The 57,671-nt window shown below is 68.7% G+C and carries 47 protein-coding genes, 1 other RNA gene, 1 pseudogene and 1 riboswitch (2 of these 50 cut by a window edge); of the genes and pseudogenes, 30 read left to right on the forward strand and 19 right to left on the reverse strand.

Features of this window, described 5'->3' with window-relative positions; all coding sequences use genetic code 11:
• From ettA to ABE488_RS10620, 5 genes are all read right to left on the reverse strand, one after another.
• Positions 1-219 carry the beginning of an energy-dependent translational throttle protein EttA gene (ettA, locus tag ABE488_RS10600; RefSeq protein ID WP_346448291.1) on the reverse strand. The gene continues 1,446 nt to the left of window position 1, outside the view, so the window shows 219 of its 1,665 coding nt (coding positions 1-219); it begins with the start codon at positions 217-219; its stop codon lies off the left edge, out of view.
• 157 nt (positions 220-376) lie between these two features.
• Positions 377-5,080, reverse strand: a complete 4,704-nt coding sequence (locus tag ABE488_RS10605; protein WP_346448293.1) for an MBG domain-containing protein — start codon at positions 5,078-5,080, stop codon at positions 377-379.
• A 10-nt stretch (positions 5,081-5,090) separates the two neighbouring features.
• Positions 5,091-6,779, reverse strand: a complete 1,689-nt coding sequence (locus ABE488_RS10610; protein ID WP_346445252.1) for a ShlB/FhaC/HecB family hemolysin secretion/activation protein — start codon at positions 6,777-6,779, stop codon at positions 5,091-5,093.
• Between the two features lie 286 nt (positions 6,780-7,065).
• Positions 7,066-8,964 carry an ATP-binding protein gene (locus ABE488_RS10615; protein ID WP_346448295.1) on the reverse strand — a complete coding sequence of 633 codons (1,899 nt, stop codon included), beginning with the start codon at positions 8,962-8,964 and terminating at the stop codon, positions 7,066-7,068.
• A 5-nt stretch (positions 8,965-8,969) separates the two neighbouring features.
• Positions 8,970-9,599 (reverse strand): response regulator transcription factor, encoded by a 630-nt coding sequence (locus tag ABE488_RS10620; protein ID WP_346445250.1) that lies wholly within the window; start codon positions 9,597-9,599, stop codon positions 8,970-8,972.
• Between the two features lie 213 nt (positions 9,600-9,812).
• Here ABE488_RS10620 and glyA point away from each other — a divergent pair, with 213 nt between their 5' ends.
• The 9 genes from glyA to thiL all read left to right on the forward strand — a co-directional run bounded on the left by glyA (position 9,813) and on the right by thiL (position 17,437).
• On the forward strand, positions 9,813-11,081 hold the full coding sequence (gene glyA, locus ABE488_RS10625) for a serine hydroxymethyltransferase (RefSeq protein ID WP_346448297.1): 1,269 nt from the start codon (positions 9,813-9,815) through the stop codon (positions 11,079-11,081).
• The gene (locus ABE488_RS10630) at positions 11,081-11,572 is read left to right on the forward strand and encodes an energy transducer TonB (protein ID WP_346448299.1); all 492 of its coding nucleotides are present in this window, start codon (positions 11,081-11,083) and stop codon (positions 11,570-11,572) included. The genes glyA and ABE488_RS10630 overlap by 1 nt, the downstream gene beginning before the upstream one ends.
• Positions 11,573-11,596: 24 nt before the next feature.
• Positions 11,597-12,121 (forward strand): transcriptional regulator NrdR, encoded by a 525-nt coding sequence (gene nrdR, locus ABE488_RS10635; protein WP_346445248.1) that lies wholly within the window; start codon positions 11,597-11,599, stop codon positions 12,119-12,121.
• A 118-nt stretch (positions 12,122-12,239) separates the two neighbouring features.
• Positions 12,240-13,337: a bifunctional diaminohydroxyphosphoribosylaminopyrimidine deaminase/5-amino-6-(5-phosphoribosylamino)uracil reductase RibD gene (gene ribD, locus ABE488_RS10640; protein WP_346448301.1), complete on the forward strand. Its 1,098-nt coding sequence runs from the start codon at positions 12,240-12,242 to the stop codon at positions 13,335-13,337.
• A gap of 176 nt (positions 13,338-13,513) precedes the next feature.
• A riboswitch (FMN riboswitch) is annotated at positions 13,514-13,681 on the forward strand.
• Between the two features lie 94 nt (positions 13,682-13,775).
• Positions 13,776-14,393 carry a riboflavin synthase gene (locus ABE488_RS10645; RefSeq protein ID WP_346448302.1) on the forward strand — a complete coding sequence of 206 codons (618 nt, stop codon included), beginning with the start codon at positions 13,776-13,778 and terminating at the stop codon, positions 14,391-14,393.
• Positions 14,390-15,490 carry a 3,4-dihydroxy-2-butanone-4-phosphate synthase gene (gene ribB, locus ABE488_RS10650; RefSeq protein WP_346448304.1) on the forward strand — a complete coding sequence of 367 codons (1,101 nt, stop codon included), beginning with the start codon at positions 14,390-14,392 and terminating at the stop codon, positions 15,488-15,490. The genes ABE488_RS10645 and ribB overlap by 4 nt, the downstream gene beginning before the upstream one ends.
• Before the next feature lie 40 nt (positions 15,491-15,530).
• Positions 15,531-15,998: a 6,7-dimethyl-8-ribityllumazine synthase gene (gene ribH, locus ABE488_RS10655; protein WP_346448305.1), complete on the forward strand. Its 468-nt coding sequence runs from the start codon at positions 15,531-15,533 to the stop codon at positions 15,996-15,998.
• Positions 15,995-16,459, forward strand: a complete 465-nt coding sequence (nusB, locus tag ABE488_RS10660; protein WP_346448307.1) for a transcription antitermination factor NusB — start codon at positions 15,995-15,997, stop codon at positions 16,457-16,459. The genes ribH and nusB overlap by 4 nt, the downstream gene beginning before the upstream one ends.
• Before the next feature lie 21 nt (positions 16,460-16,480).
• Positions 16,481-17,437, forward strand: a complete 957-nt coding sequence (gene thiL / locus ABE488_RS10665; protein ID WP_346448309.1) for a thiamine-phosphate kinase — start codon at positions 16,481-16,483, stop codon at positions 17,435-17,437.
• 1 nt (position 17,438) lies between these two features.
• On the opposite strand, the gene ABE488_RS10670 is transcribed toward thiL, so the two are convergent.
• The 3 genes from ABE488_RS10670 to ABE488_RS10680 all read right to left on the reverse strand — a co-directional run bounded on the left by ABE488_RS10670 (position 17,439) and on the right by ABE488_RS10680 (position 19,777).
• On the reverse strand, positions 17,439-17,996 hold the full coding sequence (locus ABE488_RS10670) for a TlpA disulfide reductase family protein (RefSeq protein WP_346445242.1): 558 nt from the start codon (positions 17,994-17,996) through the stop codon (positions 17,439-17,441).
• Positions 17,997-18,170: 174 nt separating this feature from the next.
• Entirely contained in the window at positions 18,171-18,551 is a 381-nt protein-coding gene (locus ABE488_RS10675; protein WP_346448310.1) for a YraN family protein, read from the reverse strand.
• The gene (locus ABE488_RS10680; protein ID WP_346448311.1) at positions 18,548-19,777 is read right to left on the reverse strand and encodes a penicillin-binding protein activator; all 1,230 of its coding nucleotides are present in this window, start codon (positions 19,775-19,777) and stop codon (positions 18,548-18,550) included. The genes ABE488_RS10675 and ABE488_RS10680 overlap by 4 nt, the downstream gene beginning before the upstream one ends.
• A 76-nt stretch (positions 19,778-19,853) precedes the next feature.
• Here ABE488_RS10680 and rsmI point away from each other — a divergent pair, with 76 nt between their 5' ends.
• The 17 genes from rsmI (at position 19,854) to lpxC (ending at position 39,057) form a co-directional block, all read left to right on the forward strand.
• Positions 19,854-20,690 carry a 16S rRNA (cytidine(1402)-2'-O)-methyltransferase gene (rsmI, locus tag ABE488_RS10685; RefSeq protein ID WP_346445257.1) on the forward strand — a complete coding sequence of 279 codons (837 nt, stop codon included), beginning with the start codon at positions 19,854-19,856 and terminating at the stop codon, positions 20,688-20,690.
• A 38-nt stretch (positions 20,691-20,728) separates the two neighbouring features.
• Complete coding sequence (locus ABE488_RS10690; protein WP_346448312.1) at positions 20,729-21,598, forward strand: alpha/beta hydrolase; 870 nt, start codon at positions 20,729-20,731, stop codon at positions 21,596-21,598.
• A 106-nt stretch (positions 21,599-21,704) separates the two neighbouring features.
• Positions 21,705-22,083: RNase P RNA component class A (gene rnpB, locus ABE488_RS10695), an RNA gene on the forward strand.
• Positions 22,084-22,949: 866 nt separating this feature from the next.
• Positions 22,950-23,399 carry a division/cell wall cluster transcriptional repressor MraZ gene (locus ABE488_RS10700; RefSeq protein WP_346445238.1) on the forward strand — a complete coding sequence of 150 codons (450 nt, stop codon included), beginning with the start codon at positions 22,950-22,952 and terminating at the stop codon, positions 23,397-23,399.
• Entirely contained in the window at positions 23,387-24,373 is a 987-nt protein-coding gene (gene rsmH, locus ABE488_RS10705; RefSeq protein ID WP_346448331.1) for a 16S rRNA (cytosine(1402)-N(4))-methyltransferase RsmH, read from the forward strand. Before ABE488_RS10700 ends, rsmH begins: the two co-directional genes overlap by 13 nt.
• 2 nt (positions 24,374-24,375) lie before the next feature.
• Entirely contained in the window at positions 24,376-24,639 is a 264-nt protein-coding gene (gene ftsL / locus ABE488_RS10710) for a cell division protein FtsL (RefSeq protein ID WP_346448333.1), read from the forward strand.
• Positions 24,636-26,465, forward strand: coding sequence for a penicillin-binding protein 2 (locus ABE488_RS10715; protein ID WP_346445237.1), 1,830 nt, complete (start codon positions 24,636-24,638; stop codon positions 26,463-26,465). Before ftsL ends, ABE488_RS10715 begins: the two co-directional genes overlap by 4 nt.
• On the forward strand, positions 26,462-27,952 hold the full coding sequence (locus ABE488_RS10720; protein WP_346448314.1) for a UDP-N-acetylmuramoyl-L-alanyl-D-glutamate--2,6-diaminopimelate ligase: 1,491 nt from the start codon (positions 26,462-26,464) through the stop codon (positions 27,950-27,952). The genes ABE488_RS10715 and ABE488_RS10720 overlap by 4 nt, the downstream gene beginning before the upstream one ends.
• Entirely contained in the window at positions 27,949-29,376 is a 1,428-nt protein-coding gene (murF, locus tag ABE488_RS10725) for a UDP-N-acetylmuramoyl-tripeptide--D-alanyl-D-alanine ligase (RefSeq protein WP_346445235.1), read from the forward strand. Before ABE488_RS10720 ends, murF begins: the two co-directional genes overlap by 4 nt.
• Positions 29,366-30,451, forward strand: coding sequence for a phospho-N-acetylmuramoyl-pentapeptide-transferase (mraY, locus tag ABE488_RS10730; RefSeq protein ID WP_337244080.1), 1,086 nt, complete (start codon positions 29,366-29,368; stop codon positions 30,449-30,451). Before murF ends, mraY begins: the two co-directional genes overlap by 11 nt.
• Entirely contained in the window at positions 30,451-31,797 is a 1,347-nt protein-coding gene (gene ftsW, locus ABE488_RS10735; RefSeq protein ID WP_346445234.1) for a putative lipid II flippase FtsW, read from the forward strand. Before mraY ends, ftsW begins: the two co-directional genes overlap by 1 nt.
• Entirely contained in the window at positions 31,794-33,242 is a 1,449-nt protein-coding gene (murC, locus tag ABE488_RS10740) for a UDP-N-acetylmuramate--L-alanine ligase (protein ID WP_346445233.1), read from the forward strand. Before ftsW ends, murC begins: the two co-directional genes overlap by 4 nt.
• Positions 33,239-34,213 (forward strand): D-alanine--D-alanine ligase, encoded by a 975-nt coding sequence (locus ABE488_RS10745; protein WP_346445232.1) that lies wholly within the window; start codon positions 33,239-33,241, stop codon positions 34,211-34,213. The genes murC and ABE488_RS10745 overlap by 4 nt, the downstream gene beginning before the upstream one ends.
• On the forward strand, positions 34,210-35,046 hold the full coding sequence (locus tag ABE488_RS10750) for a cell division protein FtsQ/DivIB (RefSeq protein ID WP_346448316.1): 837 nt from the start codon (positions 34,210-34,212) through the stop codon (positions 35,044-35,046). Before ABE488_RS10745 ends, ABE488_RS10750 begins: the two co-directional genes overlap by 4 nt.
• Complete coding sequence (ftsA, locus tag ABE488_RS10755; protein ID WP_183427894.1) at positions 35,043-36,278, forward strand: cell division protein FtsA; 1,236 nt, start codon at positions 35,043-35,045, stop codon at positions 36,276-36,278. Before ABE488_RS10750 ends, ftsA begins: the two co-directional genes overlap by 4 nt.
• Positions 36,279-36,493: 215 nt before the next feature.
• A complete protein-coding gene (ftsZ, locus tag ABE488_RS10760; protein ID WP_346445230.1) occupies positions 36,494-37,780 on the forward strand; it encodes a cell division protein FtsZ in 1,287 nt (428 codons plus the stop codon).
• A gap of 368 nt (positions 37,781-38,148) precedes the next feature.
• Positions 38,149-39,057 (forward strand): UDP-3-O-acyl-N-acetylglucosamine deacetylase, encoded by a 909-nt coding sequence (lpxC, locus tag ABE488_RS10765; RefSeq protein WP_346448318.1) that lies wholly within the window; start codon positions 38,149-38,151, stop codon positions 39,055-39,057.
• Between the two features lie 278 nt (positions 39,058-39,335).
• Here lpxC and ABE488_RS10770 read toward each other — a convergent pair whose 3' ends face one another.
• On the reverse strand, positions 39,336-39,920 hold the full coding sequence (locus tag ABE488_RS10770) for a DciA family protein (protein ID WP_346448319.1): 585 nt from the start codon (positions 39,918-39,920) through the stop codon (positions 39,336-39,338).
• On the opposite strand from ABE488_RS10770, the gene ABE488_RS10775 reads away from it, so the two are divergent.
• The 3 genes from ABE488_RS10775 (at position 39,919) to ABE488_RS10785 (ending at position 45,223) form a co-directional block, all read left to right on the forward strand.
• Positions 39,919-40,710: a M23 family metallopeptidase gene (locus ABE488_RS10775; RefSeq protein WP_346448335.1), complete on the forward strand. Its 792-nt coding sequence runs from the start codon at positions 39,919-39,921 to the stop codon at positions 40,708-40,710. The genes ABE488_RS10770 and ABE488_RS10775 overlap by 2 nt on opposite strands.
• A gap of 537 nt (positions 40,711-41,247) precedes the next feature.
• Positions 41,248-44,004, forward strand: coding sequence for a preprotein translocase subunit SecA (gene secA / locus ABE488_RS10780; RefSeq protein ID WP_346445227.1), 2,757 nt, complete (start codon positions 41,248-41,250; stop codon positions 44,002-44,004).
• A 268-nt stretch (positions 44,005-44,272) separates the two neighbouring features.
• Complete coding sequence (locus ABE488_RS10785) at positions 44,273-45,223, forward strand: Nudix family hydrolase (RefSeq protein ID WP_346448321.1); 951 nt, start codon at positions 44,273-44,275, stop codon at positions 45,221-45,223.
• A 399-nt stretch (positions 45,224-45,622) separates the two neighbouring features.
• On the opposite strand, the gene coaE is transcribed toward ABE488_RS10785, so the two are convergent.
• The 10 genes and pseudogenes from coaE to ABE488_RS10835 form a co-directional block, all read right to left on the reverse strand.
• The gene (coaE, locus tag ABE488_RS10790) at positions 45,623-46,255 is read right to left on the reverse strand and encodes a dephospho-CoA kinase (protein WP_346448323.1); all 633 of its coding nucleotides are present in this window, start codon (positions 46,253-46,255) and stop codon (positions 45,623-45,625) included.
• A gap of 12 nt (positions 46,256-46,267) precedes the next feature.
• Positions 46,268-47,131 carry an A24 family peptidase gene (locus tag ABE488_RS10795; RefSeq protein ID WP_346445224.1) on the reverse strand — a complete coding sequence of 288 codons (864 nt, stop codon included), beginning with the start codon at positions 47,129-47,131 and terminating at the stop codon, positions 46,268-46,270.
• Between the two features lie 3 nt (positions 47,132-47,134).
• Positions 47,135-48,295 (reverse strand): type II secretion system F family protein, encoded by a 1,161-nt coding sequence (locus ABE488_RS10800; protein ID WP_346445254.1) that lies wholly within the window; start codon positions 48,293-48,295, stop codon positions 47,135-47,137.
• A 223-nt stretch (positions 48,296-48,518) separates the two neighbouring features.
• Complete coding sequence (gene pilB / locus ABE488_RS10805) at positions 48,519-50,243, reverse strand: type IV-A pilus assembly ATPase PilB (RefSeq protein WP_346445223.1); 1,725 nt, start codon at positions 50,241-50,243, stop codon at positions 48,519-48,521.
• A gap of 186 nt (positions 50,244-50,429) precedes the next feature.
• Positions 50,430-50,807, reverse strand: coding sequence for a hypothetical protein (locus tag ABE488_RS10810; protein ID WP_346448324.1), 378 nt, complete (start codon positions 50,805-50,807; stop codon positions 50,430-50,432).
• 463 nt (positions 50,808-51,270) lie between these two features.
• On the reverse strand, positions 51,271-51,600 hold the full coding sequence (locus ABE488_RS10815; protein ID WP_346448336.1) for a YegP family protein: 330 nt from the start codon (positions 51,598-51,600) through the stop codon (positions 51,271-51,273).
• A 478-nt stretch (positions 51,601-52,078) separates the two neighbouring features.
• On the reverse strand, positions 52,079-52,477 hold the full coding sequence (locus tag ABE488_RS10820; protein ID WP_346448326.1) for a hypothetical protein: 399 nt from the start codon (positions 52,475-52,477) through the stop codon (positions 52,079-52,081).
• Between the two features lie 401 nt (positions 52,478-52,878).
• Positions 52,879-52,968, reverse strand: a pseudogene (locus ABE488_RS10825) (prepilin-type N-terminal cleavage/methylation domain-containing protein); the annotation flags it as partial.
• Positions 52,969-53,409: 441 nt separating this feature from the next.
• The gene (locus tag ABE488_RS10830; protein ID WP_346448327.1) at positions 53,410-54,804 is read right to left on the reverse strand and encodes a sigma-54 dependent transcriptional regulator; all 1,395 of its coding nucleotides are present in this window, start codon (positions 54,802-54,804) and stop codon (positions 53,410-53,412) included.
• Between the two features lie 178 nt (positions 54,805-54,982).
• A complete protein-coding gene (locus tag ABE488_RS10835; protein WP_346448329.1) occupies positions 54,983-56,557 on the reverse strand; it encodes an ATP-binding protein in 1,575 nt (524 codons plus the stop codon).
• 193 nt (positions 56,558-56,750) lie between these two features.
• Between ABE488_RS10835 and sucC the strand changes: the two genes are divergently transcribed.
• Positions 56,751-57,671 carry the 5' portion of an ADP-forming succinate--CoA ligase subunit beta gene (gene sucC, locus ABE488_RS10840; RefSeq protein ID WP_337244111.1) on the forward strand. It continues 243 nt past the right edge of the window, so the window shows 921 of its 1,164 coding nt (coding positions 1-921); its start codon is at positions 56,751-56,753; its stop codon lies beyond the right edge, outside the window.

The following is a 57,671-nucleotide window of genomic DNA, read 5'->3' on the forward strand; positions in this document are numbered from 1 at the left end:
GCCCACCTTGATGCCGGGCTGCGGGCGGGCCTCGCCCTCGAAGTCGGTGTCCACGCCGGCCATGATCTTGAGCACCGTCGACTTGCCGGCGCCGTTGAGGCCCAGCAGGCCGATCTTGGCGCCGGGATAGAACGACAGCGAGATGTCCTTGATGATCTGCCGCTTCGGCGGGACCACCTTGGACACGCGGTTCATGGTGTAGATGTATTGCGAGGACATGGGGGCTCCGGTTGCGCCTGCCCGCGCCGGGGCCCGGTCGGGCGGCGTCGGGAAGGGAGTCAAGGCCGCAATTATAGCGGTTCGGCCCCGGACCCGGCGGGTGCCGGGGCCGGGGGGCCTTCCTCTACCGGCTTCGACCGATTCACCGGCGGCAGCCTCAGTCCGGCGCGCGGTCCCCGCAACCGATCGCCGGCCATTCCGGCGCGCAGCGCGCGGTTGAAGGCACGTGCACACCCGCCCCATCCACGTTGAACAGGCCGTCCGCCGCAGGTACTGTCGTCGCGGCCTGCTGGCGCCGGGTCTGCTCAGCTCGTAGGCCGCGCTGCTCCCGGGCTGCCGCGTCCGCCAGTGCCCGGTCGGCGAGGCCGACCTGCAAATCGCCTCCGACATAGGTGATGACGTAATTGTCCAGCCCCGTGCCAGCGGCGTCCGAGACATCGATGGCGTAGCGGCCCGGTGCTGCAGTGACCGGCGTACCCGCGCTGTGCAACCGCACGGAGTGCACGGTGTCTGCGCGGCGAAGTCCCTCCACAGTGTGGGCAGTGGGTGTCAGTGCACGTCCGATCGGCTTGAACGCGTCCAAGGCAGTGATGGTCAGGCTGGCCTTGTCGATGGTCAGCACGCCGTCGATGGCAGTGACGACGTAGTTGCCGTTGGCAAGCGCGGAGGCATCGATGGTGTAGTGGCCCACGTTCTCGCCGGCTTCTCGGGTGAGTGCGCCCGTGAGGGTGTCGGCACCGACGAGGCTGCCTTCGGTCACCGACCAGGTGAGGGTGGGATCGGCATTGCCATAGACCTTGGCCAGGCTGTCGGCGGTGACGGTGATTGCTCGCGGGTCGATGGTGAGCACGCCGTCGATGGCAGTAACGACGTAGTTGCCGTTGGCCAGCGCGGAGGCATCGATGGTGTAGCGGCCCACGTTCTCGCCGGCTTCGCGGGTGAGTGCGCCCGTGAGGGTGTCGGCACCGACGAGGCTGCCTTCGGTCACCGACCAGGTGAGGGTGGGATCGGCATTGCCGTAGACCTTGGCCAGGCTGTCGGCGGTGACGGTGATCGACCGCGGGTCGATGGTGAGCACGCCATCGATGGCGGTGATGACGTAGTTGCCGTTGGCCAAGGCCGAGGCATCGATGGTGTAGCGGCCCACGTTCTCGCCGGCTTCGCGGGTGAGCACGCCCGTCAGAGTGTCGGCACCAACGAGGCTGCCTTCGGTCAGCGACCAGGTGAGGGTGGGATCGGCATTGCCGTAGACCTTGGCCAAGCTGTCGGCGGTGACGGTGATCGCCCGCGGGTCGATGGTCAGCACGCCATCGATGGCGGTGATGACGTAGTTGCCGTTGGCCAAGGCCGAGGCATCGATGATGTAGCTGCCGACGTTCTCACCGGCCTCGCGGGTGAGCGCACCGGCCAGGGTGTCGGCGCCGACGAGATGGCCTTCGGTCACCGACCAGGTGAGGGTGGGATCGGCATTGCCATAGACCTTGGCCAGGCTGTCGGCGGTGACGGTGATCGCTCGCGGGTCGATGGTGAGCACGCCGTCGATGGCGGTGACGACATAGTTGTCATTGATCTGCACCGATGTGCCGATGGTGTAAGTGCCTGCGTTCTCGCCGCTCGAACGGACGAGGGTCACGGTCATCGTATCGCTTGCGGCCAGGCTGCCCTCCTTGAACGACCAGGACAGCATTGGGTCCGTATCCCCGTAGACCTTGCGGGCGTCGTGTGCGGCGATGGTGATCGCCCGCGGGTCGATGGTCAGTACGCCGTCGATGGCAGTGACGACGTAGTTGCCGTTGGCCAGCGCGGAGGCATCGATGGTGTAGCGGCCCACGTTCTCGCCGGCTTCGCGGGTGAGTGCGCCCGTGAGGGTGTCGGCACCGACGAGGCTGCCTTCGGTCACCGACCAGGTGAGGGTGGGGTCGGCATTGCCGTAGACCTTGGCGAGGCTGTCGGCGGTGACGGTGATCGCCCGCGGGTCGATGGTGAGCACGCCATCGATCGCAGTGACGACGTAGTTGCCGTTGGCCAGCGCGGAGGCATCGATGGTGTAGCGGCCCACGTTCTCGCCGGCTTCGCGGGTGAGTGCACCCGTGAGAGTGTCGGCACCAACGAGGCTGCCTTCGGTCACCGACCAGGTGAGCGAGGGATCGGCATTGCCGTAGACCTTGGCGAGACTGTCGGCGGTGACGGTGATCGCCCGCGGGTCGATGGTCATGCTCGCATCGCCGTAGCTGATGTCATAGCCCTGCTGGCCCGAGTACAGGCCTGACAAAACAAGTGAACCATCCGTCGTGCGGTAGACGCCCACATTCCCGGACCGGGTCATGTAGGCGAGGCTGCCATCCAGCAGGGCGCCGCTGATGCTGGTGTCATAGGCGGCGATGCCCGTGGCAACGGTGCCGTCGTAAACCGTCCTCGGGAAGGTCGACGCCGTCACATCGATCGGAGTGAGAAAGCTGCGCAGCAGTGGCGTGCCGTGACCCTCGTAGAGGCGCCAGATGCTGCCGGTACCGCCACGCGTATCGAGATCGCTGCCCCAACTGGCAAACGTGCTGCGCTGGCCCAACTGCGCCAGCGTTCTGCCCGTGCCGACGCTGTTGCCTTCCCAGCCAGGTCCGCCCGCACCGCGATTGTTGATGGTGCCCGAGGCATCCGTGGTGGCGTAGAAGCTGCGGACGACACTGCTGGACGCCGTGCTCTGCCCCACCAGTCCACCCTTTTGCTGGCCGGACACGACCTGGCCCAGGGCATAGCTGTTGGCGACGTGGCCGTCGTTGTGATTGAAGCCAACCAGACCGCCTGCTGCGCCGACGACCGAATTGGGAACTTCGCTGGAGACCGAAACCGCTGCGTAGCTGGCGTCGACGCGGCTGCTGCTGCGACCGACGAGCCCCCCGGCGTACGACGTGTGATCGCTGGAAGCATGCACCGTGCCGGTGGCATAGCTGTTGGCGATGACGCTGCCGGTGGCGAATCCTACCAATGCGCCTGCGGTGACGTAACTGCCGCTGTGTCCTCTGACATTGGCATCCGCCAGACCGATGTTGGCGATCCTCGCACCTGAACCTGTGCGACCGAACAGGCCTGCATAGGTGAACGTGTTGCCGTCGTCGGTGGTGTAGGTGGGGCCGGCTGAAATGGTCAGACCTGACACCACGTGGCTGCGGCCGTCCAGGCTGCCGGTGAATCGGCTCGGATTGCTGTCGGTACGATTGTCACCAATCGGCACGAAACCGCTGCAGGTGCCGGCACTGCAGTTCCAGCCCCGCGTCCCACTTGCGTCGATGTCGTTCGCCAGCGCGAAGTGTCCGGTCAGGAACCCGACCATTCCCTGCAAGCCGTAGATGTCGGTCAGCTGGTACGGCGTGTCGGCTTGGGCGCCATCGCCCCCCAGCACACGCAGAAAACTACCGCCGCCGAGGCGGAAGTCGCGGGCGCTGAAGTCGGGCAGGTTGGGGCCGCGTTGCGACCAGTTTCCGCGATCAAGGGCAAACGTACCCAGGTCGAGGGTCGCATGTGCGGAGATGCCTGCACCCGCGTCGAGTTGCAGTCCGCCGGCGGGCGCCACGATCGCGGCGTCAAGGAGGATGTTCTGGTGGGCGCTGAGCGACAGCGTGGTATCGGCGCTCCAGGCCAGTGCGCCCAGGACCTGAACGTCGCCCGGATCGCTGGCCGAGGGCGTTGAAATCAGCGCGACGTTGGTGTTTTCCAGGTTGGCCTGGAGTGTCTGGGCAAGAAGCTTGCTTCCAGGTTGACCGACATCGCCCGGCCTCACCGCGAGATGCGTCGTTTCCATCGTCCACGCACCGGTCCGGCCTGCGTCCGCACGGGTCGAGATCCGGGCATCGTCGTGGATGCGCACATGTGTGCCGCTGGTGCGGACGGTGCCGCCATTGCCGGAGTCGGGCGCGCTGGCGTCCAGCGATCCGGCCACTTCGACCGCGCCACCTCTGGAGTGGCCAGCGAGGTGGATTGTGCCTGCGAGCTCGCCGACAGTGCGGGCGCGGACGGTGCCGGTGTTGTTGATGAGCGTCTGCAGCGTGGCGTCGACTGCGCGTCCGGTCAGCAGCACCTGGCCGCCATCGGCATGGATCTGGCCGTGATTCTCGACCAGCGCACCGACGGCGCCGGCCTGGAGGCTGGCACCGCCGTCGCCTGGATCCAGGGTGATGGTCCGGCCAGAGGCGAGGGTGATACGACCGCGCGGGGCTTCGATCTGTCCGTGGTTGGCAACCTTCCCACCCAGGAGCGTGATGCTGCCACCATGTTGGGCCGTCAACTCGCCATGATTGGCGATCGAAGCGGAAGGGGCGTTGCTCGCAGTGTTGAAGTGCAGGGTGCCGGTCAGGAAGTCGTCATTGCTGATGTCGAGCGTGGAGGCGACCAGTGCGCCCACATCGACTCGCGCGCCCTGGCCGAACACCACGCCTGCGCTGTTGACCAGGAACACGTGCCCGGGTGCTTCAATGCGGCCGTTGATGTAGCTGATGTCGCCGCTAGTCACGCGATTGAGCAGGACATCGCCGCTGGCCTGGTCGATACGCAGCAGCTTGTCTGCGCCCACGTTGAAGCTGTGCCAGTCGATCGCGGCGCGATGTGCAAACTGCTCAATGCGCATGCCGTCTTTATTCTGGGTAATACTCGAGATTCCTCGATAGCTTTGGATGCCGGTGGGGAGCGCGTCCGACGCGACCTGTGCCCAGGCGCTGCCACCGGCCAACGCGATCGCGACCGCAAGCGTCGAGGGCAGGCGCAAGCGCCGTGGACTGGCGCCGCGGCCGCACGAGTGGCAGGCCAGCTCGGAGGCGACCTGGATGCGGCCGAGGATACGGTTGAAGACAAGGCTGTAGATTCGATTCATGGTGGAGTCCTCAGAACGTCATGCCGAGACGGGCCCAGATCTGGGTGCCGTCGTCATCAAAGGCGCGGTGGCGGGCAGTCGGCCGCGCCGCGGTCAGATCCAGGCGCATGTCTGGCTGCCACGGCAGGCGCAGGCCGATGCCAACGCCAGCGCCTTCCAGGGCGATGGGCAGTGCGCCCCGGCGGCGGTTGTCGTCGGCCGGTGATACCCGGCCCCAGTCGTAGAACAGCGAGAACGTCAGCAGGTCGCGCCAGGTGCCGCCTTCGAGGGGGGATGCGCGATCGGCGAAGCCGGGGGCATCGACCTGGTACTCGAATGACGCCAGGACGCCGCGGTCGCCCAGTGCGCTCGACAACGGGAAGGCACGCACGCTGTCTGGCCCGCCGAGGCTGAACTGCTCGAGAGGTACCAGCGCATCCTCGGTGAACTGCGCACTGCCGCGCAGCAGCACGCGCTGGTTGCCCGGCAGGGCCTGCAGGCGGGCGAGCGACAGCTTGCTGACGAGGAAGTGCGATGCATGTGCCGGGTAGAGCCAGTTGAAGCCGGGCGATTCGTCGTTGATCGATTTGCGTACCGTGGCTTCGGCGACGTTGATGCCGCGCAAGCGCCGATCGGTATGGCGCAGGCGCACCCCGGTTTCCAGAACGTCGAACTTGTGGCGCGACAGCTCCATGCCCAGGCCGTCCAGGCGCGACTGTTCGTGGATCCAGCGTGCCGAGGCGCTGGCGGTGAGGCCAGCCGACTGCGCGAAGGTCCAGTCGAGGCCTGCGTAGCCGATGGTGGTCGGGCCGTGGATCTCCAGCGCCGCCATCGGGCCGGTATTGAGTTCCAGCTCGCTGCGGCTCAGGCCGAACACACCGCTCAAACCGGGCGTGTGGGCGAACGGCAGGTTGAGCGCGACGGCGGCCTGCCAGCTGTCGGCCGGGTCGACGCCATAGGCCAGGTTTGCCGACAGCGTGTCGCTCGCGCCCAGTACGTTGTACGCGGCGATGCCGGCTTCCACGCGGTATCGGCCCGTGGCATCGGTGCCGTGGTTGTTCACGCCCACGCGCACGCCATAGGGGCGGGCGTTGTCCTCGGCCTGCAGCAGCACGTCGGTTTCGCCCGGATTGAGGCCGGGGCGCAGAACAGGCGAAAGCGTGACGCCGGGCAGGTCGCGGGCATAGAGCAGGGCGCGCTCGAGTTCCCGCAGGTGGAGTGGCTTGCCGATCAGCGACAGGCTGCTGGCGGCGATCTGATCTTCGCGGTAGCGCTGGCTGCCATGCGTCAGGATCCGTCCGATGCTGCCTTCCAGCACTTCGATGCGCGCGATGCCGGTCTGGCTGATGTCCTGCGGCGGCAGATAGGCGTAGGCCACGACGAAGCCCGCCTGGCGATACAACCCCGTGATCTCTTCGGCGATCGCTTCGAGCTGCGCCAGGCTGGCCTGCGCCGGCAGCGGGCCGATGATCCGCGCCGCAGCGTCATTGGCGGCATCCTTCACGTGCTGTGCGGTGATGCCCTTGTCGGCGTGCTCGCCCGCACCCCTGACCGTGACGCCGCGCAGCAGCAGGGTTTCGCCAGCTGTCGGGCCGGATTCGACGGCAGGTGGCGCAGGGTCGTCGCCTGTCCGCGCCAGAGCAGGCTGAAGAACGGCGGCCAGGGCGAGGGCGAGGGCGCCGATGCCGGAATGACGTGTGGGGCGATGAATCGGTCGCATGCTTGGGAACTCCAGGTGGATACGGGTGCACTCGGGCGCACACGCGTCCTTGGCAAACGGACGGTGGGCGGAGCGCACAGGTGTGCGCCCAACGCGGATGCGATGCCGGGATTCCGGGAGCGGAGAGTGCGTGGCGACCGGATCCCCCGAGCGGTCAGCAGTGGTCTGTGGCAGTGCGGGTGGCACCGGGCAGAGGCGGCAGAGAAGTATGTAGACCGTTCCTGCGCGCAGGAATCACTGCAATTGGGTAATCGATCGAAAAATGCAGGTCAGTTGCGAGCCTGCGTCAGCAAGCCTGCGGCTCTGTTTTCAGGGCGTGCTGCACATCGCGTAGGTGCAGGCTGATCCGGGTGTGGCCCGCCCGCGACTGGATCTGGAGTTCCCCACCCAAGGCGCCTGCACGCGCCTGCATCGAGTGCATGCCAAGGCCTGCACCATGCTGGCGGACGTGGGGCGCGTCGAAGCCGACGCCATCGTCCTCGATCCGCAGTTCGAGCGCGCCCGGCATCGGGATGTGCAGGGTGACGTCGACGTTGCGTGCATCCGCGTGCTTGATGACGTTGGTCAACGCCTCTTCCAGCAACCGCTTCATTTCCAGGCACTGGCGTGCATCGGGCGGAACGTCCCAATGCGCGGGCACCTGCCAGCGGCTGTGGATGTCGAGCTCATCGAACAGGGTCGAAAATCGGTGACGGACGGGCGCGAGCCAGTCGGTGGGCGTTTGCGGGGGGACGGGGTCGGTGGCCGTGCCGCTGTCGATGATCTGGCGCAGGTCGTCTCGCAACGAACGCAGTGTCGACAGGTGACGGGCGTCATCGGACCTGCCGGTGCCGTGCCTCGGCTGCTCGGCCAGCGCAATGGCGCGGCCGAGCGCGGCGCCCAGGCTGTCGTGCAGGTCGTAACTCATCTGCAGGCGCTCTTTGAGGCGCGAGTTCGCGATTGCCAGTTCCCGCTCCTGCCGCAACGAGATTTCGAGGTCGGTGCATGCCGTCTCGACCGCGGCATTGAGACGTTGGCTGAAGCGCTCGACACGACGCATGTTGCGGGCCACACGTGCGGCGAGCACGATCGAAATGACGAGCGAGAGGGCAATCCCGGCAATGGGCGCATAGGCACCGCGCGTGTAGAGCAGTCCGTTGACTGCCAGCAGGTCGTGCGCGGCTGCGAACAGAAAGACAAGTGCCACGATGGCGAAGGGCCGGTTGCGTGCGTTCGCCCTGTGTGCGCTGCGTACGATAAGCTCGAGGCACGTCATGATGAACGCGCCCACCGCAACGAGTGCATTGATGGAAATGATCGAGGCGAGGAGCGCTTGAGGGGACAGCAGGATCGACGCGGCGCCCATGCCACCGAGCGCGGCCATGGCACGGGTCTGCCGGGTGGACGGCGCCTTCACCAGGAGCCGCAGCACAAACATCCGGAAACAGTAAGCGTATGCCAGCAGTGCGAGCGTGTTGGCTCGCATCAGTGTCTGGGTGTCGGGGAACGGCCAGGTGTCGGTGGCCAGGACGTTCCAGATGAAGCCGGCCCAGGCGAAGCTGGTCAGCGCGAACCAGCCGTGCTCGGCGCGGCGGCGATAGAAGAGCCACATCCCCGCAAACATGCCCCCCATGGCGAGCGAGAGGGTGAGGCTGACGGTGAACATGGTGCGCCGATGCAACTGCAGGGAGTCCATGAGTGCATGGGCCTGGGGCGCGTCGAGGAGATGCACCAGCCCGAGTCCTTGCGAGGGCTGTCCGTGGCCTTGCACCTTGAACCACAGGGTGTTGCGTCCCGGGCGCAGCCCCGATCCGGGCAGAATCCAGTGGCGCGGCATGTTCCAGCTGCGGGACATTGGCTCGTCGAGTTGCAGGTCAGCCCACAACAGGTCGTCGTTGGAGTAGACCGCCCCGGCCATCACGATGGACTCGATCACCAGCGACGGAGGCCCGGCTCTCTGCGTGCAGTCCGAGTGCCAGTCGATCCTGTACCAGACCGTGCCGTCGTGGCCGGGCCATCGCTGCGACCACCGGTCCGGCAGGGTGACCGGCACCCAGCCGGTGGCGGGGTGAGCGGCTGCGGCCTGCTGGGAACCCTCAACACCGCGCGCGGCGGAGATCGATTCGATGACCGGTGTGCAGCACCAGCCTGTGGTGGGCAGCAGCAGTAGCCACGTCAGCAGGCAGAGGGCGCGCTGGCGCAGCACGTGCGTCAGTACACCAGGCCTATTGAGCGGGCTTCGTTCACCGCGCGCGTGCGTGATGAGACTTCGAGCTTCCGGTACACGTTTTTGATGTGGCACTCGACCGTGTAGCGTGACAGGTACAAGGACTCGGCGATCTCGCGATTGCTCAGTCCCTTGGCGACGAGGGTCAAGATCTGTTGTTCCCGGGGACTGAGGCCTGCGCTGTCGGCGGCCGGCTCGCTTGGGGTGGCACTGAAGGGCAGTTCGGCGATGATGTGATGGGCGATGAATGGATCGATCGGAGCGCCACCGCGCAGAATGCTGCGGATCGACAGACTCACCTCCAGGTCATCGCGCTCCTTGAGCACGTATCCCGTTGCACCGGCGCGCAGCGCGGCATACAGCGTCCGCCGCGCGCTCCAGGCGGAGATCACCAGGATGCGCAGCGCCGGATCGGCGGCGCGGAGTTCCTTGATCAGGTCCAGGCCGTCCCCGTCAGGCAGCCGCAGGTCCACCAGCGCGATCGCGAACGGCCCGCTCCGGCTCAATGCGCGTGCCTGCGCAAGTGTGTCAGCACAGGTGATGGTACCAGCGCTATAGCCCAGATCCACCAGCAAACGTATCAGGCGTGCCTGGACGAGTGGTTCGTCTTCCACCAGGAGCAGCGGTGACGGGAGCGCGAGCGTTTGAGCGGGTATCATTCTCTGGAGCTTAACAAACCTGAACCAGTAATCAATAGGCCTCCTGCCATCCGAGCGCGTGTGGGTCCAGCGCACCGTGCGGAAACGGGCCGTGCAGATCGGAGCGCGCGGCGCCGAGGAGATACAATCGTTCGTTGATCTGCCTTCCCTATTCCTTACGGAGTCGTCATGTTTCTCCGCGCTGATCGTCTTGCCCAATTCGACCCCGAACTCGCCCAGGCCATCGCGCAGGAGGTCCGCCGGCAGGAGGATCACGTCGAGCTGATCGCGTCGGAGAACTACTGCAGCGCGCTGGTCATGGCCGCGCAGGGCAGCCAGTTGACCAACAAGTACGCCGAGGGCTACCCGGGCAAGCGCTACTACGGTGGTTGCGAGTACGTCGACGTCGCCGAGCAACTGGCGATCGACCGGCTCAAGCAACTGTTTGATGCCGACTATGCCAACGTGCAGCCGCACTCGGGCTCGCAGGCCAACCAGGCGGTCTACTTCGCGCTGCTGCAGCCTGGCGACAAGATCCTGGGCATGAGCCTGGCACACGGCGGCCATCTGACCCACGGCGCCAAGGTCAACGCCTCTGGCAAGCTGTTCGACGCGGTGCAGTACGGCGTGGACGATGCCGGGCTGATCGACTACGACGAGGTCGAGCGGCTCGCGCTCGAGCACAAGCCGAAGATGGTCGTCGCCGGGTTCTCGGCGTACTCGCAGAAGATCGACTGGGCGCGCTTCCGCGCGATCGCCGACAAGGTCGGTGCACTGCTCTTCGTCGACATGGCCCATGTCGCGGGTCTGGTCGCGGCCGGGGTCTATCCCAGCCCGCTGCCCCATGCGCACGTCGTGACCTCGACCACGCACAAGACGCTGCGCGGCCCGCGCGGCGGCATCATCGTCGCCAGTCGCGAAGGCGCGGGCGACGCGTTCGACGACATGAGCAAGAAGCTGCAGTCGATCGTGTTCCCCGGCATCCAGGGCGGCCCGCTGATGCACGTGATCGCTGCCAAGGCGGTCGCGTTCAAGGAAGCGCTGGACCCGGCGTTCAAGACCTACCAGCAGCAGGTGGTGAAGAACGCGCAGGCCATGGCGAAGGTGATCATCGAGCGCGGCTACAAGATCGTTTCCGGCAGCACCGAAAATCACTTGATGCTGGTCGACATGATCGGTAAGGACGTCAGTGGCAAGGAGGCCGAAGAAGCCCTGGGCCGCGCCCACATCACGGTCAACAAGAACGCCGTGCCCAACGACCCGCGCAAGCCGTTCGTGACCTCGGGCCTGCGCCTGGGGACGCCGGCGGTGACCACGCGCGGCTACACCGAGGCCGACTGCGCCGACCTGGCCCACTGGATCTGCGACGTGCTCGACGCACCGGCCGACGACAGCGTCATCGCCGCCGTGCGCGAGAAGGTCGCCGCGCAGTGCGCCAAGTATCCGGTGTATGGCTGATGTGGGCTGCATCGCTGCTTGCCGTGCTGGCAGCTGCGTCGTCGCAGGCGCAAGAAGGCAACGTCGTGCGCGACGCTGTCGTCGCTCCGATCTACGCCGAGGCTGGGCCTGAGGAGCTGTTGCTCTGTCCGGCCGGCACGACGCCTCGAATGGCGGAAGACCAGCTGCGCGAGCGTCTCGAAGCCTGGTATGGCGACCTGGTCGATCAGGACATCTCGGCCGCCGTGGATCCCATCTTGCGCGAGGCGCCCCGAGAGCTGCGCTACCCCAGACGGGCGCTGCGCGCCTATGGCGCTGGCCACGTTGTGGTGCTGATCCTGGTCGAGAAGGATGGCTCGGTGCCCGAAGCACTGGTGACCTGCAGTTCCGATCCGCTTTATGAGGCCAGTGCTGTCGAATTCGCGCTTGGGTATCGTTTCTTGCCGTCTACATTGCATGGCCAGCCGATCCGCTCGCTGGTCCGCCAGCCGGTCGAGTTCGGCACCCCCTAGCGCTGGATTTCCTCGGGAACCGGTATGCACTGCCCCTTCTGCCAGCACATCGATACCCGGGTGATCGATTCGCGCGCGTCCGAGGACGGCGCGACGATCCGCCGGCGTCGCGAGTGCGAGGCCTGCGGGGAGCGGTTCAGCACGCTGGAGACGATCGAGCTCAAGCTGCCTGCGATCATCAAGGGCGATGGTCGCCGGGAGCCGTTCGACGCGCGCAAGCTGCGCTTGAGCATGGACCGCGCGCTGCACAAGCGGCCGGTGTCGGAGGAGCAGATCGAGGCGACGGTGCGGGCGGTGGTGCACCAGTTGCGCATGACCGCCGAGCGCGAGGTCTCGTCGCGGCGAGTCGGCGAGTTCGTCATCGCCGAGCTGCGCAAGCTCGACCACGTCGGTTTCGTGCGGTTCGCCTCGGTGTACCGGGCATTCGAGGACGTGGCCGATTTCCGTGAGGAACTCGACCGGCTCGAGCGCGACCTGCCGGCCGATGCGCAACTGCCGCTGCTCGGCGGCGAGGCGCTGCCGCCCGGCCGGGGCGCGCGCAAGCGCTGACTGGCCGCGCCAACTGTGCGGTTGGCGAGATCGGAGGTCCGTGACCGCCGATGACGCGCCGAGCGCAGGCGCGCGCGCTGTGGCGAGGCCCGCCCCCTGATCGCCTGGAGACCCCCGCATGACCGACTTCGATACCGACGATCACCGCCATATGGCGCATGCGCTGGCGCTGGCCGAACGCGGCGCCTGGACGACGCGGCCCAACCCGATGGTCGGCTGCGTGCTGGTGCAGGGCGGCGCGGTCGTCGGCGAGGGCTGGCACCAGCGCAAGGGCGGGCCGCACGCGGAAGTGTTCGCGCTGCAGGCGGCCGGCGCGCGGGCGCAGGGCGCCACCGCCTACGTGACCCTCGAGCCGTGCGCGCATGTCGGCAGCACCGGGCCGTGCGCCGATGCGTTGATCGCGGCCGGGGTGACACGCGTGGTCGCGGCGATGCGTGATCCGTTCCCGCAGGTCGACGGCGCCGGCTTCGCCCGGTTGCGCGCGGCCGGGATCGCAGTCCAGGCCGGCTTGCTGGAAGCGCAGGCGCGCGCGCTCAATGCAGGCTTCCTGTCACGCGTCGAGCGCGGCCGGCCGTGGGTGCGGGTCAAGCTTGCCTGCAGTCTCGATGGCCGCACGGCGATGGCCGACGGCGACTCGAAATGGATCAGCGGGCCGCTGTCGCGGGCCGATGTCATGCGCTGGCGCGCACGCAGCGGCGCGATCCTGACCGGCAGCGGGACCGTGCTGGCCGACGATCCAGCGCTGACCGTGCGGCTCGAGGACGCGGCGTCGTTCGTGCCGCCGCTGCGTGTCGTGCTCGATGCTGGGCTCGCCTCGCTGTCGCGCCGACAGGTCCGCGATGCGGCCGCGCCCACGCTCTACCTGCACGCCGCCGATGTCGCGGTGCCGGCGGACCTGGGCTGCGAACACGCCGCGTTGCCGCGGCGCGACGGCCGGCTGGACCTGGCGGCGGCGCTGGCATTGCTGGCCGCGCGCGGGATCAACGAGGTCCAGGTCGAGGCCGGGCCCGTGCTGTCGGGCGCGCTACTGCGCGCCGGCCTGGTCGACGAGTTGCTGCTCTACGTCGCCCCGGTGCTGCTCGGCGAGCGCGCCCGGCCGCTGTTCGATGGCCTGGGCATCGACGCGATGGCGCGCCGGCTGCGGCTGGAAACGGTCGATGTTGCGCGTTTTGGCGACGACATCCGGCTGCAGCTGCGTCCGGTCGCAGCCGGCTGAGCCAGCCGCCCCGCGCCAAGGCACCGGATCGCGGCGCTTTCCTGCGCCCGGGAGTGGGAAAGCGCCAGACAGGCGCGTGAGGCCCGGCCCGGTGCAATGAAGCGTCCCGCCGCGCGGGGCAGGCGAGGGCCGCGGCGCTGCTAGAATGCCCGCGCCGGCCTGTCCGGCAACCAATCGAATGTCTTCAGGGCGGGGTGGAAGTCCCCACCGGCGGTAGGCGCGGCGACGCGCGAGCCCGCGAGCGCTGCCGGCGATGTGCGAGATCCTCGCATCGGCCCGGCAGGTCAGCAGACCCGGTCGAAGTCCGGGGCCGACGGTCAGAGTCCGGATGCAAGAAGACGACGTCATGCGTGGCCCCGCGGCCGCGCGCGCTGTCGCGTCCCGAACCGTTCCCATTCGGCACACCGTGCGGGCGACCGCGCGGACGGAGGCAGCGACATGTTCACCGGATTGATCGAAGGCGTCGGACGCCTGGTTTCCAACGAGTCCCGCGGCGGCGACGCGCGGCTGCGTATCGCGGTCGGCACGTTGCCGTTGGCGGACGTGGCGCTGGGCGAGAGCATCGCGGTCAACGGCGTTTGTCTGACGGTCGTCGCACACGACGACGCGCACTTCGAGGCCGATGCCTCGACCGAGACGCTGGCCCTGACCACGCTCGGTGCGCTGGCCGCGGGCCGACCGGTGAACCTCGAGCGCGCGATGCGCCCGACCGACCGGCTCGGCGGACATCTGGTCAGCGGCCATGTCGATGGCGTCGGCCGGGTGGCCTCGGTGCACGACGACGCGCGCGCGCAGCGCTGGCGCTTCCAGGCGCCGGCGGCGCTGCTGCGCTACGTCGCGCACAAGGGTTCGATCTGCGTCGATGGTGTCAGCCTGACGGTCAACGCGGTCGATGCCGACGGCTTCGAAGTGGCGCTGGTGCCGCACACCGTGGCGCACACTGCGTTCGGCGTCACCGCGGTGGGCGAGGCGGTCAACCTCGAGGTGGACCTGGTCGCGCGCTATGTCGAGCGCCTGCTCGCCAGCGGCGTGGTGCCGCCTGGAGCGCACGCATGAACTTCGCCCCGATCCCCGAACTGCTCGAAGAGATCCGCGCCGGGCGGATGGTCGTGGTCGTCGACGATGAGGACCGCGAGAACGAGGGCGACCTGATCATGGCCGCCGAACTGGTCCGGCCGTCCGACATCAACTTCATGGTCACCCACGGTCGTGGCCTGGTCTGCCTGCCGCTGACGGCCGACCGCGCGGCTCAGTTGGGCCTGGCGCCGATGGTGCGGGCCAACACCGCGCAGTTCCAGACCAACTTCACGGTCAGCATCGAGGCCGCCGAGGGCGTGACCACGGGCATCTCGGCGCACGACCGCGCGCATACCATCCGCACCGCGGTCCGGGCCAACGCGCGGCCGGAGGACCTGCACCAGCCCGGCCACATCTTCCCGCTGATCGCCCAGCCCGGTGGCGTGCTGACCCGCGCCGGCCACACCGAGGCCGGTGTGGACCTGGCGATGCTGGCCGGTCTTGAGCCGGCGGGCGTGCTGGTGGAGATCCTCAACCCCGACGGCAGCATGGCGCGTCGTCCAGAGTTGGAGGCGTTCGCGCGCGAGCACGGGCTGAAGATGGGCTCGATTGCCGACCTGATCGCCTATCGCCTGAGCACCGAGCGCACCGTCGAGCGCATCGACGAGCGCGAGATCGAGACCGAGTTCGGCCCGTTCCGGCTGGTGACCTATCGCGACCGGATCGCGCACGAGCTGCATTTCGCGCTGGTGCGCGGCACGCCGGATGCGGCGACGCCGACGCTGGTCCGTGTGCAGGTCGAGAACCCATTGGCCGACCTGCTGCACTGGCGCCGCGACGATTTCGGCGTCGCCGCCACCGATGCGCTGCGGGCGATCGCGGCCGAAGGGCAGGGCGTGATGGTCGTGCTGTCGGCGCCGCGCGATGCCGATGGCCTACTGGCGCGGCTGCGGCGCGAGCCGGTCGTGCGCCCCCCGGGCAAGGACAAGGATGTCGGGCAGTGGCGACGCAACGGCGCCGGCGCGCAGATCCTGGCCGACCTCGGCCTGGGCCGGCTGCGCGTGCTGGGCACGCCGCGCCGGCAGATCGGCCTGTCCGGCTACGGGCTGGAGGTCGTGGAGACCGTTCCGGCATGACGCGCGCTAAACTGGCCGGCCTGAGCGAGGCCCCATGCCCATGAGTCACATCGAAGGCGACCTGCGCGCCCCGGCCGGCGCGCGCTACGCGATCGTCGCCAGCCGCTGGAATCCCAAGATCACCGACGCCCTCGTCGCCGGCGCGCGCAAGGCGTTCGCCGACCACGGCGTCGCCGACGACGCGGTCGACGTGGTGCGCGTGCCCGGTGCCTGGGAGATCCCGTTGGCGTGCGCGCGCCTCGCCGCGGCCGGCGGCCATGCCGCGCTGCTGGCCCTGGGCTGCGTGGTGCGCGGCGATACCCGGCACTACGAGCAGGTGGCCGACGGCTGTAGCGATGCGCTGATGCGTGTTGCGCTCGATGCCGGCGTGCCGGTCGCCAACGGCGTGCTCGCGGTCGAAGACTACAGCGACGCCGAGAAGCGGGCCGGCGGCAGCCATGGCAACAAGGGCGAGGAGGCGGCGCTGGTCGCCATCGAAATGAGCAACCTGCTGGACAAGATCGGATGACCCAGACCCGTAAACCCCATGGCGTCGACCCGGTGCTGCGCTCGCGCGCGCGCCGCCGCGCGCTGCAGGCCGTCTACGCGATGCAGATGTCGGGCGCGCAGGCGCGCGATATCGTCGCGCAGTTCGCCCACGAACAAGCCAAGGAGGTCGCCGATCTGGCGTACTTCGAGGATCTGGTACACGGCGTGGGCAGCCGTTACCGCGAGCTCGACGCCGCGCTGGCGCCGTTCCTCGATCGCGAGATCGACGAGGTCGACCCGATCGAGCGCGCGATGCTGCGCATCGCCGCCTACGAGCTGCAGCACCGCGTCGACGTGCCCTACCGCGTGGTCATCGACGAGGCCCTGCGCACGGTCAAGCGCTTCGGCTCCGAGCACGGCCACACTTACGTCAACGGCGTGCTCGACCGCGCCGCTGCGCAGTGGCGCGCGCCCGAGGTCGGGGCGTTGCGCAGCCGCTGACCGCCTTCGCGTCGCATTCCGGTGGCTGGCGAGTTCTCGCTGATCGATCGCATCCGCGCCCGCGTGGTGCGGCGGGGCGATGTGGTGCTGGGCATCGGCGATGACGCCGCGCTACTGACGCCCGAGGCGGGCGGGCAGCTCGTGGTGGCGATGGACACGCTCAATGTCGGCGTGCATTTTCCCGGCGACACCGCCGCCGCCGACATCGGCTGGAAAGCGCTGGCGGTCAATCTGTCGGACCTGGCGGCGATGGGCGCGCGACCGGCCTGGTGCACCTTGTCGCTGTCGCTGCCGACCCCCGATACGGAGTGGATCGACGCCTTCCTCGACGGCTTCGACGCGCTGGCGCGTCCGCACGCGGTCGCGTTGGTCGGTGGCGACACCACGCGCGGCCCGCTGTCGGTCTGTGTCGCGGTCCACGGCTTCGTCGCGCCTGGCCACGCCCTGCGGCGCGATGGTGCCCAGGTCGGCGACGACGTCTGGGTCAGCGGCTCCCTGGGCGATGCGGCCGCCGCACTTGCGCAGTGGACGCAGGGCGGGGCGCGCGATACCGAATTGCGTCGCCGGCTCGACCGGCCGGACCCGCGGCTCGCGCTGGGTCAGGCGCTGGTGACGCATGCGCATGCCGCGATCGACGTGTCCGATGGCCTGCTGGCCGATCTCGGCCATCTCTGCCGGGCGAGTGGGGTGGCTGCGCAGGTCGATGTCGATGCGCTGCCGGCCTCCGCGGCGTTGCGGCGCGCGATCGCCGACCCTGGACAACATCGTACGTTGCAGGCCACGGGCGGCGACGACTACGAGCTGTGTTTTACCGCGCCCCAGCATGCGCGCGCGGCGATCGCCGCGATTGCGCGGGCCAGCGGGATCCCGGTCACCCGGGTCGGGTGCATCGTGGCCGGCGACGGCGTCGTCGCGCGCACGGGCGACGGTGCCGCCTGGACGCCCGCCCGCGCCGGCTGGGACCACTTCGCCGGTTGAATCAGCGCGATGCGGTGTCCGGCACCGGACGGGTGCGCACCTCGTCGGGCAGCAGGCTCAGCACTTCGTCGATGATGCCGGGCAGGGACTGCTCGCTGTAGCCGCGATGCGTGAAGGCGACGCGGCCGTCGCGGTCGAGCATGAACATGTGCGGCAGCGTCCTTACCCCGTAGAGATCGCTGATGCGGCCGCGCGGGTCCGGGACCCAGGTCAGGTCGATGTCGCGGTTCTTGCGGACCACGTCGATGAAGTCGGCGCGCGGTTCCTTGTAGTTGACCGCGACGACCTCGAGCGCATCCCGGCCGACCACGCGCTGGAAATGGCCCAGGACCGGCAGTTCCTTGCGGCAGGGCGGGCACCATGAGGCCCAGAAGGTCACGATCACGACCTTGCCGCGCAGCGCGGCAAGATCCACCTCGCGGCCGGCGCGATCCTTGCCGAGCAACGGCGGCGGCACGCTGCCGACCGGCGGTGGTGTCGCCTCCTGGGCGCACGCGCCGCCCATCGCAGCGGTGAGCAGCGCGCAGGCCAGCACGCAGCTGACGATCGATCGCCTCATCCCTGAATCCCCTGTGGTTCCCCGCGCCGATCTTCGCATGCGCGGGGCCTGATACGTACTGGGTCTCGCCAGGGGCGGTGCGTTCGCGCGGCGATCGACACGCACGAATGCGTTTGATCGGGTATCGCTGCCTCGCGGATCGATGCACGCCGCCCGCGCGGCGCGGACACACGCTCAATCGTCCGCGCGGAACGCGTCCTCGATCCAGCGCAGGGTCGGCGCGGCCGCATCGCCGGTGGTTTCGACGACATCGAAGCGACAGGGCAGGTCGCGCAGTCGGGGCTGGCGCGACAGGAACAACTGCGCTGCCAGTACGATCCGACGGCGCTTGCCGGCATCGATCGAGGCCGCGCCGCCGCCGAAGCGCAGGGTGCGCCGGTGCCGCACCTCGACGAACACGACCGTCGCGGCCGCGCCGCGCGCGTCGCGCATGACCAGGTCCAGCTCGCCGCCGCGGTAGCCGACGTTGGCGGCCAGCAGCGTCAGTCCGGCCGCCTGCAGGTGGGCCAGCGCCGCCCGCTCGGCGGCCTGGCCGTCGCTGCGGCGCTCGTTCAACCGCCAGCGTCCGCCTGCGCGACCACGCGGCCGTCGCGCCAGGTCGCCCAGGCCGGCTGGCGCACGACCTGGCCGCCGGGGCCGATGCGCAGCATGCCGGTGGCGCCGCCGATACCGGCCTCGGCATTGCGGCTCAGATGTTCGAGGTAGCCGCTCAGCAGCCAGGCATCGAAGCCGAACGCGAACAGCCGCGCCGCGCCGCCGCGCGCGGTCGGCAGGTCGCGCGCGATCGTCGCCTGCGGCGGCAGCGAGCGCGCGCTGGCCCCGGTGGACCAGCTTTCGGTGGGGAACATGATGCCGTCCAGGATCTGGTCTTCCTCCGGCTTGCCGGTGCCTGCGGTCAGCTGCGAGGTGCCCAGGCGCAACCGGCTGCCGAGCCCGGCGACCGACAGCTGGGGGGCGATCACGCGCGCCTGGTTGCCGCGGATCGCCAGGAACACCGCATCCACGCCCGCGCCGGCGGTCACCGCATTGCGGAAGGCGGCGGTCTGGTCGACCGGGGTGTCGCCGACGACCGCGATCGTGCTGACGATGGTGCCGCCGGCCTGGGTCAGACGCGCGCGCAGGGCGTCGACGCTGCGCCGTGCATTGTCGTCGCCATTGCTGAGCACCAGTACATTGCGCGCGTTGCGGCGCAGCAGGTACTGCGCGGCCGCATCGCCTTCGTCCTCCGGCGCCAACGAGAACGCCGCGGCGTTCTGGGGGGGCGTGGTCGCACCGCGGTTGAGCGCGAGCAGCGGCACCGCCGAGGCCGACTGCATGACCGCGTCGACCTCGTCGCGGCCCAGCGGCCCGACGATCTGGTCGGCGCCCTCGGCGATCGCGCGGGCATAGGCCCCGGCGGCGCCGGCCGGCGTGCCGGCGGTGTCGTAGAAGGCCAGTTCCGGCCGCGTGCGGCGCTCGCCGTAGTAGCCGGCCAGCAGGCCGTCCCGGACCGGACCGGCGGCGGTCGCCAGCGCGCCGCTCATCGGCAGCAGCACCGCGAGCTTGCGCGGCGGGCGGTAGCCGTCGGATTCGGCGGGCGGGCGAGCGTCGTCGAACTGCCAGCGGCCCGGCTCGGCGGGGGCGACGTCGCTGGCCCCTGGGCCGGCGGTGCCGGTGGTGCGCACGGTCGCGCACCCGGCGATCAGCGCCACCAGGGCCACGGCCACCATCGGGCGGGTGGCGCTGCCGGGACGGAGGACGCGCGGGGTCGCGTGCGCGGTCTGGGCCTGGGTTGCTGTCATGTCGCGGTTCCGCTGCGGGATAATGGCCGCATTCTAGCGTTCCGCTGTGGAGACGATGACTGCATCCGCCCGCCCCATGCCCGCGCCGGGCGTCCTGCACGTCGTCGCCACGCCGATCGGCAACCTGGGCGATCTGTCGCCCCGCGCGCAGCAGGTGCTGCGCGAGGTCGATGCGATCTGCGCCGAGGACACCCGGCACACCCGCCAGTTGCTCGGCCATTTCGGCATCGAGCGACCGCTGGTCGCGCTGCACGAGCACAACGAGGACGGGCTGGCGGCGCGCCTGGTGGAGCGCCTGCGCGGCGGCGAGGCCCTGGCGCTGGTCAGCGATGCGGGCACCCCGCTGGTCAGCGATCCGGGTTTCCGACTGGTCGCGGCCGCGCGCGCGGCCGGCCTGCGGGTGTCGCCGGTGCCGGGCCCGAGTGCCTTGATTGCGGCGCTGAGTGCGGCCGGGCTGCCCAGCGACCGGTTCGTGTTCGAAGGGTTTCTGCCGGCGAAGGCGGGCGCGCGGCGCGAACGGCTGCAGGCGCTCGCCGCCGAGCCGCGCACCTTGTTGTTCTACGAGTCCTCGCACCGGATCGACGCAATGCTCGCCGACGCCGTCGCGGCATTCGGTCCCGCGCGCCGCGCGGTGGTCGCCCGCGAACTCACCAAGTTGTTCGAGACCGTGCTCGACGGCGACCTGGCAGCGTTGCACGCGCGCGTCGTCGCCGACGCCGACCAGCGCAAGGGCGAGTTCGTCGTGCTTGTCGAAGGCGCGCCCGCTTCCGAGGATGCAGCACTGGCGGAAGGGCGGCGGCTCTACGCCGCGCTCGCGCGACACTTGCCGCCGTCGACCGCGGCCAAGGTCGCCGCCGAACTCAGCGGCGCGCCGCGCAAGGCGCTCTACGGCCAGGGAACTCAGGACGCCTGAACGGGTCGAATGGCATCCGTCGCAAGGATGCCGATCGCATGTCCCGAGCCCTCCGCCGTCTGGCGGCCTTCATGTTCTGTTTCGTGCTGGCCGGTTGTGCCTTCCGCGTGCAGGAATCGCATCTCGTCCGGCCGATGCCGGCGCCGCCGACCGATCTGGACGCGCTGCGTGCCGCCTACCCGGCCCACACCGCGACCGAGACGCGGATCGAGACCGCCGATGGCGCCTCGCTGTACCAACTGCGGTTGCAGCGGCCCGACGCCCGCGCGACGGTGCTGTACTTTGGCGGTAACGGCTATCGCATCGGGTTGCATGCCAAGTTCGCCCTGCGGGCCTACGAGGCATTGCCAGTGGATCTGGTGCTGGTCGATCACCGCGGCTACGGTGGCAGCACCGGGACACCGACCATCGCCGCGCTGCAGGCCGACGCGCTGCAGGTCTACGATGCGCTGCGCGCCGAGACCGCGGCGTCGGGCCGGCCGCTGATCGTGCACGGGCAATCGCTGGGCAGTTTTCTTGCCGGCCATGTCGCCGATGCGCGCACGCTCGATGCCGTGATCCTCGAAAGTTCGATGACGACGACCGAGGACTGGGCCGCGGCGATGCGCGCGCGGTCGGGGTTCTGGACGCGGCTGGCAGTGCGCGGCTTCGACATTGCGCCGGCCTTGCGGCAGGCCGGCAACCTCGAGATCGCCAGGCGACTGGACGAGCCGGTGCTGTTCGTCGTCGGCGAACGCGACGTCGTCACTGCGCCGCGGTTCTCGCAGGCGCTGTACGACGCGACGCCGCTGCCGCCCCAGGACAAGCGCCTGGAGGTCGTGCCCGAGCGCGGCCACAACGACGCGTCGTCCTCGCCCCAGTTCCGCGCCGCGATGCTGGCGCTGCTGGATCGCGTCGAGCGCGATTGAGGGGGTGGTCGCGCAGGTTGCCGGTATGCATGAAACGCACCGCGTGGCGAGGTGCTCCAAGCCGAGGCTGCCACGCCTGGAGTGGCATGCGACAATGCGCGCCGGCGGAGTCGGCCGGACAGTCGCGTCGTCGGCCTTCACTTCGGTGGAGACCGGCGCCGAGGAAAGTCCGGGCTCCACAGGGCACGGTGCCAGGTAACGCCTGGGCGGCGCGAGTCGACGGAAAGTGCAACAGAAAGATACCGCCAGCGGCCCGGTCGTCTCCGGACGGCCTGGTGCGGGCAAGGGTGAAATGGTGCGGTAAGAGCGCACCGCGAGCCTGGTAACAGGCCGGCACGGCAAACCCCACCGGGAGCAAGACCAAATAGGGACCTCATGACGCGGCCCGCGTCGGGTCCGGGTAGGTTGCTTGAGCGTATCGGTGACGATGCGCCTAGAGGAATGACTGTCCACGACAGAACCCGGCTTATAGGCCGGCTCCGCCACCTGATCGAAAGCGGCTGATCTCCCCTGCAGCGCAGGGGAGGTCGGCACGTGCTGCGGGCTGGACGGGCTGCGTTGATCGAGATGCGGCGCGCTCGTCGAGGTCGCGGCGTGATGGAACGCAGTGAGTAGAGAAAGGCCCGATCCTGCGACCGTCCGCCCCCGCCCCAGTCCTCCTCCGCAGGTGGGGAGGGCGCAGGCGTCCGCCCCCGCCCCAGTCCTCCTCCGCAGGTGGGGAGGGCGCAGGCGTCCGCCCCCACCCCAGTCCTCCTCCGCAGGTGGGGAGGGCGCAGGCGTCCGCCCCCGCCCCAGTCCTCCTCCGCAGGTGGGGAGGGCGCAGGCGTCTGCCTCCACCCCAGGCCTCCCCCGCAGGCGGGAGAGGGCGCATGGCGGGTTCGCATTGCATGCGAGGTCTCCCTGCAGCGCCGCGTACCGATCACCTCCCCCGCACCGCGGGGGAGGTCGCGCGCGCAGCGCGCGGGTGGGGGCGGGTTGGGGGCGGGGCTCTCGTCGCTTAGGTGAGACAAACGCGACATTTCTGCGCGTCAACCCGTCGCACCCCGGCGGTCGGCCTGCGTATGCTGCATCGCAACATGACGATTCCGTAAAGGCCGCGTGACGGTGACGTTCAGGTCCAAAAGTGACGCATTCTCAAAATTTGAGACGAAACAGACGGTTGTGGATAAAGCTTGAACAAGTCTCTGAAGAGTGCCGCAAGTCATTGACGGGACAGGCGAAAAGCGCCGTACAAAGCTGTTGACAACCCGCAGACGCACTCCTAAGGTGGCGACACGTGGGGAAACCTGGGATTTCGTGGTTTTCCGGCGCACAAGCCCGCCGAAGACGGGCGCCACGAGGTAGGACGGACGTGTTCCAGGGCGAAACCGCCATCACCATCGACGACAAGGGCCGACTGGCGATTCCCACCGCCTATCGGGATGTCGTCGCGCGTGAGTGCGACAACCGTCTGGTGCTGACCTACAACCCCTTCGACGCCGGCAGCCTCTACCTCTACCCGTACAAGGTCTGGGAAGGCGTCCGCGACAAGATCAATGCGTTGCCGCGCACCCGCTCCACCAACCGCACCCTCCAGCTCAAGCTGGTCGGTGCGGCGATGGTCGTCGAGCCCGACGGCAACGGCCGCATCGGCATCCCCGCCAGCCAGCGCACGACCGTCGGCATCGAACGCAAGGCGGTGCTGGTGGGCATGGGGGACAAATTCGAACTCTGGAGCGAGCAGGCGCACCAAGCCCAGATCCGGCAGACGCTCAGCGACGCGGACATGGACGGTGACGACCTGGTCGGATTGCAGTTGTGACGGGCGGTGGTGCGGATGCCACGTCCGGCCACCTCCCGGTGTTGTACGCGCAAGTCCTCGAGGGCCTGTGTGTACGTGAAGACGGGCGGTACCTGGACGGCACGTTCGGACGCGGCGGCCACGCTGGCGGCGTCCTCGAACGCCTTGGCCCCGGAGGTCGACTGCTGCTGATGGACAAGGATCCCGACGCGATCGCAGTGGCCCAGGCGCGCTTCGGCGCCGACGTGCGCGTGGCCATCCGCCGCGGCAGCTTCGCTGCGCTCTCCGATTGGGACGCCGTGGTGCAGGCGCCGCTCGACGGCGTGCTGTTCGACCTGGGCGTGTCGTCGCCGCAGCTCGATGTCGCCGACCGCGGCTTCAGCTTCGGCAAAGACGGCCCGCTGGACATGCGCATGGACCCCGACACGGGCGAAAGCGCTGCGCAGTGGCTGGCGCATGCCGCCGAGGCGGAGATCGCCGACGTGCTGTGGACCTATGGCGAGGAGCGCATGAGCCGGCGCATCGCGCGGGCGCTCGTCGCGCGCCGCGCGCAGGCCCCGTTCGAGCGCACCGCGGACCTGGCGGCGGTCATCGCCGCGAACGTGCCGCGCGCCAAGCCCCAGCGCGGCCAGCGCGAGACCCATCCGGCGACGCGCTCGTTCCAGGCGATCCGGATCCACGTCAACCGCGAGCTGGCCGATCTGGAGGCCGGTCTCGATGCCGCGCTCCAGGTGCTGGCACCGGGCGGACGACTGGCGGTGATCAGCTTCCATTCGCTCGAGGATCGCATCGTCAAGCGCTTCATCGCGCGTCACGCCAAGGCGCCGGCCGGCAATCGCCGCCTGCCCGAAGCGCAGGCGTTCGTGCCGGTGCTGCGCATCGTCGCCGACGCCACCAAGGCCGACGCCGCCGAGCTGCACGACAACCCGCGCGCGCGCAGCGCCGTGCTGCGCGTGGCCGAGAAGCTGCCGGCCGCCGATGCGGAGGCTGCATGAAGCTGCGCCACCTCGTCGTCGCCCTGCTGCTGGCTGCCAACGTGATCACCGCGATCGGCGTGGTGCACGCACGCCACGACTACCGCCAGCTGTACATCCAGCTGACCCGGCTCGAGCGTGCGCGCGACGAACTCAATGTCGATTTCGGCCGTCTGCAGCTCGAGCAGGCCACCTGGGCGATGAGCAACCGCGTCGACCAGGTCGCACGCGAGCGCCTGGGCATGCGTTTCCCCGAAACCGCCGAGATCGTGGTGATGCGGCCATGAAGCTCGGCAGGTTCATCAAGGCCGGCGACGGCCACGCCAAGAAGCCGCGCAAGCGCGCGCAGTTCGATCTGCGCCTGCGGCTGATGCTGGTGGGCGGTGCGCTGGGCCTGGGCGCGATGGCGCTGGTCGGTCGCGCGGTCGACCTGCAACTGATCGACAACGCGTTCTACCAGCAGAAGGCCGACGCGCGCTTCCGCCGCGAAATGCCGATTCCGGCTTCGCGCGGCATGATCACCGACCGCAACGGCGAGCCGCTGGCGATTTCCTCGCCGGTCGAATCGCTGTGGATCAATCCCCAGGAACTGAGCAAGCATCCCGACCGCCTGCCGGAACTGGCCGAGGCGACCGGCCTGCCGCTCGAAGAGTTGTCGCGCGCGGTCTCGCAGCGGGCCGACAAGGAGTTCATGTACGTGCCGCGCCATCGCCGGATCAGTCCGTCGACGGCCAAGCGCGTCCTCGATCTGGGCATTCCGGGCGTGTTCTCGCAGCGCGAGTACCGCCGCTTCTACCCGCAGGGCGAGGCGGTCTCGCACGTGCTCGGCTTCACCAACATCGACGACCGCGGCCAGGAAGGCATCGAGCTGGCGTTCGACGACTGGCTGACCGGCACCCCCGGCGCGCAGAACGTGATCCGCGACCGGCACGGTCGCATCGTCGAACACGTGAACCTGGTCCGCGCCGCCGAGCCGGGCAAGGACCTGGTGCTGAGCATCGACCGCCGCATCCAGTTCCTGGCCCATCGCGAGCTGCGGCGCGCGATCGAGGAGACCGGCGCCAGCGCCGGTTCGATCGTCATCCTCGAGGTGGCGACCGGTGAGGTGTTGGCGATGGCCAACCTGCCGACCTACAACAACAACCGCGTCACCGGCGAAAACCGCGACGCGCACCGCAACCGCGCGGTGACCGACCTGCTCGAGCCCGGCTCGACGATGAAGCCGATCACGATCGCCGCGGCGCTGGAGAAGGGCGTCATCACGCCGACCAGCACCTTCAACACCAGCCCGGGCTGGATTCCCAACGGGCGCTTCAAGACCAGCGACTTCCGCAACTACGGCGTGCTCGACACCACCGGCATCATCACCAAGAGCTCCAACGTGGGCTCGGCGATGGTCGTGCACAAGCTCGACAGCCAGTACTTCTATGATTTCGTGCGCAGCTTCGGCTACGGCCGCAGCACCGGCAGCGGCTTCCCTGGCGAGGCCGCTGGCCTGTTCCCGGACCCCGCGCGCTGGAGCGGCACCACCAAGCAGGGCATGTCCTACGGCTATGGCCTGTCGGTGACGCCGATGCAGATCGCGCACGCCTACGCCACGCTGGGCAACCATGGCCGCGCGCTGCCGCCGACCTTCGTCAAGGGCGGGGCCGGCGAGCCGCGTCAGGTGCTGTCGGCGAAGGTCGCCGACGAAGTGGTGCGGATGATGCAGACGGTCACCGAGCCCGGGGGCACGGGCACCCGCGCCGCGATCCTGGGCTACCACGTCGCCGGCAAGTCGGGCACCGCGCGCAAGGCCAGCGGTGGCGGTTACGCCCGGCGGTATCTCGCATTCTTCGCCGGCCTGGTGCCGGTCGCCGATCCCCGTTTCGCGATGGTCGTGGTCATCGACGATCCCGACACCTCCAAGGGCGGCTCGACCTACGGTGGCGGCTACGTGTCCGCGCCGGTGTTCAAGCGCGTGATGGATGGCGCGTTGCGGCTGATGGACGTGCCGCCCGACGACATCGAGACCTGGTTGGCCGCGCAGGCCGCCAACGAAGCCAAGCTCGCGCGCGAACAGGGTCGCAGGCCGACGGCCGCGCACGCGGCGACGACGGGGACGCCGCAATGAGCCGCGCGATGCCGTTGTCCGAGCTGCTGCCCGATGTTGCCGCAGTGCCGGCCGACACCGTGATCACCGGCCTGGTGCAGGACAGCCGTGCGCTGCGGCCGGGCGATGCCTTCGTCGCGATCGGCGGTTTCGGCACGCATGGTCTGCATTTCGCTGCCCAGGCCCAGGCCGCGGGCGCCAGCGCCGTGCTGTTCGAGCCGCCGGTCCCGGCCGAGATCGAGACGCTGCCGGCCGATGCGATCGCCGTGGCCGGCCTGCGCGATCGCATGGGCACGATGGCCGATACCTTCCACGGCCAGCCGTCGCAGGCGATGACCATGGTCGGCGTCACCGGCACCAGCGGCAAGACGTCCACGGTGCAGTTGCTGGCGCAGGCGCTGGAGGCATCGGGCACGCGCGCCGGCACGATCGGCACGCTCGGCGCCGGCCTGCACGGTGCCGTCGCCCCGACCGGCTTCACCACGCCGCTGGTGCTGCAGACCCATGCGCTGCTGGCGCAGTTGCGCGACGACGGCGCGCAGGCGGTGGCAATGGAAGTCAGTTCGCACGCGCTCGACCAGGGTCGTATCGATGCGGTGCACTTCGATGTCGCGGTGTTCACCAATCTCACCCGCGACCACCTCGACTACCACGGCGACATGGCCGGCTACGGCGAGGCCAAGGCGAAGCTGTTCGTGCGCCCCGGCCTCAAGGCCGCGGTGATCAATGTCGACGATCCGTTCGGCGCCACGCTGCCGGCGCGGCTCGATACTGCCGTGCGCGCGATCCGCGTCAGCGCCGCCGGCGCGGCCGATGCCGACATCGCCGCCTCGGACGTTGCGCTCGATGCCGACGGCATCGCGTTCTCGCTGCGCATCGGTGGCGAACGGCTGACGGTGCGCTCGTCGCTGCTGGGTCGCTTCAATGTCGACAACCTGCTGGCCGTCGCCGGCGTGCTCGCCGCGCTCGGCCAGGCGCCGGCGCAGATCGTGCGCGCGCTCGGCGCATTGCAGCCCATCGCCGGCCGCATGAACCGCTTTGGCGGCGGCGACACGCAGCCGCTGGTGGTCGTCGACTACTCGCACAAGCCCGATCCGCTGCAGCAGGCGCTGCAGTCGCTGCGCGGCCACCTGCGCGGCCGGCTGACCTGCGTGTTCGGCTGCGGCGGCGAGCGCGACACCGGCAAGCGCGCGCAGATGGCGGCGATCGCCGAGGCCCATGCCGACCGGGTGATCGTCACCGACGACAATCCGCGCCGCGAGAATGGCGATGCCATCGTCGCCGATATCCTCGCCGGCTTCGAACGCGCCGATACCGTGCGCGTGCAGCGCGATCGCGGCCGCGCGATCGCCCAGGCGATCGCCGAGGCCGTGCCCGGCGACATCGTGCTGATCGCCGGCAAGGGCCACGAGCCCTACCAGGAGATCGACGGCGTGCAGCATCCCTTCGACGACCGACAGGTCGCGCAGGCCGCGCTGGCTGCGCGCGGGACGGAGGGCGCACAATGACGCCGCTGTCACTCACCCGCATCGCCGCGCTGGTCAACGGCCGCCTGCACGGCGCCGACGACGGCGTCGAGATCGAGGCGGTCGTCACCGACACCCGCCGGCTCGAGGCCGCGGACCCGCGCGCGCGGCTGTTCGTGGCGCTGCGCGGCGACAACTTCGACGGCCACGCGCACGTCGCGCGCGCCGCCGAGTTGGGCGTGCGCGCCGCGCTGGTCGCCCGCCCGCTCGATCTGGCGCTGCCGCAGATCGTCGTCGCCGACCCGCAGGTCGCGCTCGGCGCGCTGGCCACCGCGGTCCAGCGTACGCGCGTCGCCCAGATCGTCGCGATCACCGGCAGCAACGGCAAGACCAGCGTCAAGCAGCTGACGGTCGAGATCCTGCGCCGGCATGCCGCGACCTGCTTCAACCCCGGCAACCTCAACAACGAGATCGGCCTGCCGCTGTCGATCCTCGATGCGCCCGAAGACGCAGCGTTCGCGGTCTACGAGATGGGTGCCGGCCAGCCGGGCGACATTGCCTACCTCACGGCGATCGCGCGCCCGCGGATCGCCCTGGTCAACAATGTCGCCCCGGCGCATCTCGAGCGCATGGGCAGCCTGCTGGGCATCGCCGACACCAAGGCCGCGGTCTACGACGCGCTGCCCGCCGACGGCACCGCGGTGATCAATGCCGACGATGCGTTCGCGCCGTACTTCGCGCAGCGCGCCCATGGTCGCCGCCTGCTGCGCTTCGGCATCGAAGCCACGGCGGACGTCGTCGCTCACGCCATCCGTCCCGACGCGGCCTGCACCCGCTTCCAGCTGATCACGCCCGCCGGCGAGGCGCCGGTCGCGCTGCCGCTGGCCGGCCGCCACAACGTGCGCAATGCGCTGGCCGCAGCCTCGATCGCGCTGGCGGCCGGCGTGCCGCTGGCGACGGTCGTCGATGGGCTGCAAGCGGCGCAGGCAGTGTCCGGCCGGCTGGCTCGCCATCGCCTGTCCGGCGGTGCGGCCCTGATCGACGACAGCTACAACGCCAATCCCGGCTCGCTGCATGCCGCCATCGAGACCCTGGCGACCACGCCGGGCACGCGCTGGTTGGTGCTGGGCGACATGCGTGAACTCGGCGCCGACGGCGCCGCGATGCATGCCCAAGCCGGGTTGCGCGCCAAGGCCGCCGGTATCGCCGGGCTCTATGCACTCGGGCCGTTGGCCGCGCACGCGGCGGATGCCTTCGGCGATGACGCGCAGCATTTCGACACCCACGCCGCACTGGCGCAGGCCCTGGTCCGCGACCTGGATGCCAGCGCTGCGGCTCACGACACGCGGTCTTCCACGGACGACCGACCGGCCCTCACGATCCTGGTCAAGGGATCCCGGGGCAGTGCGATGGACCGGACGGTCGCCGCACTGCTCGACGCGCAAGGAACCCACGATGCTGCTTGAACTCGCCCGCTGGCTGCAGGGGTTCGAGGACTTCTTCGGTCTGTTCGAATACCTCACCTTCCGCGGCATCCTGGCGGCACTGACGTCGCTGTCGCTGTCGTTGTGGCTGGGCCCGGCGGTGATCCGCAAGCTGGCGCAGTACAAGGGCGGCCAGCCGATCCGCCAGGACGGACCGCAGACGCACTTCTCCAAGGCCGGCACGCCGACGATGGGCGGCGCGCTGATCCTGATCACCGTGTTGGCGGCCGTGTTGCTGTGGGGCGACCTGCGCAACAAGTACGTGTGGCTGGTGATGGCGGTGATGGTGGCCTTCGGCGCGATCGGCTGGTACGACGACTGGATCAAGATCGTGCACCGCGATCCCAACGGCCTGAAATCCCGCTGGAAGTATCTGCTGCAGTCGGTGTTCGGCCTGGCTGCCGGCCTGTACCTGTACCTGTACGCCGACGTGCCGGCGGCGACCACGTTCTACCTGCCGCTGTTCAAGTCGATCGCGCTGCCGCTGGCCGGCATCAGCTTCGTGGCGATCGCCTATTTCTGGATCGTCGGCTTCTCCAACGCAGTCAATCTCACCGACGGCCTCGATGGTCTGGCGATCATGCCCACGGTGCTGGTCGCCTGCGGCATGGGCGTGTTCGCCTACGCCTCGGGCAACGCGGTGTTCTCCAGCTATCTGCAGATCCCGCAGGTGCCGGGCGCCGGGGAACTGGTGATCATCTGCGCGGCGATCGCCGGGGCGGGGCTGGGCTTTCTGTGGTTCAACACCTATCCGGCGATGGTGTTCATGGGCGACATCGGCGCGCTCGCGCTCGGCGCGGTGCTCGGCACGATGGCGGTGATCGTGCGCCAGGAACTGGTGCTGGTGATCATGGGCGGCATCTTCGTCATCGAGACGCTGTCGGTGATGATCCAGGTGGCCAGCTTCAAGCTGACCGGCAAGCGCGTGTTCCGCATGGCGCCGATCCATCACCACTTCGAGCTCAAGGGCTGGCCCGAGCCGCGGGTGATCGTCCGCTTCTGGATCATCTCGGTGATCCTGGTCCTCGTCGGTCTCGCCACGTTGAAGGTGCGCTGATGGCCCGCGTCCACGACACCGCGCTCCACGAGGCCTTCAGCGCCCGTCAGGCGACCCGGCTCGACGAGATCCACGGGCGGTTCGACCCGTGGCTGGTCGGGATCATGGTCGCGATCGCGACGCTGGGCGTGATCATGGTCGCGTCGAGCTCGATCGCCGTCGGCGAGGACATGGGCGTGGGGCGCTACTACTTCCTCAGCCGCCATTTCATGTTCATTGGCCTAGGGCTGGGTCTGGCGTTCGCGGTGATGCGCACCGAGCTCAAGACCATCGAGAAGTACGACCGCTTCGTGCTGCTGATGTGCGCGGGGCTGCTGCTGCTGGTATTCGTGCCGGGCCTGGGGCGTTCGGTCAACGGTGCGCACCGCTGGATCAACCTGGGCATCTCCAACTTCCAGGTCGTCGAGGCGGTCAAGGTCATCTACATCGTCTGGCTGGCCAGCTACCTGGTGCGTTTCCGCGATGAGGTCAATGCCACCTGGGCCGCGATGCTCAAGCCGATCGGCGTGGCCGTGGTGCTGGTCAGCCTGCTGCTGCTGCAGCCCGACTTCGGCTCGTCGATGCTGCTGCTGGGCGTGACCGCCGGCATGCTGGTGCTCGGCGGCGGCCATCTCAAGCGCATGATGCTGCCGGTGCTGCTGCTGCTGCCGGCGGTGGTCGCGGTCGCGATCATGGAGCCCTACCGGCTGCGCCGCATCACCTCGTTCATGAACCCCTGGGAAGACCAGTTGGGCGCGGGCTACCAGCTCAGCAACGCGCTGATGGCGGTCGGTCGTGGGGAGTTCTCCGGGGTCGGCCTGGGGGCGTCGGTGCAGAAGCTTTCGTACCTGCCCGAGGCGCATACCGACTTCATCTTCTCGGTGCTGGCCGAGGAGCTGGGCTTTGTGGGCGTGTGCCTGGTCGTCGGCCTGTTCGTCGCGCTGGTCGGACGCGCGCTGTGGCTGGGCCTGAAATGCGTAGAGATGCGTCGCCACTTCGCCGGCTACTGCGCGTTCGGCGTCGCGTTGATGATCGGCTTGCAGAGCCTGGTCTCGATCGGCGTGAACCTGGGGCTGCTGCCGACCAAGGGCCTGACGCTGCCGCTGGTGTCCTCGGGCGGCTCGAGCGTGATGATGACCTGCGTGGCGTTCGGCCTGTTGCTGCGCGTGTCCTACGAACTCGACCGCGCCCAGCGCCAGGTCGCTCGGCTGCGCGGCGATGCCGCCGCGCCGGCACCCGCTCCGGCCGATCCGATGCCCCCCACCAATCAACCGCCGCTGCCCGTGTCGCCAGCGACCGCCACGCGCGGCACCAGCCGCCTGCAGCAGCGCGTCGAACCGAGCTTCGGCGGCAGGAGCCCCGCATGATCCGTCGCCTGCACCAGACCCGCGGTCTGTCGAAGGAGGACTTCGCCAAGGTCTTCTCGCGCGTCCATTTCGTCGGCATCGGCGGCACCGGCATGAGCGGCATCGCCGAGGTGCTGGTGACGCTCGGTTACAAGGTCTCCGGCTCGGACACCGCCGACAGCGCGGCGACCCGCCGGCTGGCCCGCCTGGGCGCGACCGTGCATCGGGGGCATGCGGCGGCCAACGTGCTGGGCACCGATTGCATCGTGGTGTCCAGCGCCATCCGTGCCGACAACCCGGAGCTGATGGAGGCGCGCGCCCAGCGCATCCCGATCGTGCCGCGCGCCGAAATGCTCGCCGAGTTGATGCGCTTCCGTCGTGGCATCGCGGTCGCCGGCACCCACGGCAAGACCACGACGACGTCGCTGACCGCCAGCGTGCTCGCCGAGGGCGGCCTGGATCCGACCTTCGTGGTCGGCGGGCAGTTGCTCGCCGCCGGCGCCAACGCCCGGCTGGGCAGCGGCGACTGGCTGGTCGCCGAGGCCGACGAGAGCGATGGCAGTTTCCTGCGGCTCAACCCGCTGGTCGCGATCGTCACCAACATCGACGCCGACCACCTGGAGAACTACGGCGGCGATTTCGCCCGCGTCCAGGATGCTTTCACCGAGTTCCTGCATCGGCTGCCGTTCTACGGGCTGTCGGTGCTGTGCATCGACGATCCCGAAGTCGCCAGGCTCGCGCAGAGCGTGCCGCGGCACATGATGACCTACGGCCTGTCGGACGAAGCGGACGTGCGTGCCGAGAACATCCGCCAGGACGGCGCGGCGATGCAGTTCACGCTGTGCCTGCCGGAGAACGTGCGCGTCGAGGCGCGGCTGGCGCTTCCGGGCCGTCACAACGTGCTCAACGCGCTGGCCGCCGCGGCGGTGGGCTGGCAGCTCGGCGTCGCGCCCGAGGCGATCGTCGCCGCGCTGGGTCGCTTCGAGGGCATCGGCCGCCGCTTCAACCTGCTCGGTGAACTGGTCACGCCGACCGGCGCACGCGTCCAACTGGTCGATGACTACGGCCATCATCCGCGCGAGTTGGCCGCGGTGTTCGCCGCCGCACGCGGCGGCTGGGGCGAACGCAGGTTGGTGGTCGCGTTCCAGCCGCACCGCTACAGCCGCACCCGCGCGCTGTTCGACGATTTTGCCGGCGTGCTGTCGGACGTCGACGCGCTGGTGCTGACCGAGGTCTATCCGGCCGGCGAAGCGCCGATCGCCGGCGCCGATGCCAAGACGCTGGCGCGCGCGATCCGCGCGCGCGGCCGCATCGAGCCGGTCGTCGTCAATGCGGCCGAGGACCTGATCGACGTGCTGCCCGACGTGCTGCGCGATGGCGACCTGTTGCTGATGATGGGCGCCGGCGACATCGGTGCGACCGTCCAGCGGTTGGTCCAGGACGGCTTTGCGGCGGTGCCCGCATGAGCGCGATCCTGCCCGCGCCGCGTGTCACCGACCCGGCCGCGTTCGGCCGTGTCGCCGTGCTGCTCGGCGGCCCTGGCTCGGAGCGCGAGGTCTCGCTGCAGTCCGGGCAGGGCGTGCTCGATGCGTTGCGCTCGCGCGGTGTCGACGCGCACGCGGTCGATGGCGTGCCCGCGCTTGCGCAGGCGATCGTCGCCGGCCGCTACGACCGCGTCTTCAACATCCTGCATGGCGGCGATGGCGAGAACGGCGTGGTACAGGGGCTGCTGGATGCGTTTGGCGTGCCCTACACCGGCTCGCGCGTGCTTGGCTCGGCGCTGACGATGGACAAGATCCGCACCAAGCAGGTGTGGCTGAGCCTGGGGCTGCCGACGCCGCGCTATCGCCGCATCGCGGCCGGTGAGGATGTGCACGCCGCGGCCCGCGAGCTCGGACTGCCGGTCATCGTCAAGCCGTCGAAGGAAGGCTCGAGCGTCGGCGTCAGCCGGGTCTTCGCCGATGCCGACCTCGACGCGGCGGTCGCCCTGGCCGCGCGCTATCCGGGCGAGCTGCTGATGGAGCAGATGATCGAGGGCGACGAGCTCACGGTCGGCATTCTCGATGCCGGGCAGGGCCCGCGCGCGCTGCCGTCGATCCGCATCGTGCCCAAGGGCGCGTGGTACGACTACGAGGCCAAGTACGTCTCCGACGACACCCGGTACCTGTGCCCGGGCCAGGAGGGCGACGACGAGGCGCGGATCGGTGCGCTGGCGGTCGAGGCGTTCGTCGCCGCCGGCTGCAGCGGCTGGGGCCGCGTCGACGTGATGCGCGATCGCGCCACCGGTGCGCTGTCTCTGCTGGAGGTCAACACCGCGCCCGGCATGACCAGCCATTCGCTGGTACCCAAGGCGGCCGCGCAGTTGGGCATGGACTATGCCGCGCTGTGCTGGTGCGTGCTCGAGTCGACGCTGATGCCGGAGGCGGCCGCGCGATGAACCAGGCGCTCGCCACCACGACGCGAATCCTGGCCTGGCTGCTGGCGCTGGCGCTGGTGGCGCTGCCGGTCGTCGCCGTGATGCAGGGCTGGATCGGCGCCGAGCGCTGGCCGTTGCGTGTGCTGCGGATCAACGACGGCCTCGAGCAGGTCGATGTCGCCCGTGTGCGCGAAACGGTGCTGCCGCACGCGCAGCGCGGCTTCTTCGCGATCGATCTGACGCAGGCGCGGCGTGATGTCGCGCGCCTGCCCTGGGTCGCGGGTGTCGAGGTGCGCAAGCACTGGCCCGATGTACTGGAAGTGCGCATCGGCGAGCATGTCCCATTCGCGCGCTGGGGCGAGGATCGGCTGCTGTCGACCCGCGGCCGGCTGTTCTCGGCCGAGGGGGTCGAGGTGCCGGACGCAATGCCCCGCTTCGACGGTCCTGATGCGCGCGCCAACGAGGTCGTCGCGCTCTACAACGAAGCGCGCGAGCTGTTCCGGCCGTCGGGCCAGCAGATCGAAGGTGTCGTGCTCGACGCGCGCGGCAGCTGGCTGATCCACCTGTCGAGCGGCACCGAAGTGCTGGTCGGCAGCCAGGAAGCGGTCCCGCGCCTGGCGCGTTTCGCCCGGATGTTGCCGCGGTTGGTCGCCAACCGCGCCGAGCCGCTGGCGCGCGCCGACCTGCGTTACACCAACGGCTTCGCCCTGGTCTGGGGGACGCCGAGCGCCGACACCAAGGCCGCGGGCACCGCGTCGGCATCCGCATCCGGCGGGCTGCCCGCACGGGCGATCCACATGGCGGGCATGCCCGTTCATCACGACTCACGACTCACGAATCACGGCCTCTCATGAACCGCAAAGGCGACAAGACACTCATCGTCGGACTGGACATCGGCACCTCCAAAGTGGTGGCGCTGGTCGGCGAGTACTCGCCCGGCAACCCGATCGAGGTGATCGGGATCGGCAGTCACGAATCGCGCGGACTCAAGCGCGGCGTGGTCGTGGACATCGAGTCGACGGTGCAGTCGATCCAGCGTGCGGTCGAAGAAGCCGAGCTGATGGCCGGCTGCGAGATCCGTTCGGTCTACGCCTCGATCTCCGGCAACCACGTGCAGTGCCGCAACTCGCCGGGCATCGTGCCGATCCGCGACAACGAAGTGACCTGGTCGGACCTCGACCGCGTGCTCGACGCGGCCAAGGCGGTCGCGATCCCGGCCGACCAGAAGATCCTGCATGCGATCCCGCGCGAGTACGTGCTCGACGACTCGCAGGAAGGCATCCGCAACCCGGTCGGCATGACCGGCGTGCGCCTGGAGGTGCATGCGCACCTGGTGGTGTGCGCGCAGTCGGCCGCGGCCAACATCAGCAAGTGCGTGCAGCGCTGCGGCCTGCAGATCGACGACTTGATCCTGTCGTCGCTGGCCTCCAGCACCGCGGTGTTGACCTCTGATGAGCGCGAGCTCGGCGTGGTGCTGGTGGACATGGGCGCGGGCACGACCGATCTGGCGGTGTTCGTGCAGGGCGCGATCTGCCACACCGCATCGCTGCCGATCGCCGGCGACAAGGTCACCGAGGACATCGCGCACATGCTGCGCACGCCGACCCCGGAAGCCGAGCAGATCAAGGTCCGCTACGCCTGCGCACTTGCGCAGTTGGCGACCAGCGAAGAATCGATCCAGGTGCCCAGCGTCGGCGACCGGCCGCCACGGCGGCTGCCGCGCCAATCGCTGGCGCAGGCGGTACAGGCGCGCTACGAGGAAATCTTCGAGATGGTGCAGGCCGAACTGCGCCGCTCGGGCTTCGAGCAGCATGTGCGCGCCGGCATGGTGCTCACAGGCGGCGCGGCGAAGATGGAAGGCGTCGTCGAACTGGCCGAGGAAATGCTGCAGATGCCGGTGCGCGTGGGCATTCCCCAGCACGTCACCGGCCTGGGCGAGGTCGTGGGCAATCCGGTCCACGCCAGCGGCGTGGGCCTGCTGCTGATGGGCAGCCAGATCGAGCACCCCCGACGCCCGGTGATCTCCGCCGGCCGCGCGGGCGGGCTGCTGAAGAAACTCAAGACGTGGTTCAACGGCGAGTTCTGATGAACCCGCCTCGTGCTGCGTGATGAGGAATGGACGGTTGAAACAAACAGCAACAACAAGGGCAAGGGCAGGGCGGCGACGAAGACAGCGGTAACGGCAACGAGCGCATTCGACAACAACATAAATGCCGGATGGCGGTGAGAGGTACGGGTTCGGCGTTTTCGAATCACGCATCCCCTTCCACCAATCACGGCTCCAAACCGAGGACAACGGACATGGCACATTTCGAACTGGTCGAGAAGATGGCTCCAAACGCGGTGATCAAGGTCATCGGCGTGGGCGGCGGCGGCGGCAACGCGGTCGCGCACATGGTCAACAACAGCGTCGATGGCGTGGAGTTCATCACCGCCAACACCGACGCGCAGGCAATCAAGAACTGCGGTGCCAAGCTGCAGCTGCAGTTGGGCAGCAGCGTCACCAAGGGCCTGGGCGCAGGCGCCAACCCCGAGGTCGGCCGCCAGGCCGCGCTCGAGGACCGCGAGATCATCATGGATGCGCTGCAGGGCGCCGACATGGTGTTCATCACTGCCGGCATGGGCGGCGGCACCGGCACCGGTGCGGCGCCGGTCGTGGCCCAGCTCGCCAAGGAAATGGGCATCCTGACGGTGGCCGTGGTCACCAAGCCGTTCCCGTTCGAGGGACGCCGGCGCATGCAGGTCGCGCTCAAGGGCATCGAGGAGATGTCGGCGCACTGCGACTCGCTGATCACCATTCCCAATGAGAAGCTGATCACCGTGCTCGGCCGCAACGCCACGATGATCCAGGCCTTCCGGGCCGCCAACGACGTGCTGCTGGGCGCGGTGCAGGGCATCGCCGACCTGATCGTGCGTCCGGGCCTGATCAACGTCGACTTCGCCGACGTGCGCACCGTCATGGCCGAAATGGGCCTGGCGATGATGGGCACGGGCCTGGCCCGCGGCGACGACCGCGCGCAGGCCGCCGCCGAAGCCGCGATCCAGAACCCGCTGCTCGACGACGTCAACCTGGCCGGCGCCAACGGCATCCTGGTCAACATCACTGCCGGCGCCGACTTCACGATGGCCGAGTTCGACGAGGTCGGCCGCACCGTCGAGAACTTCGCCAGCGAAGACGCGACGATCGTCATCGGCACCGTCCTCGACCCGGATATGCAGGACGAAGTCCGCGTGACCGTGGTCGCCACCGGCCTCAACCGGGCGCCGGCGCGCGGCACCGGGCACAACGACAGCGCCGGCCGCGGCAAGCCGCAGGTGCAGCTGATCAGCAACAACCAGCGCGGCGTCCGCGATGGCACCACCGGTTTGCTGATCGACGACGGCGATGCCGTGGCCCCGTACAGCCCGGGTCACAGCATCGCAGCCTCGCTGCGCGGCAATGGCGGTGCGGCGGCGTCGACCGCCTCGCGTCCGGCCGGGCAGGGCGCGGCGCGCAGCGATGCGGGCGATGCGCCGAAGGTCGCCGACTTCGGCAGCGACAGCAGCTACCTGGACATCCCGGCGTTCCTGCGTCGGCAGGCCGACTGAGCCTGTCGATGGCGTCGTCGACTGGCGCTGTACAGGCCGCACCGGCCTGTCGGCGTCGGGCGGACTGACGCCGGTGCCTGTGCCCGCATCGCACTTGTCCGGTGCGGCGGCGCGCAGGGTGTTGTCCTCGCAAGCATTGGCGCGCTGTTGTCCGCAGATCGCCGTTTTGGTCCGCCGGGTACGCCCGGCGGGCCGGTTTGTCGTTCGGCCATCCGGCCGGCGCATCGCCTCGGCGCGCAGTCCTGCCCCCGGTCCCGCAGGGCCTCGATCGCCTCGGATCGCTTCGTTCAGGTTCAGCGGTCCCCGTGATAATCTCGCCCGGTTGCCTCCCGCGTCCGCGGTCGGCGCTTCTCTCCCCCGGATTCCCGATGCCCCGCCAACGCACCATCAAGAACGTCATCCGCGCAACGGGCGTCGGCCTGCACAGCGGCGAGAAAGTGTTCCTGACCATGCGTCCGGCCGCTCCGGATACCGGCATCGTCTTCCGGCGCGTCGATCTCGACCCGGTGGTCGACATCCCCGCAGAGGGCGGACTCGTCACCGAGACCACGCTGTGTACCGGGCTGAGCCTGGGGACCGCCAACGTGCAGACGGTCGAACACCTGATGTCCGCACTCGCCGGACTCGGCGTGGACAATCTGTATGTCGAGCTGTCGGCGGCCGAGGTGCCGATCATGGACGGCTCGTCTGGCCCGTTCGTGTTCCTGCTGCAGTCCGCGGGCGTGGTCGAGCAGGCCGCGCCCAAGCGCTTCATTCGGATCCTGGCGCCGATCGAAGTGCGCGAGGGCGACAAGATCGCGCGGTTCGAGCCCTACGACGGCTTCCATCTCGATTTCACCATCGCCTTCGATCATCCGGCCATCCCGCTGGCGCAGTCGCGTGCCGAAGTCGAGTTCTCGACCGAGGCCTACATCCGCGAGGTCAGCCGTGCGCGCACCTTCGGGTTCATGCGCGACCTGGAGTACATGCGCGAGCGCAACCTGGGGCTCGGTGGCTCGATGGACAACGCCATCGTGCTCGACGAGTTCCGCGTGCTCAACGACGACGGCCTGCGCTACGCCAATGAGTTCGTGCGCCACAAGATCCTCGACGCGGTCGGCGACCTGTACCTGGCCGGCCATCCGATCCTGGGCCTGTTCAAGGGCTACAAGTCCGGACACGCGCTGAACAACAAGCTCGTGCGCGCATTGCTCGAGACCCGTTCGGCCTGGGACATCGTCAGCTTTGCCGAGGACGATGCGGCCCCCGTCGTCTATGGCGCCCCGGTCGCTGCCTGAATCGCTCGGCCGCGCCGCGCCCGCCTCTCTGCCTCCCCGCGCTTGTCGACCGGGGGGCGGCCCATCTGCGAATCGACCCCCGGCGCGTCTGCTGCAGGCGTACCGCAGGAATGCGATCGCTTGGGTTCAGCCCGGGCGCCTTCGACAACAATTATTTAACTTTTGCTTTCTGAAAAGTTAGCTTCGTGTTAACGCCCCGTGGGGCGATGCCCGGTAGCATGCCCCTCTCCTTCACTTGGCCTTGATGCCGATGAAGGGGCAGGCGGCACCCATCCAGATCACACCCCTTCGTCCTTGCCGCCTTCCGGCGGCCGGAGCGAGGCCAGTACCGAGCGGAGCGTGTCGCGTGCGACCGCCGACGGCGGGTTGGCCAGCGCACCGCGGGCCTCTGGCGGTGCTGGTCGCAGGGGCTGGGTTGACGTCCTGACGACGATGTCGTCGACATCCAGTCCGATGGAGCGGGCAGCGTCGAGCAGCGTATCGGCCGACAGGCGCAGCCTGGCGTGCCAGATGGGTGAATCGACGAGGAATACCAGCCTGCGGCGATCGACATTGGCCAGCCGCGCATGCGGCGCCAGTGCCGGAGGCAGCAGGGGAACGAGGCGGCGATCCAGTGCGTCGAGCCACATGGCCCGGCGGATCGGATCGGCCGACGTGCCATCCAGGGCCGCGTCCAGCGCGGCGGTCGGGGCTCCGATGCGGGATGGCTTGGATCTGGACCGGAAATCAGACATTGGCACCATGACCGTCAAAACCTTGTTGAATGATATGCGCGGCATCGCCGCACAGGTGGCCCGCAGGGCCCGCATCCTGGCCCGTCGCCGGCCGGTCTCGATGGCGATCGTGATTGCCGCGGCCGGCATGTGCGCTGCCGGGGCCATGAATTCGGCCGAGATCGCCCGCCTCCACGGTGTGGCCGCTGCCCACGAGCGCAGCCTGGACGAGACCCGTCGCGAGGCGCAGCGCGAAGTCAACGCGCTCGCCGCCCGGCTCGGCGAGCTGCAGGCCCAGGCCAACCGCCTCAACGCGCTCGGCGACCGGCTCGCCCGCGGTGCGGGCATGGAGGACGGCGAGTTCGACTTCGACCGGACCCTCGGTGTCGGCGGTCCCGAGCCGGCCCAGGACATGCCGGCCGGCAAGCTGCTCGGCGGCCTGGATGCGCTGGAGGGCGACCTGACCCACTCCGGCCAGCAGCTCTCGGTACTCGAGGCGCTGCTGCTCGACCGCAAGCTTCAGCGCGACGCGCTGCCGTCGCGCTCGCCGGTGCATCGCAGCTTCGTGACCTCGTCCTATGGGTACCGCGCCGATCCGTTCGGTCGCGGCGGTCAGTTCCACAAGGGCATCGATTTCGACGCGCGCACCGGGGATCCGGTGATGACGGTCGCCGACGGCGTGGTCAGCTATTCGGGCGTGCGCCGTGGCTACGGCAACGTCGTCGAGGTCGACCACGGCAACGGCTACGTCACCCGGTATGCGCACAACTCGCGCAACGTGGTGAAAGTCGGCGATCTGGTCCGCATCGGTGACGAGATTGCCAAGGCCGGGTCGACCGGCCGTTCCACCGGCGCCCACGTGCACTTCGAGGTCTGGGAGAACGGGCAGGTGCAGAACCCGCGCAAGTTCCTTGGTGCCATGGGCGTGAGCCGGCAGTAACCGATTGGGGCGCCCCCCCGCCCAACCCTCCCCCGCATGCGGGGGGGGCGGTCAGATGGCCGTGCCGGTAGCTCTGGTTGCGCAACTCGCCCCCGCACGCGGGGAGGGCGAATGCGCGGCACAGCTGCGCCGATGCTCGCAGGTGCGCATGGCGCCACACCTCCCCCGCTTGCGGGTGGAGGTCGACGCCGTAGGCGTCGGGTGGGGGCACGGGCTTGGACGGGGCGGGCTGAAGGACGCCGCATCGACCTGACGCCGCCCCCACCCAACCCTCCCCCGCGTGCGGGGGAGGGCGGTCAGATGGCCGTGCCGGTAGGTCTGGTTGCGCAACTCGCCCCCGCACGCGGGGGAGGGCAAATGCGCGGCACAGCCGCTTCGGCGCTCGTCGGCGCGCAAGCCAGTGGCTTGCAAACGCGCCTCCTCGCCCCGAGCTACAATGCGCGTTGCCATCAAAGGGCGCCTAGCGCCCTTTTCTGTTTGCGGCTTCTGGGGAATCCGCCTCGGTCCCGCGCTCCGATTCCAGACTTCGGTACTCCAATGCTCAATCGCTTGCTCACCAGTGTCTTCGGCAGTCGCAACGACCGCTTCGTCAAACAGCTCGAGAAGGTCGTCGTCAAGATCAACGCGCTCGAGCCGCAGATGGAGGCGCTGTCCGACGAGGCCCTGCAGGCCAAGACCCCGGAGTTCAAGCAGCGCATCGCCGACGGCGAGACGCTCGACAAGTTGCTGCCCGAAGCCTTCGCGGTCTGTCGCGAGGCCAGCAAGCGCGTGCTGGGCATGCGCCCCTACGACGTCCAGCTGATCGGCGGCATGGTGCTGCACATGGGCAAGATCGCCGAAATGCGCACCGGCGAGGGCAAGACCCTGGTCGGCACGCTGCCGACGTATCTCAATGCGCTCGAGGGCAAGGGCGTCCACGTCGTCACCGTCAACGACTACCTGGCTCGCCGCGACGCGGCACAGATGGGCAAGCTCTACAACTGGCTGGGCCTGTCGGTCGGCGTCATCTGGCCGGGCATGCCGCACGGCGAGGCCAAGCGCGAGGCCTACCGCGCCGACATCACCTACGGCACCAACAACGAGTTCGGCTTCGACTACCTGCGCGACAACATGGCGCTGTCGAAGGCCGACCGTTACCAGCGCGCGCTCAATTACGCGATCATCGACGAGGTCGACTCGATCCTGATCGACGAGGCACGCACGCCGCTCATCATCTCCGGCCCGGCCGACGATTCCCCCGAGCTCTACATCAAGGTCAACCGGATCGTTCCGTCGCTGGTCCGGCAGGAAGCCGAGGACGGCGAAGGCGACTTCTGGGTCGATGAGAAGGCCAAGCAGGTCCACCTCTCGGAGGAAGGCCAGGAACACGCCGAAGCGCTGCTGCGCGGCGCGGGCATCCTCGGCGAGGACGAAAGCCTCTACGCGCCGCAGAACATCCACGTCGTGCATCACCTCAACGCCGGGTTGCGCGCGCACGCGATCTACCAGCGCGACGACCACTACATCGTCCGCGACGGCGAAGTCGTTATCGTCGACGAATTCACCGGCCGTACCCTGCCGGGCCGCCGCTGGTCGGATGGCCTGCACCAGGCGGTCGAAGCGAAGGAAGGGGTGCCGGTCCAGCGCGAGAACCAGACGCTGGCCAGCATCACCTTCCAGAACCTGTTCCGCATGTACGGCAAGCTCTCGGGCATGACCGGTACGGCCGACACCGAAGCCTTCGAGTTCGAGAGCATCTACGGCCTGGAGGTCGTGGTGATCCCGACCCATCGCCCGATGATTCGCAAGGATGCGCCGGATGCCGTGTTCCTCAACCGCGCCGGCAAGTACCGCGCCGTTGCGCGCGAGATCCAGGCCTCGCACGAACGCGGACAGCCCGTGCTGGTCGGTACGACCTCGATCGAGGTCTCCGAACTGCTCAGCGAGCACCTGCGCAAGGAAGGCATCGCGCATGAAGTGCTCAACGCCAAGCAGCACGAGCGCGAAGCGCAGATCGTCGCCCAGGCCGGCCGCCCGGGCGCGGTGACCATCGCCACCAACATGGCCGGCCGCGGTACCGACATCGTGCTCGGTGGCTCGCTCGAGACCGAGCTCGCGCTGCTCGAGGCCGAGTCCGGCGTGCCGGTCGACGACGCCACCAAGGCGCGCCTGCGCGCGGAGTGGCAGCAGCGCCACGACGCCGTCGTCGCTGCCGGCGGCCTGCACATCATCGGCACCGAGCGCCACGAATCGCGGCGTATCGACAACCAGCTGCGCGGCCGCTCCGGTCGCCAGGGCGACCCGGGGTCCTCGCGCTTCTACCTGTCGCTCGAAGACAACCTGATGCGCATCTTCGCCGCCGACTGGGTGCAGAAGGTCATGGCGCGCATGGGGCTGCAGGAAGACGACATCATCGAAAGCCCGTTGGTGACCCGCCAGATCGCCAACGCGCAGCGCAAGGTCGAGGCGCACAACTTCGACATCCGCAAGAACCTGCTCGACTTCGACGACGTCAACAACGACCAGCGCAAGGTCATCTACGGCCAGCGCGACGAACTGCTGGACGCCGAAAGCGTCAAAGAGAACGTCGACGGCATCCGCGCCGACGTCGTTGCCGGCATCGTCGGCCGCTATGTGCCGCCGCAGTCGATCGACGAGCAGTGGGACCTGCCGGGCCTGGAGGCCGAGATCGAGCGTGAGTTCGGCCTGCGCCTGGAACTGGTGTCGATGGCCAAGGCGCGCGACGAGCTCGACGCCGAGCAGATCGCCGAACACGTGCAGCAGTCGGTCGATGCGCTGTTCGCGGACAAGGAGACGCAGCTGGGCGGCGAGACGATGCGCATGCTCGAAAAGCACATCATGCTCAACGTGCTCGACCAGGGCTGGAAGGAGCACCTGGCCCGCATGGACTACCTGCGGCAGGGCATCCACCTGCGCGGCTACGCGCAGAAGCAGCCCAAGCAGGAGTACAAGCGCGAGGCGTTCGAGTTGTTCTCCGAAATGCTCGACAAGGTCAAGCACGAAGTCGTGACCATGCTCGCACGCGTGCGTGTGCGCAGCGAGGACGAGATCGCTGCGCTCGAGGAAGAGGAGCGTCGCCAGGTCGAGGCCAAGCTCAACCAGGCTCAGTTCCAGCACGCCGACGCCGGTGGCTACGGTGCCGACGAGGAAGCCGAGGACGTGCGGGCCGCCCAGGCCGCCGCTGCCGGGCCGCAGGCGCAGATCGTCCGCGACGGCGCCAAGGTCGGCCGCAACGATCCCTGCCCCTGCGGCAGCGGCAAGAAGTACAAGCACTGCCACGGTCAGCTGAGCTGATCCGTCAGGCCCCGCCATCGCGGGGCCGATGCGCAACGTCCAGGCGGGACGTGACGTCCGGCGATCGGCGCCTCGCAGCGGCGGGCGATGCCCCGGCTGATGCGCATGGTGGCCGGTCGATCGCGGCGTGGCCTCATCCGCCTGCGTGCCGGCGGCCTTTGTGGGCGTCGCAGCTGACGCGCTGCCGGCCGTACCGGTCGTCCCGACCGCTTGGCAAGCCGCCGTCGCCTGCCTAATCTCGACCCCTTGTCCGCCGAATCCGCCAGGCATGAGCGAGCGCGTCGTCGAAGTCGTTGCTGGGATCATCACCGACAAGCGCGGCCGCATCTTGCTGTCCCGGCGCACGCCGGGCCGTGACATGCCGGGCTTGTGGGAGTTTCCCGGCGGCAAATGCGAGCCGGGCGAGACGCCGGAAGCGGCGCTGGCGCGCGAGCTCGACGAGGAGCTGGGCATCCAGGTCGTCGTCGGCGCGCCGCTGATGGTGGTGCCCCAGCGCTATCCCAGCAAGCGGTTGCGGCTCGACGTCCGCCACGTGGCCCAGTGGCACGGCAGCCCCAAGGGGCGCGAAGGTCAGGCCTTGACCTGGGTCGCGCCCGACAAGCTCAGCCGCTACTCGATGCCGCCTGCCGACCTGCCTGTGGTGGCCGCCCTGCAGGCCCCCGATCACTACCTCGTCACCCCACCGCCGGGCGACGATGACGCCGCCTGGTTACGCAGCCTGGACGACGCCCTGCGCAGCGGCATCGGCCGCGTGCAACTGCGCCTGCCCGGCATCGCCCCGGACCGGCAGGCGAGTTTGCTCGCCGAGGCTGCCGCGCGCTGCCGCCGCCGCGGCGCGGAACTGTTGTTCAATGGCGCGCCGGCCTTGGCGCAGGCCGCGGGCGTCGGTCTGCATCTAAAGGCCGCCGCGCTGCGCGAACATGCGCAACGGCCGCTCGCCGCCGGTCTGCCGCTCGCAGCCTCCTGCCACGACGCCGACGATCTCGCCCATGCCGCGCGCCTGGCCTGCGACTTCGTCGTGCTGGGCCCGGTGTCGGAGACCGCCAGCCATCCCGGCCAGCCCGGCATCGGCTGGCCGGCCTTCGCCAGCCTGCGCGAACACAGTGCGCTGCCGATCTACGCCATCGGCGGAATGACCCCCTCCGACATCGAGACCGCCCGGCGCCACGGCGCCCAAGGCATCGCCGCGATCCGCAGCCTCTGGCCAGGCATCGCGTGAGAAGCGGCCCCCATCCCAACCTTCCGCCCGTGAAGGGCGCAATGCCCCGCGGGCGGGGGAAGGCGCAAAGCAGTATTCGCGCGGGTGAAGTTTGGCCGCGCGTTGTGTGCTGGATTCGCCTCCCCTGCGTGCGGGGGAGGCCGGCGCCCTTGGGCGCCGGGTGGGGGGGGCGGGGCTTGTCGCCGAAAGCGCCCCCATCCCAACCTTCCGCCCGTGAAGGGCGCAATGCCCCGCGGGCGGGGGAAGGTGCAAAGCAGTATCCGCGCAGGTGAAGTTTGGTTGTGTGCTGTGTACTGGAGTCGCCTCCCCGGGGGGGGGGGGTGGCCGGCGCCCTCGGCGCCGGGTGGGGGCAGGTGGGTCGCGGCGACCCTCACAGCGCCAAGCACGACCGAGCGCCGATCAGTCTGCCGCCAATCCCTCCGCACGCGCCGCGGCGAGTGCGCGATAGCGGGTGTCGAGGTCGCCGATGCGCGTGTCCAGTTCGGCCAGGCTGCCGTCGTTGACGATGATGTCGTCGGCGATGGCCAGGCGGTCGTCGCGGGTGGCCTGGGTGGCGATCATTTCCTGGGCCAAGGCCTCGTCGATGCCGTCGCGGCGGAGCAGGCGGGCCAGTTGGACCGCCACCGGCACGTCGATCACCAGCACGCGGTGGAGCCAGGGATAGTGGACGCGCCCACCCTCGGCCAGCAGCGGGATCGCGGCGACGGCGTATGGCCCTGTCGCGGCGTCGCAGGTGGCGCGCAGGGCAAGGCGGATGCGCGGATGGAGGATCGCCTCCAGGCGCGCGCGGGCGTCGGGGTCGGCGAAGATCCGTCGCCGCATCGCGGCGCGATCGAGGCTGCCGTCAGCGGCCAGGGCGTTGGTGCCGAAGGCCGCCACCACTTCGGCCAGGCCTTCGCTTCCGCGGGCGACGGCCGCGTGCGCCGCGACGTCGGCGTCGGCGACGACGATGCCGCGCGCTTCGAACGCCGCCGTGGCCGCGGACTTGCCCGAGGCGATGCCGCCGGTGAGACCGATGACCAGCGCGACCATCTCGGCGCTGCGCTACTGCAGGCCGGACACGCGCAGGTAGAACGCGGTCAGGTCCTGGCCCCACATGAAGGTCACCCAGCCGGCAACGGCCAGGTACGGCCCGAACGGAATCGGCGTGGCCCGGTCGCGTCCGCGGACCGCAAGGATGATCGAGCCGACGATCGCCCCGGTCACCGCCGACAGCAGGATGATCGGCAGCAGTCCAGCCAAGCCACACCAAGCGCCGAGGGCGGCCAGCAGCTTGAAGTCGCCGTGGCCCATGCCCTCCTTGCCGGTGGCCTGCTTGAACAGCCACCACACCGACCAGAGGCTGGCGTAGCCGACCACCGCCCCCAGCAGCGCGGGCTTGGCCGGCATGTACAGGTTGTCGAGGCTGGCGATGAGTCCCAGCCACATCAACGGCAACGTCAACGAGTCGGGCAGCAGTTGCGTGCGCGCATCGATGCCCGACAACGCGACCAGGAAGCCGGTCAGCACCAGCGCGCCGAAGCCTTGCCAGCCGAAGCCGAACCGCCACACGCAGGCCGCGAACAGCAGCATCGTCAGCAGCTCGATCGCCGGGTACTGGACCGAGATCGGCGCCTTGCAGCTGCGGCAGCGCCCGCGCAGCGCCAGCCAGCTGACCACCGGGATGTTCTCGTACCACGACAACTGGTGCCCGCAATGCGGGCAGTGGGAGCGTTCGACGACGATCCCCGGTGGCGGCGGGTCGTAGAGGTCGGGTTCGCCGAGAATCTCGCGGCTGTCGCGCTTCCACTGCCATTCCAGGCGTCGCGGCAGCCGCAGGATCACCACGTTGAGAAAGCTGCCCACCAGCAGGCCGAGGCCGGCGGCGAGGGGATAGCCCAGGGCCGGGTTGTGATCGAGAAACGCCATGGGTCAGCCGGTCGCCGCCATTGCGAGCTTGAAGATCGGCAGGTACATCGCGATCACGATCGCGCCGACCAGGGTGCCGATGATGACCATCACGAACGGTTCGATCAGGCTCGAGATCGCATCGACAGCGTTGTTGACCTCTTCTTCGTAGAACTCGGCCACCTTGAACAGCATCGTGTCCAGCGCCCCCGCCTCCTCGCCGATCGCGGTCATCTGCACCACCATGTGCGGGAACAATGCGGTCTGCCGCATCGCCATGTTGAGCTGGTAGCCCACGGCCACGTCGTCGCGCATGCGCAGCACCGCGTGCTCGTAGACCGAACTGCCGGTCGCGCCGGACACAGAGTCCAGCGCCTCGACCAGGGGCACGCCGGCCTTGAAGGTCACGCCCAGCGTGCGCGCAAAGCGCGCGATCGACGAGTTGTGCAGCACCCGGCCGACCACCGGCAGGCGCAGCAGCGTGCGATCCACCCCGTGCTGCAGCGCCGGGGAGCGCTTGAACGCGAACATGAAGCCGAATGCGGACGCGAACACGACGATCGCGATCAGCCACCACCACTTCACCATGATCGCCGAGATGCCGAACACCAGTTCGGTGAACGCAGGCAAGTCGGTGCCGAAGCTTTCGAAGGTCTCGCGGAAGGTCGGGACGACGAACACCATCAGGATCGCGCAGACCAGGATCGCCACCCCGATGATCGCGACCGGATAGAACAGCGCCTTCTTGATCTTGCCCTTGATCGACTCGATGCTCTCCTTGTACGAGGCGATCGTGTCGAGCACGGTTTCCAGCGCGCCGGCCGACTCGCCTGCGCGCACCAGGTTGCGGTAGAGCTCGTCGAACTGCACCGGATACTTGCTCAGCGCCTCGAAGATCGACGCGCCGCCCTCGATGTCGACGCGGATGCCGTCGACCATCTGCTTCATGCGTGGGTTCTTCTGGCCGTTGCCGATGATCTCCAGCGCCTGCACCACCGGTACGCCCGACTTCATCATCGTGGCGGTCTGCCGGCTGAAGATCGCGATGTCGCGTGCAGAGATCGACTTGCCGGCACCGCCGAACAGCGGCTGGCGCTTGGGCTGCACCAGCGTCGGCTGGATACCCTGGCGACGCAGCTCGGCGCGCAGCAGGTTCGCGCTCTTGGATTGCTGCTCGCCCTTCATCTTGACGCCGCGCCGGTCCGTGCCTTCCCAGGCGAACAGGCGCAGCGTCGCCCCGGCCTGTGCCGGCGTCGCGTTCGAAGCGCGGACAGTCTTGCGGGCCGCGGTACGTGAGGTCGACATGGAACGTTCCCCAGGGGTCGGCGTGTCCCTCGCCGGACGGATGGCCGCATGGTAGCGAAAACCGGCCCCCGGCGCTCGACGCCGCGGGGCTCCGGCGGGGGGATCAGTCCTTGGTGACGCGGTTGATCTCGGCCAGGCTGGTCAGGCCCTGGCGGGCCTTCTCCAGCGCCGACTGGCGCAGGTCCTTGACCCCGGCGCGCTGCGCAGCCTCCGCGATCTGCATCGCGTTGCCGCCCTGCAGCACGATGGTCTGGATCTGCTCGCTCATCGGCATCACCTGGTACACGCCCACGCGTCCGCGGTAGCCGTTGGTGCATTCGTCGCAGCCGACCGGTTCGTAGATCTCCACGCCGGCGCGGACCTGCTCCTCGGTGAAGCCCTCGGTGAGCAGTGCATGGTCGGGCAGCACGACGCGCTGCTTGCAACGCGGGCACAGCCGCCGTGCCAGCCGCTGGGCGATCACCAGCGTGACCGAACTGACGATGTTGTAGGGCGCGATGCCCATGTTCATCAGGCGCGCGATCGTCTGCGGCGCATCGTTGGTGTGCAGCGTCGAGAGCACCATGTGGCCGGTCTGCGCGGCCTTGATGCCGATTTCCGCCGTTTCCAGATCGCGGATCTCGCCGACCATGATCACGTCGGGGTCCTGACGCAGGAACGCGCGCAGCGCCGCGGCGAACGTCATGCCCCGGCGCTCGTTCTGCTGCACCTGGTTCACGCCCGGCAAGCGGATCTCGACCGGGTCCTCGACCGTGGAGATGTTGCGGGTCTCGTCGTTGAGGATGCCCAGCGCCGTATACAGCGAGACCGTCTTGCCCGAGCCTGTCGGACCGGTGACCAGCACCATGCCGTAGGGCTTGTGGATCGCGTCGAGGAACAGCTTCTGCTGGTCCGGCTCGTAGCCCAGCTTGTCGATGCCCAGCTTTGCGGCGCTGGCATCGAGAATGCGCAGCACCACTTTCTCGCCGAACAGCGTCGGCAGTGTGCTCACGCGGAAATCGATCTGTCGCGTCTTGGACAAGTTCAACTTGATGCGTCCGTCCTGCGGCGCCCGCTTCTCGGCGATGTCGAGCTGCGCCATGACCTTCAGGCGCGCGGCGATGCGCTGGTTGAGCTTGACCGGCACCTTGGCCGCCAGCTTGAGCATGCCGTCGACGCGCAGCCGCACGCGGTAGTCGGTCTCGTAGGGTTCGAAATGGATATCCGAAGCGCCGCGCTTGATTGCGTCGACCAGCACCTTGTTGACGAAGCGCACGATCGGCGCATCGTCCTTGCCGTCGACGACGTTCTCGATCCGGCCGCCGTCCTCGTCGTTGCCCACGTCCAGGCTTTCGAGGCCTTCGGCATCGTCCAGCGCGCCGGCCAGCGAATCCGAACTCGACAGCCACAACTCCAAGGTGCGGCGGATGCTGTCCTCATCGATCAGGATCGGTTCGACCGTGAGGTTGGTCTGGAACTTGATGTCGTCCAGCGCCAGGGTGTTGGTCGGATCGGCGGTGCCCACGAACAGCCGCGGCCCGCGCTGGAACAGCGGCAGCACCGCATGCTTATTGAGCAGCTCTTCGCTGACCAGCTTGACCGCGCTCGCCTGCGGTGCCATCGCCGCCGGGTCGAACAGCGGCATGCCGAACTCCACCGACAACGCCGCCGCCATCTGCGCAGCGCTGACCAGCTTGTGTTCGCGCAGGTAGCCTGCGACATTGCGTCGCGCCGCGGTCGCCTTGTCCAGCGCCTCGCGCGCCGCGGCCTCGTCCAGGGCACCGTCCATGACCAAGCGGCGGGCGATGCCGGTGATGCCGACGAGATTGGGGCCGGATTGGACGCTCATCTGATCGCTCTGCGGTGGACGCGGGCACTCTACTGCAACCGGCGTCGCGACGGCGCATCGCGGCCCAACAAGCCCCTCGGCGATCGGCAATGCCGATGCGTATGAATGAGGCTTCGCCGCCGGAACCGGGGTCAGAGTGGAAATTAGCCTGGCGAAAATGCACACAGACCCCCGGTCTGGCGGTGGCTAGCGCTGATCGCGCAACGACCGGTCGGTGTTTCCGAGTAGTCGGCGCCGCCACCAACCGCCGATTGCGGATGCCAGCATCGCCGGCAGCGCGAGCAGGACGGTGTACACCACGCCAGCTGCCAGAAGCGGGCCGATGCCCGACACCGCGATGACCACGGGCAGCTGCGCGAGCATGACGACCGCGCCCCAGACCCACCCACGCACCGGGAACGCGATGCCGAGTGCCAGCGACAACAGCAGCGCCGCAGGACAGGCGAGGGTCCAGTAGCGGGCCGCATCCCACGGCTCGATACCGCCCGACGACAGCGACACAGCACGCCAGAGCGCAAGGCCGGCGATCGCGGCGATCGACAGGGCGAGCCAGAAAGATCTCATCGGTGGCGGCTCCAGCGCATCGGCTCTCAAGATCGACGGACAGCATACCGAGCGTTCCGATGCGGTAAGTCAATGCTCGATGCTGCGAGGCGTTGAGAGAACGGTGCGAAGACCGCCATCATCCGCACGCAGGACCCCGGAGTGCAGAAGGGGCTACGGGTGCATGACGGTGCGCCATCATCACGATGACGATCAAATCAAGCCAGGTCAGCCGTTTCATCTCAGTCGCCCTGTCGGTTGCTGCGACCGGGCGCCGGACGGCGTCCGGGTGATTCGAACATGCGCTCGTAGGGTGGGGTGGATTTGCTGTCGCTTAGCGTGTGGGCTGGATGTGGTGGATCAGGCCCAGCGCATGGGTGACCGCATGCGCTGGACCGAGGTCTAAGGCTCACCCATCGGGTCCGACGGTCGCAGGGGCTGTACTGAACACATCGTGGTGCAGCCCGCCTTCCTCGGTGCGGTCTCAGGTGTTGTCGGTGAGCGTGGCGTCGGGACCATGCGCCTTGACCGATGCGATCCCCGCATCCCGTCCTGCGGACGAGGTATAGGTCTCACTGGTGCCGATGGGTTCGCCATTCGATGCTTTCAGAACGAAATAGAATTGACCGTTGGCCGCAGTCCGCTTCTCGTAGCGGGCATCGATAGGTGAGTTGTTGCGGACTGACGTGATACCGCCGAGCGCGTTCGCCTTGGTTGCGTAACGCTCGCTGCTGAGAATGGGCTCGCCGTTCGATGCTTTGAGGACGAAGTGGTACTGGTCTCCGGATTGCGACAGCACATAGCGTCCCGCCATGATGATCTCCATCTGCGCCGGATCAGCCCGGCGAGCGAGTATTGCGTGGGGGCGCACACTTTAAGTTCAGAAGATCCCGCAATCTAATGTCGGGAAAATCTGATCTGTTTATTCAGCTTAGAGTTGGTGGTTGGCGATCCGAGCTTTGTCGAGTCAGCGGTGATTACGCAGGCGTCGCCGGAGGCGATGATGGCTATGGGGGATCTTGTGATATGGCCGACGCGCCGGCATCAGCAGGTGTGCTTGGCGAATCTCATCAAGCAGACGGGGTAACGCCCAATGGCAAATCCCGCAGTCTGCAACTACGGTGGATCAGGTGATGAAGTTTGTGCGTCCCCGGCCGCGGCTGGCGTGCACGGCAGCCGTCTACCAGGGCCAGTATCTTGGCATCGCCGGTTTGTCGTCGCTGATGACGACGCTCAGCTTGGTAAAACGCCTGGCGACTGATGCCGAAAATCGCGGCAATCCCTTGCCACGCTTAGCCTTTGAGGCGCCTTGCGTGAGGACTTGCAGGAAGGCTTTTTACGACACGCACCCCGTAATCCTCTTTAAGGACATCCACGATCGCCTCGAAGAGCTGCGCCTTCTCGTTCGCCTCCCGCAACTGGACCTGCAGGGCCTTGATCTGTTGTTCGGGCGTCAGCGGTTTGGCTGTTCCGGCTCTTGGGCCAGTCTTCATGGGAGGAGATGATGCCCCGCCCGACCAGTCTTGCGGGCCGTGACGGCGAAGCCAGGACAGCACCGTGCTGCGCCCTTGGATCCCATAGCGCGCTTGGGCCTGCTTGAAGGTCAGTTCTCCGCGCTCGATCTGGTCGGCCACCGACAATTTGAAGGCCAGCGAGTAGTCCCGCTGGCTGCGCCTAATCTTTGATTTCATTGAACATTCCTTTTCCAAGTGGAAAAGGCGTCAACCCAATTCAGGACGGGTCATCTTCCAAAAAGAAGCCCCGCATAGGCGGGGCTTCAATAACGTAACGACAATCTTAGGAATTGCCGATATGGCAGGAGTTACGGCAATCGGCAAGTGGCGGTGTTGAAGTTGCAGACCGGGTTCTTGACCCCGGGGTCGTTGGAGTCAAACGTCACTTCAGCGGCAGTGCCAGTTGCTGTGACCAGCGTAGTTGCGATTGCCGGGGTAGTGGTTGCGCTGCATGCGCCGCCGGCGTAAACGGGCACGTCGGCAGTGAAGCCGCCTTGAACGGCAGCAACGTATGAATTTGTGAACGCCTTTGCTTCGCCAAGGCAGGCGTTCTCAGCGGCCTTGATTCGATAGTTGTTGTACGCCGGCAGCGCGATCGCGGCCAGGATGGCAATGATCGCGACGACGATCATCAGTTCGATCAGGGTGAAACCTTTCTGCGTCTTCATGGAGCAACTCCCCAAGGGTGGATGGATTCACGTGCCTGGAAAGCGGCGGGTGCCGATCCGTGGGCAGCCGTGCGACATGCACGTGCATCAGGGATGTCGCATGGGTCGTGCCAATCGCGCGAATGCATTGGCACGCGCGTTCCGGGCGCGTTTTTGGTGAACAACCGTGAGCGTTCTGCCCCGAGGCTGCCAGATTGGGTCGCCTTGTGACGCGTCACGTCAGGCGATGGCAGTTGGTTCGCGTGATGCCCGTCGCAGATCGGGTTGAACAGCCCTGACCTTGAAGAGGACGGGAAAGATATCGACGGCGCATCGCTGAACTTGAGCCAGACTTTGCGATGCAGAAATTCAGTAGGCGACACCGTCGACTGCATCAGGCGTCGGCGTCAGCTCTCGGCGTCAGAGTGCAACTTCAGGGAAATTGCACTCTGACCCCGGTTTTCAGTCGATGCCTAGCTTCTTGAGCTTGTAGCGCAGGGCGCGGAAGGTAATGCCGAGCACGGCGGCGGTCTTGGTCTTGTTGTAGCGGTTTTCCTGCAGCGCTTGCTGGATCGCGGCGCGTTCGATGTCCTCGATGTAGGAGGGCAGGGCAGTGCCGGCGGTCTCGTAGGGGCTGAGCGTGCGCGGGTCGGGCGGCAGGCGGACGGCGGTTTGGGCCGCGGCGCTGTTGCCGGCCATGCCGGGTTGGGCGGTCGGCAGGTGCAGATCGGCAGCGGTGATGCGGTCGCCGTCGGCCATCGCCAGCGCGCGCTCGAGGATGTTTTCCAGTTCGCGGATATTGCCGGGAAAGGCATGTGCCTCGAGGGCGGCGATCGCGTCCGGCGCAAGCGCTGGTGCCGGGCGGCGCATGGCTTGGGCGAGCCGGCGCAGGATGGCATCCGACAACAGGGGCAGGTCACCGGCGCGCTCGCGCAGCGGCGGCACGGTCAGGCCGATGACGTTGATGCGGTAGTAGAGGTCGTGGCGGAAGCGGCCTTCATCGACCAGGGTCGCCAGGTCCTTGTGGGTGGCCGAGAGGATGCGCACGTCGACCTGCACTTCGGCCGAAGCGCCGACCGGGCGCACCGATTTTTCCTGGATCGCGCGCAACAGCTTGACCTGCATCGGCAGCGGCAGTTCGGCGACTTCGTCGAGGAACAGCGTGCCGCCCTCGGCCGCCTGGAACAGGCCGGGCTTGTCGCTGTGCGCGCCAGTGAAGCTGCCCTTGCGATGCCCGAAGAACTCGCTTTCCATCAGCTCGGTGGGAATCGCGCCGCAGTTGACCGGTACGAAGGGACCGCCGGCGCGCGCGCTTTGGGCATGCAGCATGCGCGCGACGAGTTCCTTGCCGGTGCCCGATTCGCCGTTGATGCACACCGGTGCCTGGCTGCGCGCGACCTTGGCCAGCGTATTGCGCAGCGTGACCATCGCCTCGGACTTGCCGAGCAGGCGGCCGCCGGTCGCGTCGTCGCTGTGGCGGCCGCGCTCGCCCAGCTCCAGCGCCTGGCGCACCAGGCCGCGCAGCACGTTGATGTCGACCGGCTTGCTGACGAAATCGAACGCACCGGCCTTCAGCGCATCGACCGCGGCCTCGACATTGCCGTAGGCGGTGATCACTGCGACCGGGGTGCCGGGAAAGCGTGTGTTGATCTCGCCGACCAGGTCCAGACCGGAGCCGTCGGGCAGGCGCATGTCGGTCAGGCACAGGTCGTAGCGGCCGGCGGCCAACAGTTCGCGGGCGGCCGCGAGGTTGGGTGCGGTATCAGTACGCAGGCCCATGCGGCCCAGCGTGAGGACCAGCAGTTCGCGGATGTCGTGTTCGTCGTCGACGATCAGGGCGCTGCGGTGCTCGCTCATCGAAATCTGGCTGGGCGCTTGGCTTTTGCGGGGTGACCCATAGTGACAGCTTTTGCCAATAGTGACGAGGGTCACACTGGTGACGCCGGTCACACCGAACGCGGCAGGACGCCTTGTTTTCGTGAGGACTCGTGCGTTTTCATGGTGGTTCGGGCCCGCGCGCCGGGCCGGCTGCGGTTCAGCCGCGCAGCGCGCCGCGCCGCGCCGACAGTGCGATCCGGAAGCAGGCGCCGCCGCCCGGTGCGGGGGCATAGTCGAGCCGTGCTTCGTTGGCGCGACACAGTTCGTGGGCGATGTAGAGCCCCAGGCCGGTGCCGCTTTCGGAGGTGGTGAAGAAGGGGCGGAACAGCTGCGCCAGCGCGGTGTCCTCGATGCCGGGGCCGTGGTCGCGCACGCTGATGCAGGGGCGTTCGCCATCTTCGACGCGCAGGGTGATGCGCGCCGGTTCGCCGGGCTGACGGCCGTAGCGCACGGCGTTGTTGACCAGCGCGGTGAGTACCTGGTGTAGGTGGCGCGGGTCGACCACCGCGCGCACGCAGGCGGTGTCGCAGTCCGCGTCCAGGGTGGCGTTGTCGTCGGTGATGAGCAGCCGGTAGTCCTGCACGAAGGCGTGGACGGCGGCGACCAGTTCGACAGGTTCGGGCCGTGCGCGCTCGCGACGCGCCAGGCCGAGCACGCTCTCGACGATGCCGTTGGTGCGCACGCATTGCTGGTGGACGATCTGCAGCAGGCGGCGATCGCCGTCCTGGATGGCGTCCGATTCTTCGAGCAGCTGCGTCGCGTAGCTGATCGCCGCCAGCGGGTTGCGGATCTCGTGGGCGAGGCTGGCCGAGAACCGTCCCATGGTGGCCAGGGTCAGCGATTCGGCGCGGCGGGTGACCAGCGAGGTGTCGTCGAGGAACACGAGCGTGTTGTCGCCATCGGCGAGCAGGCGCACGAACCGTGGCATGACATCGACATGTTCGCGCAAGGCGAGTGGGGCGTCGTCGCTGCTGCCGCTGCGCAGCCAACTGGCCAGGCGCAGCGCCAGCGGCGGCGACAGGCGCGACAACGGGCGGCCGTGCGGGTCGCCGTCGGCATCGAGCAGGGCGAGCGCGGCTTCGTTGGCGCGGCGCACGTGGCCGGCGCCGTCGACGAGCAGGACCCCGGTCTGCATGCGGCGGATGATCAGTTCGTTGATCTCGGCCAGGCTCTGCGCCTCGGCCTCGTGGTGGTCGGCCAGCGCCTGGCTCTCGCGGATCTGCGCGCCGAGCATGCGGGTCAGCGAGGCGGCGGCGAACAGGCCGAGCGCGAACATCAGTGGCTCGGCAACCGGGCGTGTCGGCGCGTGTGCGCTCATCAGGCCGGCGAGCGGTCCGATCAGGAGCGAGGCGGCCGCCGCCATGCAGATCAGCAGGCCGGTGCGCAGGCGCACGAACAGCGAGGCCGCGGCGACGTTGAACAGCAGCAGCATTGCCACGCCGGGGGCGACATCGGGCACGGCATGGCTGGTCAGCGCCGCGACCAGGATGTCGACGCCGATGCCGACCGTCGCATGGGCGGCGTAGGCCGGATGGGGCGCGCGGGCGTGGATCAGCAGGCCGACCGAGGCGACCAGGTAGCCCAGGCTCACCGGCACCGCGATCGCGGCGATCTCCACGCCGCCCAGCGCCTCGCCCCAGGGGCTGAACACGACCAGCGCCAGCAGCGCGGCCTCGAGCACCCGATAGAGCGAGAAAAGTGCCAGTTCGCGCTGCATCAGCGACCGGGACATCGCGGGGGCGGCCAGCGGCACGGGGGCTCCAAGGGGACGGTCCGGCGCCAGTATAGGCAGGCGCCGCGGGCCCGGCCGACCCCCGGTTTTGCCCGCCGGGCGCGCATGCGCGAGAATGGCGGACCCCGTCGGCCCGTCGCGCTCTGCGCGCCCGCTGGCGGTCGGCGACATTTCCTTCCCGTACGGACCCCACATGAACTTCCACGAATACCAGGCGAAGCAGTTGTTTGCCGATTACGGCATCCCCGTGCCGGCCGGGCGCGTTGCGTCCACCGCCGACGAAGCAGTCGAAGCAGCCAAGTCCCTGGGCGATGGCCCCTGGATGGTCAAGGCCCAGATCCACGCCGGTGGCCGCGGCAAGGCCGGTGGCGTGAAGTTCTGCAAGACCCACGACGATGTGAAGGCCGCGGCCGAGAAGATGCTCGGCACGAACATGGCGACCTACCAGTCGGCGGGCGTCGCGCTGCCGGTGAACCTGGTGCTGGTGACCGAGGCTGGCGAGATCGCCAAGGAGCTGTATCTGTCGGTCCTGGTCGACCGCGGCACGCAGTCGATCACCTACATCGTCTCCAGCGAGGGCGGCGTGGATATCGAGCAGGTCGCTGCCGAGACCCCCGAGAAGATCGAGACCCTCAATGTCGGCTTCGTCGAGGGCTTCCAGGCCTACCAGGGCCGCGACATCGGCTTCAAGATCGGCCTAAACGCCAAGCAGGCCAACCAGCTGGCCAAGATCATGGGCGGCCTGTACCGGCTGTTCAACGAGAAGGATCTGGCGCTGGTCGAGCTCAACCCGCTGGCGATCCTCGACAGCGGCGACCTGTACGCGCTCGACGGCAAGGTCAACAGCGACGACAACGCGACCTTCCGCCACAAGGATCTGGCCGCGATGCGCGACACGACCCAGGAAGACGAGGCCGAGGTGCGCGCCAGCGAGTACGACCTCAACTACGTGACGATGGACGGCAACATCGGCTGCATGGTCAACGGCGCAGGCCTGGCGATGGCGACGATGGACGTGATCGCGCTCAACGGCGGTTCGCCGGCCAACTTCCTCGACGTCGGCGGCGGCGCAACCAAGGAGCGCGTGACCGAGGCGTTCAAGCTCATCCTGTCT

The sequence above is a fragment of the Luteimonas sp. TWI662 genome (genome assembly GCF_039673825.1).
In the GTDB taxonomy this organism is placed as follows: Bacteria; Pseudomonadota; Gammaproteobacteria; order Xanthomonadales; family Xanthomonadaceae; genus Luteimonas.

Bases quoted from the DNA above. Each gene is read 5' to 3' on its own strand.
- ABE488_RS10605 (WP_346448293.1), bottom strand. From the start codon at position 5,080: ATGAATCGAATCTACAGCCTTGTCTTCAACCGTATCCTCGGCCGCATC.
- ABE488_RS10610 (WP_346445252.1), bottom strand. From the start codon at position 6,779: ATGCGACCGATTCATCGCCCCACACGTCATTCCGGCATCGGCGCCCTC.
- glyA (WP_346448297.1), top strand. From the start codon at position 9,813: ATGTTTCTCCGCGCTGATCGTCTTGCCCAATTCGACCCCGAACTCGCC.
- ABE488_RS10630 (WP_346448299.1), top strand. From the start codon at position 11,081: ATGTGGGCTGCATCGCTGCTTGCCGTGCTGGCAGCTGCGTCGTCGCAG.
- nrdR (WP_346445248.1), top strand. From the start codon at position 11,597: ATGCACTGCCCCTTCTGCCAGCACATCGATACCCGGGTGATCGATTCG.
- ribD (WP_346448301.1), top strand. From the start codon at position 12,240: ATGACCGACTTCGATACCGACGATCACCGCCATATGGCGCATGCGCTG.
- ABE488_RS10645 (WP_346448302.1), top strand. From the start codon at position 13,776: ATGTTCACCGGATTGATCGAAGGCGTCGGACGCCTGGTTTCCAACGAG.
- ribB (WP_346448304.1), top strand. From the start codon at position 14,390: ATGAACTTCGCCCCGATCCCCGAACTGCTCGAAGAGATCCGCGCCGGG.
- ribH (WP_346448305.1), top strand. From the start codon at position 15,531: ATGAGTCACATCGAAGGCGACCTGCGCGCCCCGGCCGGCGCGCGCTAC.
- nusB (WP_346448307.1), top strand. From the start codon at position 15,995: ATGACCCAGACCCGTAAACCCCATGGCGTCGACCCGGTGCTGCGCTCG.
- ABE488_RS10670 (WP_346445242.1), bottom strand. From the start codon at position 17,996: ATGAGGCGATCGATCGTCAGCTGCGTGCTGGCCTGCGCGCTGCTCACC.
- ABE488_RS10680 (WP_346448311.1), bottom strand. From the start codon at position 19,777: ATGACAGCAACCCAGGCCCAGACCGCGCACGCGACCCCGCGCGTCCTC.
- rsmI (WP_346445257.1), top strand. From the start codon at position 19,854: ATGCCCGCGCCGGGCGTCCTGCACGTCGTCGCCACGCCGATCGGCAAC.
- ABE488_RS10690 (WP_346448312.1), top strand. From the start codon at position 20,729: ATGTCCCGAGCCCTCCGCCGTCTGGCGGCCTTCATGTTCTGTTTCGTG.
- ABE488_RS10715 (WP_346445237.1), top strand. From the start codon at position 24,636: ATGAAGCTCGGCAGGTTCATCAAGGCCGGCGACGGCCACGCCAAGAAG.
- ABE488_RS10720 (WP_346448314.1), top strand. From the start codon at position 26,462: ATGAGCCGCGCGATGCCGTTGTCCGAGCTGCTGCCCGATGTTGCCGCA.
- murF (WP_346445235.1), top strand. From the start codon at position 27,949: ATGACGCCGCTGTCACTCACCCGCATCGCCGCGCTGGTCAACGGCCGC.
- mraY (WP_337244080.1), top strand. From the start codon at position 29,366: ATGCTGCTTGAACTCGCCCGCTGGCTGCAGGGGTTCGAGGACTTCTTC.
- ftsW (WP_346445234.1), top strand. From the start codon at position 30,451: ATGGCCCGCGTCCACGACACCGCGCTCCACGAGGCCTTCAGCGCCCGT.
- murC (WP_346445233.1), top strand. From the start codon at position 31,794: ATGATCCGTCGCCTGCACCAGACCCGCGGTCTGTCGAAGGAGGACTTC.
- ABE488_RS10745 (WP_346445232.1), top strand. From the start codon at position 33,239: ATGAGCGCGATCCTGCCCGCGCCGCGTGTCACCGACCCGGCCGCGTTC.
- ABE488_RS10750 (WP_346448316.1), top strand. From the start codon at position 34,210: ATGAACCAGGCGCTCGCCACCACGACGCGAATCCTGGCCTGGCTGCTG.
- ftsA (WP_183427894.1), top strand. From the start codon at position 35,043: ATGAACCGCAAAGGCGACAAGACACTCATCGTCGGACTGGACATCGGC.
- ftsZ (WP_346445230.1), top strand. From the start codon at position 36,494: ATGGCACATTTCGAACTGGTCGAGAAGATGGCTCCAAACGCGGTGATC.
- lpxC (WP_346448318.1), top strand. From the start codon at position 38,149: ATGCCCCGCCAACGCACCATCAAGAACGTCATCCGCGCAACGGGCGTC.
- ABE488_RS10775 (WP_346448335.1), top strand. From the start codon at position 39,919: ATGTGCGCTGCCGGGGCCATGAATTCGGCCGAGATCGCCCGCCTCCAC.
- ABE488_RS10770 (WP_346448319.1), bottom strand. From the start codon at position 39,920: ATGCCGGCCGCGGCAATCACGATCGCCATCGAGACCGGCCGGCGACGG.
- secA (WP_346445227.1), top strand. From the start codon at position 41,248: ATGCTCAATCGCTTGCTCACCAGTGTCTTCGGCAGTCGCAACGACCGC.
- ABE488_RS10785 (WP_346448321.1), top strand. From the start codon at position 44,273: ATGAGCGAGCGCGTCGTCGAAGTCGTTGCTGGGATCATCACCGACAAG.
- coaE (WP_346448323.1), bottom strand. From the start codon at position 46,255: ATGGTCGCGCTGGTCATCGGTCTCACCGGCGGCATCGCCTCGGGCAAG.
- ABE488_RS10795 (WP_346445224.1), bottom strand. From the start codon at position 47,131: ATGGCGTTTCTCGATCACAACCCGGCCCTGGGCTATCCCCTCGCCGCC.
- ABE488_RS10800 (WP_346445254.1), bottom strand. From the start codon at position 48,295: ATGAAGGGCGAGCAGCAATCCAAGAGCGCGAACCTGCTGCGCGCCGAG.
- pilB (WP_346445223.1), bottom strand. From the start codon at position 50,243: ATGAGCGTCCAATCCGGCCCCAATCTCGTCGGCATCACCGGCATCGCC.
- ABE488_RS10810 (WP_346448324.1), bottom strand. From the start codon at position 50,807: ATGAGATCTTTCTGGCTCGCCCTGTCGATCGCCGCGATCGCCGGCCTT.
- ABE488_RS10815 (WP_346448336.1), bottom strand. From the start codon at position 51,600: ATGGCGGGACGCTATGTGCTGTCGCAATCCGGAGACCAGTACCACTTC.
- ABE488_RS10820 (WP_346448326.1), bottom strand. From the start codon at position 52,477: ATGAAATCAAAGATTAGGCGCAGCCAGCGGGACTACTCGCTGGCCTTC.
- ABE488_RS10830 (WP_346448327.1), bottom strand. From the start codon at position 54,804: ATGAGCGAGCACCGCAGCGCCCTGATCGTCGACGACGAACACGACATC.
- ABE488_RS10835 (WP_346448329.1), bottom strand. From the start codon at position 56,557: ATGTCCCGGTCGCTGATGCAGCGCGAACTGGCACTTTTCTCGCTCTAT.